Source organism: Streptomyces sp. NBC_00457 (assembly GCF_036014015.1).
Classification (GTDB): Bacteria; Actinomycetota; Actinomycetes; order Streptomycetales; family Streptomycetaceae; genus Streptomyces.
The window spans coordinates 3,613,643-3,671,313 of sequence record NZ_CP107905.1 but is presented as its reverse complement, the minus strand read 5'-3'; the positions used below and the strand labels follow the sequence as shown (position 1 = coordinate 3,671,313).

Annotated in this window: 51 protein-coding genes, 2 pseudogenes and 2 riboswitches (2 of these 55 running past the window's edge); of the genes and pseudogenes, 32 read left to right on the top strand and 21 right to left on the bottom strand. The window is 70.1% G+C overall.

Annotation, left to right across the window (positions count from 1 at the left end):
• The 5 genes from OG828_RS16475 to OG828_RS16455 form a co-directional block, all read right to left on the bottom strand.
• Positions 1–1,716, bottom strand: the 5' portion of a protein-coding gene (locus OG828_RS16475) for a M4 family metallopeptidase (RefSeq protein WP_328501568.1). 336 nt of this gene lie to the left of the window's left edge; only the first 1,716 of its 2,052 coding nucleotides appear in the window; it begins with the start codon at positions 1,714–1,716; its stop codon lies beyond the left edge, outside the window.
• Positions 1,717–1,935: 219 nt separating this feature from the next.
• A complete protein-coding gene (locus tag OG828_RS16470) occupies positions 1,936–3,669 on the bottom strand; it encodes an ABC transporter ATP-binding protein (protein ID WP_328504881.1) in 1,734 nt (577 codons plus the stop codon).
• 104 nt (positions 3,670–3,773) lie between these two features.
• Positions 3,774–5,486, bottom strand: a complete 1,713-nt coding sequence (locus tag OG828_RS16465) for an ABC transporter ATP-binding protein (RefSeq protein ID WP_328501567.1) — start codon at positions 5,484–5,486, stop codon at positions 3,774–3,776.
• A 30-nt stretch (positions 5,487–5,516) separates the two neighbouring features.
• A complete protein-coding gene (locus OG828_RS16460) occupies positions 5,517–7,379 on the bottom strand; it encodes an ABC transporter ATP-binding protein (protein WP_328501566.1) in 1,863 nt (620 codons plus the stop codon).
• A complete protein-coding gene (locus tag OG828_RS16455; RefSeq protein ID WP_328501565.1) occupies positions 7,376–9,217 on the bottom strand; it encodes an ABC transporter ATP-binding protein in 1,842 nt (613 codons plus the stop codon). The genes OG828_RS16460 and OG828_RS16455 overlap by 4 nt, the downstream gene beginning before the upstream one ends.
• A 206-nt stretch (positions 9,218–9,423) precedes the next feature.
• Between OG828_RS16455 and OG828_RS16450 the strand changes: the two genes are divergently transcribed.
• Genes OG828_RS16450 through OG828_RS16435 form a run of 4 tightly spaced genes read left to right on the top strand, consistent with a single transcriptional unit; the run spans position 9,424 to position 13,012 of the window.
• Positions 9,424–10,371: an ABC transporter ATP-binding protein gene (locus OG828_RS16450; protein WP_328501564.1), complete on the top strand. Its 948-nt coding sequence runs from the start codon at positions 9,424–9,426 to the stop codon at positions 10,369–10,371.
• Positions 10,368–11,111, top strand: coding sequence for an ABC transporter permease (locus OG828_RS16445; RefSeq protein WP_328501563.1), 744 nt, complete (start codon positions 10,368–10,370; stop codon positions 11,109–11,111). Before OG828_RS16450 ends, OG828_RS16445 begins: the two co-directional genes overlap by 4 nt.
• A gap of 25 nt (positions 11,112–11,136) precedes the next feature.
• Positions 11,137–12,393 (top strand): sensor histidine kinase, encoded by a 1,257-nt coding sequence (locus tag OG828_RS16440; RefSeq protein ID WP_328501562.1) that lies wholly within the window; start codon positions 11,137–11,139, stop codon positions 12,391–12,393.
• A complete protein-coding gene (locus OG828_RS16435) occupies positions 12,383–13,012 on the top strand; it encodes a response regulator transcription factor (protein WP_328438464.1) in 630 nt (209 codons plus the stop codon). Before OG828_RS16440 ends, OG828_RS16435 begins: the two co-directional genes overlap by 11 nt.
• Positions 13,013–13,365: 353 nt before the next feature.
• Here OG828_RS16435 and glgX read toward each other — a convergent pair whose 3' ends face one another.
• A complete protein-coding gene (gene glgX / locus OG828_RS16430) occupies positions 13,366–15,621 on the bottom strand; it encodes a glycogen debranching protein GlgX (protein WP_328501561.1) in 2,256 nt (751 codons plus the stop codon).
• Between the two features lie 279 nt (positions 15,622–15,900).
• Between glgX and OG828_RS16425 the strand changes: the two genes are divergently transcribed.
• The 12 genes and pseudogenes from OG828_RS16425 (at position 15,901) to OG828_RS49550 (ending at position 26,441) form a co-directional block, all read left to right on the top strand.
• Complete coding sequence (locus OG828_RS16425) at positions 15,901–17,154, top strand: L,D-transpeptidase (protein ID WP_328501560.1); 1,254 nt, start codon at positions 15,901–15,903, stop codon at positions 17,152–17,154.
• A 186-nt stretch (positions 17,155–17,340) separates the two neighbouring features.
• Positions 17,341–18,573 (top strand): L,D-transpeptidase, encoded by a 1,233-nt coding sequence (locus OG828_RS16420; RefSeq protein ID WP_328501559.1) that lies wholly within the window; start codon positions 17,341–17,343, stop codon positions 18,571–18,573.
• A gap of 108 nt (positions 18,574–18,681) precedes the next feature.
• Positions 18,682–19,449 (top strand): enoyl-CoA hydratase/isomerase family protein, encoded by a 768-nt coding sequence (locus tag OG828_RS16415; RefSeq protein ID WP_328356598.1) that lies wholly within the window; start codon positions 18,682–18,684, stop codon positions 19,447–19,449.
• A 286-nt stretch (positions 19,450–19,735) separates the two neighbouring features.
• Entirely contained in the window at positions 19,736–20,239 is a 504-nt protein-coding gene (locus OG828_RS16410; protein WP_328438460.1) for an ATP-binding protein, read from the top strand.
• 124 nt (positions 20,240–20,363) lie between these two features.
• Entirely contained in the window at positions 20,364–21,140 is a 777-nt protein-coding gene (locus tag OG828_RS16405) for a polysaccharide deacetylase family protein (protein WP_328501558.1), read from the top strand.
• Entirely contained in the window at positions 21,140–22,315 is a 1,176-nt protein-coding gene (locus OG828_RS16400; protein WP_328356589.1) for a YncE family protein, read from the top strand. The genes OG828_RS16405 and OG828_RS16400 overlap by 1 nt, the downstream gene beginning before the upstream one ends.
• A gap of 113 nt (positions 22,316–22,428) precedes the next feature.
• A pseudogene (locus OG828_RS16395) lies at positions 22,429–23,031 on the top strand (ADP-ribosyltransferase).
• A 49-nt stretch (positions 23,032–23,080) separates the two neighbouring features.
• Positions 23,081–24,001: a helix-turn-helix domain-containing protein gene (locus tag OG828_RS16390; RefSeq protein ID WP_328501557.1), complete on the top strand. Its 921-nt coding sequence runs from the start codon at positions 23,081–23,083 to the stop codon at positions 23,999–24,001.
• Between the two features lie 46 nt (positions 24,002–24,047).
• Complete coding sequence (locus OG828_RS16385) at positions 24,048–24,260, top strand: EF-hand domain-containing protein (RefSeq protein WP_328356580.1); 213 nt, start codon at positions 24,048–24,050, stop codon at positions 24,258–24,260.
• Between the two features lie 153 nt (positions 24,261–24,413).
• On the top strand, positions 24,414–25,076 hold the full coding sequence (locus tag OG828_RS16380; RefSeq protein WP_443060143.1) for an NADPH-dependent F420 reductase: 663 nt from the start codon (positions 24,414–24,416) through the stop codon (positions 25,074–25,076).
• 127 nt (positions 25,077–25,203) lie between these two features.
• A pseudogene (locus OG828_RS16375) lies at positions 25,204–25,758 on the top strand (hypothetical protein).
• A 233-nt stretch (positions 25,759–25,991) separates the two neighbouring features.
• Positions 25,992–26,441 (top strand): endonuclease domain-containing protein, encoded by a 450-nt coding sequence (locus tag OG828_RS49550; RefSeq protein ID WP_443062407.1) that lies wholly within the window; start codon positions 25,992–25,994, stop codon positions 26,439–26,441.
• Positions 26,442–26,446: 5 nt separating this feature from the next.
• On the opposite strand, the gene OG828_RS16370 is transcribed toward OG828_RS49550, so the two are convergent.
• The 8 genes from OG828_RS16370 to OG828_RS16335 all read right to left on the bottom strand — a co-directional run bounded on the left by OG828_RS16370 (position 26,447) and on the right by OG828_RS16335 (position 34,179).
• Complete coding sequence (locus OG828_RS16370) at positions 26,447–27,004, bottom strand: glycoside hydrolase family 25 protein (RefSeq protein WP_328501556.1); 558 nt, start codon at positions 27,002–27,004, stop codon at positions 26,447–26,449.
• Positions 27,005–27,254: 250 nt separating this feature from the next.
• Entirely contained in the window at positions 27,255–28,007 is a 753-nt protein-coding gene (locus tag OG828_RS16365) for an SDR family NAD(P)-dependent oxidoreductase (protein ID WP_328501555.1), read from the bottom strand.
• Positions 28,004–28,981: a fumarylacetoacetate hydrolase family protein gene (locus tag OG828_RS16360; RefSeq protein WP_328501554.1), complete on the bottom strand. Its 978-nt coding sequence runs from the start codon at positions 28,979–28,981 to the stop codon at positions 28,004–28,006. The genes OG828_RS16365 and OG828_RS16360 overlap by 4 nt, the downstream gene beginning before the upstream one ends.
• A 14-nt stretch (positions 28,982–28,995) precedes the next feature.
• Positions 28,996–29,958 carry a VOC family protein gene (locus OG828_RS16355; protein ID WP_443062406.1) on the bottom strand — a complete coding sequence of 321 codons (963 nt, stop codon included), beginning with the start codon at positions 29,956–29,958 and terminating at the stop codon, positions 28,996–28,998.
• Between the two features lie 11 nt (positions 29,959–29,969).
• Complete coding sequence (locus OG828_RS16350; protein ID WP_328501553.1) at positions 29,970–30,995, bottom strand: amidohydrolase family protein; 1,026 nt, start codon at positions 30,993–30,995, stop codon at positions 29,970–29,972.
• A complete protein-coding gene (locus tag OG828_RS16345) occupies positions 30,992–32,140 on the bottom strand; it encodes an FAD-dependent oxidoreductase (RefSeq protein WP_328501552.1) in 1,149 nt (382 codons plus the stop codon). The genes OG828_RS16350 and OG828_RS16345 overlap by 4 nt, the downstream gene beginning before the upstream one ends.
• 111 nt (positions 32,141–32,251) lie before the next feature.
• On the bottom strand, positions 32,252–33,226 hold the full coding sequence (locus tag OG828_RS16340) for a cyclase family protein (RefSeq protein WP_328356557.1): 975 nt from the start codon (positions 33,224–33,226) through the stop codon (positions 32,252–32,254).
• Positions 33,205–34,179, bottom strand: coding sequence for a fumarylacetoacetate hydrolase family protein (locus tag OG828_RS16335; RefSeq protein WP_443060141.1), 975 nt, complete (start codon positions 34,177–34,179; stop codon positions 33,205–33,207). The genes OG828_RS16340 and OG828_RS16335 overlap by 22 nt, the downstream gene beginning before the upstream one ends.
• 137 nt (positions 34,180–34,316) lie before the next feature.
• Here OG828_RS16335 and OG828_RS16330 point away from each other — a divergent pair, with 137 nt between their 5' ends.
• Positions 34,317–35,261 carry a LysR family transcriptional regulator gene (locus tag OG828_RS16330; RefSeq protein WP_328356554.1) on the top strand — a complete coding sequence of 315 codons (945 nt, stop codon included), beginning with the start codon at positions 34,317–34,319 and terminating at the stop codon, positions 35,259–35,261.
• A gap of 115 nt (positions 35,262–35,376) precedes the next feature.
• Positions 35,377–36,654 carry an MFS transporter gene (locus OG828_RS16325; protein ID WP_328438451.1) on the top strand — a complete coding sequence of 426 codons (1,278 nt, stop codon included), beginning with the start codon at positions 35,377–35,379 and terminating at the stop codon, positions 36,652–36,654.
• Here OG828_RS16325 and OG828_RS16320 read toward each other — a convergent pair.
• The 4 genes from OG828_RS16320 to gcvT all read right to left on the bottom strand — a co-directional run bounded on the left by OG828_RS16320 (position 36,641) and on the right by gcvT (position 41,005).
• Positions 36,641–38,023 (bottom strand): L-serine ammonia-lyase, encoded by a 1,383-nt coding sequence (locus OG828_RS16320; RefSeq protein ID WP_328501551.1) that lies wholly within the window; start codon positions 38,021–38,023, stop codon positions 36,641–36,643. The genes OG828_RS16325 and OG828_RS16320 overlap by 14 nt on opposite strands.
• A gap of 95 nt (positions 38,024–38,118) precedes the next feature.
• Complete coding sequence (gene glyA / locus OG828_RS16315; RefSeq protein ID WP_328501550.1) at positions 38,119–39,396, bottom strand: serine hydroxymethyltransferase; 1,278 nt, start codon at positions 39,394–39,396, stop codon at positions 38,119–38,121.
• Between the two features lie 14 nt (positions 39,397–39,410).
• Entirely contained in the window at positions 39,411–39,788 is a 378-nt protein-coding gene (gcvH, locus tag OG828_RS16310; protein WP_328501549.1) for a glycine cleavage system protein GcvH, read from the bottom strand.
• Positions 39,789–39,886: 98 nt separating this feature from the next.
• Positions 39,887–41,005, bottom strand: a complete 1,119-nt coding sequence (gcvT, locus tag OG828_RS16305) for a glycine cleavage system aminomethyltransferase GcvT (RefSeq protein WP_328501548.1) — start codon at positions 41,003–41,005, stop codon at positions 39,887–39,889.
• 37 nt (positions 41,006–41,042) lie between these two features.
• Positions 41,043–41,150: riboswitch (glycine riboswitch) on the bottom strand.
• A riboswitch (glycine riboswitch) is annotated at positions 41,151–41,250 on the bottom strand.
• A 231-nt stretch (positions 41,251–41,481) separates the two neighbouring features.
• Between gcvT and OG828_RS16300 the strand changes: the two genes are divergently transcribed.
• From OG828_RS16300 to OG828_RS16260, 9 genes are all read left to right on the top strand, one after another.
• Positions 41,482–42,150 (top strand): AAA family ATPase, encoded by a 669-nt coding sequence (locus OG828_RS16300; protein ID WP_328438448.1) that lies wholly within the window; start codon positions 41,482–41,484, stop codon positions 42,148–42,150.
• Between the two features lie 79 nt (positions 42,151–42,229).
• Positions 42,230–43,012, top strand: coding sequence for an enhanced serine sensitivity protein SseB (locus OG828_RS16295; RefSeq protein WP_328356541.1), 783 nt, complete (start codon positions 42,230–42,232; stop codon positions 43,010–43,012).
• A 141-nt stretch (positions 43,013–43,153) separates the two neighbouring features.
• Positions 43,154–43,945: an enhanced serine sensitivity protein SseB C-terminal domain-containing protein gene (locus OG828_RS16290; protein ID WP_328438447.1), complete on the top strand. Its 792-nt coding sequence runs from the start codon at positions 43,154–43,156 to the stop codon at positions 43,943–43,945.
• A gap of 316 nt (positions 43,946–44,261) precedes the next feature.
• Entirely contained in the window at positions 44,262–45,269 is a 1,008-nt protein-coding gene (locus OG828_RS16285; protein WP_328438446.1) for an ABC transporter permease, read from the top strand.
• Between the two features lie 69 nt (positions 45,270–45,338).
• Positions 45,339–47,132 (top strand): ABC transporter substrate-binding protein, encoded by a 1,794-nt coding sequence (locus tag OG828_RS16280; RefSeq protein WP_328438445.1) that lies wholly within the window; start codon positions 45,339–45,341, stop codon positions 47,130–47,132.
• Between the two features lie 111 nt (positions 47,133–47,243).
• Positions 47,244–48,242, top strand: coding sequence for an ABC transporter permease (locus OG828_RS16275; protein ID WP_210577277.1), 999 nt, complete (start codon positions 47,244–47,246; stop codon positions 48,240–48,242).
• Complete coding sequence (locus OG828_RS16270) at positions 48,239–49,336, top strand: ABC transporter ATP-binding protein (protein ID WP_328438444.1); 1,098 nt, start codon at positions 48,239–48,241, stop codon at positions 49,334–49,336. The genes OG828_RS16275 and OG828_RS16270 overlap by 4 nt, the downstream gene beginning before the upstream one ends.
• 11 nt (positions 49,337–49,347) lie before the next feature.
• Positions 49,348–50,583: an ABC transporter ATP-binding protein gene (locus OG828_RS16265; protein ID WP_328438443.1), complete on the top strand. Its 1,236-nt coding sequence runs from the start codon at positions 49,348–49,350 to the stop codon at positions 50,581–50,583.
• Between the two features lie 79 nt (positions 50,584–50,662).
• A complete protein-coding gene (locus tag OG828_RS16260) occupies positions 50,663–51,319 on the top strand; it encodes a trimeric intracellular cation channel family protein (protein ID WP_328438442.1) in 657 nt (218 codons plus the stop codon).
• Here OG828_RS16260 and OG828_RS16255 read toward each other — a convergent pair.
• On the bottom strand, positions 51,228–52,436 hold the full coding sequence (locus OG828_RS16255; protein ID WP_328501547.1) for an alpha/beta hydrolase: 1,209 nt from the start codon (positions 52,434–52,436) through the stop codon (positions 51,228–51,230). The two genes, OG828_RS16260 and OG828_RS16255, sit on opposite strands and share 92 nt — an antisense overlap.
• A gap of 146 nt (positions 52,437–52,582) precedes the next feature.
• Here OG828_RS16255 and OG828_RS16250 point away from each other — a divergent pair, with 146 nt between their 5' ends.
• Positions 52,583–53,443 carry a thioesterase family protein gene (locus OG828_RS16250; protein ID WP_328501546.1) on the top strand — a complete coding sequence of 287 codons (861 nt, stop codon included), beginning with the start codon at positions 52,583–52,585 and terminating at the stop codon, positions 53,441–53,443.
• A gap of 259 nt (positions 53,444–53,702) precedes the next feature.
• Here the strand turns inward: OG828_RS16250 and OG828_RS16245 are convergent, their stop codons facing one another.
• Positions 53,703–54,329 (bottom strand): TetR family transcriptional regulator, encoded by a 627-nt coding sequence (locus OG828_RS16245; protein WP_328438439.1) that lies wholly within the window; start codon positions 54,327–54,329, stop codon positions 53,703–53,705.
• 121 nt (positions 54,330–54,450) lie between these two features.
• On the opposite strand from OG828_RS16245, the gene OG828_RS16240 reads away from it, so the two are divergent.
• The 3 genes from OG828_RS16240 to OG828_RS16230 all read left to right on the top strand — a co-directional run bounded on the left by OG828_RS16240 (position 54,451) and on the right by OG828_RS16230 (position 56,290).
• Entirely contained in the window at positions 54,451–54,615 is a 165-nt protein-coding gene (locus OG828_RS16240) for a hypothetical protein (RefSeq protein WP_328501545.1), read from the top strand.
• 32 nt (positions 54,616–54,647) lie between these two features.
• On the top strand, positions 54,648–54,914 hold the full coding sequence (locus OG828_RS16235; protein WP_328356507.1) for a DUF4190 domain-containing protein: 267 nt from the start codon (positions 54,648–54,650) through the stop codon (positions 54,912–54,914).
• Between the two features lie 206 nt (positions 54,915–55,120).
• Positions 55,121–56,290 (top strand): cysteine desulfurase family protein, encoded by a 1,170-nt coding sequence (locus OG828_RS16230; RefSeq protein ID WP_328501544.1) that lies wholly within the window; start codon positions 55,121–55,123, stop codon positions 56,288–56,290.
• A gap of 18 nt (positions 56,291–56,308) precedes the next feature.
• Here the strand turns inward: OG828_RS16230 and OG828_RS16225 are convergent, their stop codons facing one another.
• Positions 56,309–57,010, bottom strand: coding sequence for an N-acetylmuramoyl-L-alanine amidase (locus OG828_RS16225; RefSeq protein ID WP_328501543.1), 702 nt, complete (start codon positions 57,008–57,010; stop codon positions 56,309–56,311).
• A 60-nt stretch (positions 57,011–57,070) separates the two neighbouring features.
• On the opposite strand from OG828_RS16225, the gene mnmA reads away from it, so the two are divergent.
• Positions 57,071–57,671, top strand: partial view of a tRNA 2-thiouridine(34) synthase MnmA gene (gene mnmA / locus OG828_RS16220; RefSeq protein ID WP_328356498.1) — the 5' portion only. Its footprint extends 530 nt past the window's final position; only the first 601 of its 1,131 coding nucleotides appear in the window; it begins with the start codon at positions 57,071–57,073; its stop codon lies beyond the right edge, outside the window.

The following is a 57,671-nucleotide window of genomic DNA, read 5'->3' as shown; positions in this document are numbered from 1 at the left end:
CTCGAAGGACGTACCGCCGCCCCCGCCACCACCGTCGGAGCGCGCGCCGACCGCGATGCCGGCCCAGGCGTCCTGCACCGCCTTGTACTCGGCGCTCGTGGTGCCGTACAGCTCACCGGTCGCGGCGAGGGTGCCGGTGCGGGCGCCCGAGTAGTTGGTCGTGGACGTGAACTTGGTGGTCAGCGCCCGGAACCAGATCTTCTCCGCCTTGTCGCGGCCGATGCCGGTGACCGGAAGGCCGTCCGCGGTGGGCGAGTCGTAGGTGACACCGTTGATGGTCTTGGTGCCGCTGCCCTCGCTCAGCAGGTAGAAGAAGTGGTTCGCGGGACCCGACGAGTAGTGCACGTCGATCGAGCCGATCCCCGAGTACCAGCTGTCCTTGGAGTCGCCGTCCTTGCTGGGCTTGTCCATGTAACGCAGCGGCGTGCCGTCGCCGTTGATGTTGATCTCCTCGCCGATGAGGTAGTCACCGACGTCGGAGGCGTTGTTGGCGTAGAACTCGACGGTCGAGCCGAAGATGTCGGAGGTCGCCTCGTTCAGACCGCCGGACTCGCCCGAGTAGTTGAGGCCCGCGGTGTTGGAGGTGAGCCCGTGGGTCATCTCGTGCGCGGCCACGTCGATCGAGGTCAGCGGGTTGGCGTTGCCGGAGCCGTCGCCGTACGTCATGCAGAAGCAGCTGTCCGACCAGAACGCGTTGACGTAGTTGTTGCCGTAGTGGACCCGGGAGTACGCGCCCACGCCGTCACCGCGGATACCGGAACGCCCGTGCACGTTCTTGTAGTAGTCCCAGGTCAGCGCGGCACCGTAGTGCGCGTCGGCGCCCGCGGACTCCAGGTTGGACGGGGTGCCGTTGCCCCAGATGTCGTCGGCGCCGGAGAAGAGGGTGCCGGTGCCGGAGGTGCCGCGGTTGAGGTTGTACGTCTTGTGGCTGCCGCGCGCGCCGTCGGTGAGGTTGTACGTCGATCCCGACTGGGTGGTGGTGAGGTCGACCGTGCCGGAGTACACCGTGTTGCCGGTGCCCGTCTCGATCGCCTCCCACTCGTACAGCTGCTCGCCGGTCCGCGCGTCCGTGATGACGTGCAGCTCCTGCGGGGTGCCGTCGTGCTGGAAGCCACCGACGACCGTCTCGTACGCCACGGTCGGCGTGCCGTTCGCGGCCCAGATCACCTTGCGGGGCGCCCGGTTGACGTCGGGGCTCTTGGCGTCCTCGGCCTTCGCGGCGGCCAGCGCCTGCTGCTCGGCCTTGGCGGCGGGGACGGCGGCCGTCGTGGTCGCGGGCCTGATGGCGGCGCGAGTGGCCTTGACGACGGCGTCGGTCGCGCCGGACTTCGTGGTCTCGACGACGAGGTCGCCGCCGAGGACGGGGAGGCCGTCGTACGTCCGCTCATAGCGGGTGTGGACCGTGCCGTTGCCGTCCTTGAGGACATCGCGGACGACCAGCTTCTCCTTGGCGCCCAGTCCCAGATCCTCGGCGGCCTCCGCCTTGCCGGCATCGGCCTCGCGGATCAACTGGGCCCGCTGGGCCGGGGTGAGCTTGACGGACTCCGCGCCCGGTATGACCTTGCCCGCAGCCGACGGTGCCTTCTCCGGGGCGGCGGTCGCGGCGCCCGACTGGACGGCCGCGGCGATCAGGGCGGCGGCGCCGACGAACACGACGGCGGCCGTTCGGGGAGTGGGTCTGTGGGGGGTGCGTCTGTCTGAGGAATTGCGTCTCAACACGGACTCCTTCTGGCAGGGGTGGGGCAGTGCGCGGAACCACGTGCGGGAGCCGGTCGCCACAGGTGTGAGGTTGCTGTGACGTGGTGGTGGGAAGAGTGGCAGGTGAACGGCGGTCGTGTCAGGGGCGCGTCAAGATATTGACCGGAAACCATCCGTTGTCCGGGAATGGCTGTTCGTTATGCGGACGCGGTGCTGTGTCGTCCGACGGTCCGCGTGCTACGTCGCCCCACGGTCCCCGTGCCACGTCCTCCACAGCCGCGCGTACGCCCCGTCCGCCGTCACCAACTCCTCGTGCGTGCCGAGTTCGGTGAGCCGGCCGTCCTCCATCACCGCCACCCGGTCGGCGTCGTGGGCCGTGTGCAGACGGTGGGCGATGGCGATGACCGTGCGGCCCTCGAGTACGGCGGCCAGGGCGCGCTCGGTGTGGCGGGCGGTCGTCGGATCGAGCAACGCCGTGGCCTCGTCGAGGATCAGGGTGTGCGGATCGGCCAGCACGACGCGGGCGAGGGCGAGTTGCTGGGCCTGCGGTCCGTCCGTACGGCGGCCTCCCTCGCCGAGCATGGTGTCGAGGCCGTGCGGCAGCTCCCGTACCCAGGCGTCGGCGCCCACGGCGGTCAGGGCGGCCCACAACTCCTCGTCCGTGGCGGCCGGTTCGGCGATACGGAGGTTGTCCCGGACCGTACCGATGAACACGTGGTGCTCCTGCGTCACCAGCACGACCTGACGGCGCAGTTGCTCGGGGCCGAGCGCGACGACGGGTACCCCGCCCACCGTCACCGTGCCTTCGGTGGGCGCGTCGACACCGGCCAGCAGCCTGCTCAGCGTCGTCTTCCCGGCGCCGGACGGCCCGACCACCGCGAGCCGTTCCCCCGGCCGCACGGTCAGATCGACGCCGCGCAGAACCTCGCCGCCGCGGTCGTACGCGTACCGCACACCGGTCACGTCGATCCGGTCGTCCGCGGGCGCCGGGCAGTCCAGGTCGGCCGCCGGCTCGGCCGCCGCCAGCCCCTCCACCCGGGCGAACGAGGCGCTGCTCGCCTGCAGTTGCTCGATCCGCATCAGGACCTCGTCGAGCGGCTGGCCGAGCCGTTGCAGATACAGGGCGGCCGTCACCACCGCGCCGAGGCTCAGCGCGCCGTGCTCCAGCAGGACGCCGCCGAGCAGGAGTACGAGCGCGACCGGCAGGATGTACGAGATTTCCACCGCCGGGAAGAAGCAGGTGCGCAGGAACAGGGTGTACAGCCGGGTGCGCTTGGCTGTGTCCAGGGCGTCCCGGCTCGCCTCGGTGCGTCGGTCCGTCAGCCGCAGTGCCTCCACCGTGCGGGCGCCGGACGCCGTTGCCGTGAGGATTTCGGCGACCTGGGAGGCGGCGGCGCCTTCGGCGAGGTAGCCGTCGCGGGCTCGGCGCAGATACCAGCGCAGGGCGTACCGGATGCCGATCAGGCCGAGCAGGCCGCAGGCTCCCAGGCGGGGGTCGAGCAGGAACACCGCGCCGATCAGGAACAGTGCCTGTACGGCGTTGACCAGGAGGATCGGGCCGATGTCGCGCAGGGTGGTGCCTACGGTCGCCACGTCCGCGGTGCCGCGTGCGGTGAGGTCGCCGGTGCCGGCGCGTTCCACTGTGGAGGTGGGGAGGGCGAGGGTTCTTTCCACGAACTCCTCGCGTACGCGGGCGAGTGTGCGTTCGCCGAAGCGGTGGCCTATGAACCGGGCGTATCGCGCCAGCGCGAGTTGGGCCAGGGCGCAGAGGAGGATGGCGAGGGCGAGTCGGTCCACGGTTGATACGCCTGTGCCGGTTTGTACCTCGTCGATGATTCGGCCGAGCAGCCAGGGGCCGGCCAGGCCGGCGGCGGCTGCGAGTGAGTTCAGGGTGAGGACGGTGGCGAAGGCTCGGCGGTCGGCTTGGATCAGGCGGATGAATGCGTGGCGTACGGATGTGGGGGTGGCGATGGGGAGTGCGGCTACTGGGGAGGGGGCTGGTGTGGGTTGCCGGGTGCGGGTTTGTTGTGGCTTGTCGCGCAGTTCCCCGCGCCCCTGGGTGGGTTGTTGTGCCGTCAACTCAGGAGCTCCTCGGCGTTCTCGTCTCGTGCCACCAGGGCTCGGTATCCCGGGTCTTCGGCCAGTAGTTCTTGGTGGGTGCCCGTCGCTGCCACCTTGCCGTCGACCAGGTAGTACACGGTGTCCGCGCGGTTGAGGACCAGTGGGGACGTGGACGTCACTACCGTCGTTCGGCCGCTGCGTGCTTCTTGCAGGCGTTCCGCCACCCTCGCCTCGGTGTGGGCGTCCAGGGCCGACGTTGGTTCTATCGCCAGGAGGATCTCGGGGTCGGCCAGCAGGGTGCGGAGTAGGCGGACGCGTTGTCGTTGGCCGCCGGAGAGGTTGCGGCCCTGGGCGTCGATGGTGGAGTTGAGGCCGTCGGGGAGGGACTGGACGATGTCTTCGGCCACGGCGGTGTGGATCGCACGGGTGATGTCGTCGTCGTCGGGAGTGCCTTGGCCGCTGATCAAGTCGCGCAGAGGGCCCGCGAACAGGTCGGCCTCGTGTTCGGCTACCAGGATTCGCTTGCGTATCTGGTGCAGGGGGATGTCGGACAGGGGGACGTCGCCCCAGGTCGCTGTCGAGGGGGTGTATCGGCAGAGACGGTCGATCACGGTGGTGGCGTCGGCTGGGGCGGCGGCGGCCAGGGCGGTCAGGTGGCCCGGTTGGATCCGCACGCCTGACTCGGGGTCGTGCAGTACGGCGGGCGTCGCGGGGGCCGGTCGGGTTCCGGTGTCCTCCATCGGCTCCAGGCGCAGGAATCGTACGACCCGCCTCGCTGCCACCACGCCTCGGCTGAGCTGATAGCCGCACTCGACGAGGAAGGCCACCGGGCCCACCAGGACGGCGACATAGCCGTACACCGACACCAACTCGCCCACGGTGATGTCTCCTTGGGCGGCGAGGCGGGCAGCGAGCCACGTCACGACGCCGAGGAACACCGTGGGCAGGCCCATGCCGAGGGCCTGTACCCAGCTGGTGACCGCGCCGACCCGGTAGCCCTGCGCCAGGAGTCGCTGTGAGTCGCGGTGGAAGGCGTCGGCGAACAGGCCTTTTCCGCCGAGGCCGTTGAGGACGCGCAGGCCGCCCGCGAGGTCGCCGATCCGGGCGGTCAGGATGCCCTGCCGCTCGCGGTAGTCGGTCTCGGCGCCCTGCAGCCGGGCGAGCAGCGGGCCGACGAGGACGCCGAGCAGCGGCATGCCGAGCAGCACCACCACCGCGATGGGCACCGACACCGAAATCAGCAGGGCGGCGACGACGAGATAGGACACGACGGCACCGACGCCGGGACCGACCACGGTCAGGGACTGGCTGATCGTGAGCACGTCGCCGACGCCGATCGTCACGACCTCCCCGGCGCCCGCACGGCGTGACAGCGCGGCCCCCAGCCGGATCGCCTGTCCGACGACGACCTTGACCGTGCGGAAGTTGGCGTCCATCCGTACCCGGGTCATCGTGCGGTGCCGCATGATGCTCAGCCAGGCGTTGAAGGCCCCCACGGCGAACAGGGCGGCCGTCCAGCGTGCCAGCGCCGGGAAGTCGCCCGGCTCCAGACCCTCGTCGATGGCCCGGGACAGCAGATACGGCGCCGCCGCCAGCAGCACCATCCAGGTGCTGCCCAGCAGCGCCCCGGCGAGTGAACGGCCCGGCTGCCGGGTCACGAGCCACCACAGATATCGTCCGCCGCCCCGGCAGTCGGGCCGCCCCGGATCCTCGTACGCGTCGATCACACGGCCCCCGAAGACCTCAGCTGGTGGACGTCATGCCAGGCTGTCCCGCCAGGCCTGGTGCAGATCCGCGAACCGGCCCGTCCCCGCGATGAGTTCGCCGGGGCTGCCGTCCTCGACGATCCGGCCGTGCTCCATCACCAGCACGCGGTCGGCGATCTCCACGGTGGACAGCCGGTGGGCGATGACGACCGCGGTACGGCCGTGCAGGACCGTCGACATGGCGCGCTGCACGGCCCGTTCGCCCGGCACGTCAAGCGAGCTGGTCGCCTCGTCGAGGATCAGTACGGCCGGGTCGGCGAGCAACGCGCGGGCGAAGGCGACCAGTTGGCGCTGTCCGGCGGAGATACGGCCGCCGCGTTTGCGTACGTCGGTGTCGTAGCCGTCGGGCAGCGCGACGATGAACTCGTGCGCGCCGATCGCCTTCGCGGCCCGCTCGATGTCCTCGCGGGTGGCGTCGGGGCGGCCGATCGCGATGTTCTCGGCGACCGTGCCGGAGAACAGGAACGCCTCCTGCGTCACCATGACCACCCCGCGCCGCAGTTCGGGCACGTCGAGGTCGCGCAGATCGACGCCGTCCAGCAGGACCCGCCCGGCGGAGGGGTCGTAGAACCGGGCGAGCAGCTTCGCCAGCGTCGACTTGCCCGCGCCGGTCGAGCCGACCACGGCGACCGTCTGGGCGGCGGGGATGGTGAGGTCGAAGCGGGGGAGGACCTCGCCGCCGGTGCGGTAACCGAAGCTGACCGCGTCGAAGACGACCTCGCGGCCGGGGTGCTCGGTCTCGAGTGCCGGAAGCTGCCGGGGAGTCGACGGTTCGGGCACGGACGGCGTCTGGGCGAGCAGCCCGGCGATCTTCTCCAGCGAGGCGGCCGCCGACTGGTACGAGTTGAGGAACATGCCGAGCCGGTCGATCGGGTCGTACAGCCGCCGCAGATAGAGCACGGCGGCGGCGAGCACGCCGAGGGCCAGGGTGCCGCCCGCCACCCGGTAGGCACCCCACAGCACGATGCCTGCGACCGCGGTGTTCGCGACCAGCCGGGATCCGACGACATAGCGGGCCATCTCCAGCAGCGCGTCGCCGTTGATGCGCTCGTGCCGCGCGTTGAGGACGCCGAAGTCGCGGTCGTTGACGGCCTCGCGGCGGAAGGCGCGCACCGGGCGGATGCCGTTCATCGTCTCCACGAACTTCACGATGACGGCGGCGATGGCGGTGGACCGGAGCCGGTACACCCGTCCCGCGCGCCGCTGATAGACCCGTACGAGCAGATACAGCGGCACGAACGACGCCACGGCGACCCCGCCGAGGCCCAGATCCAGCCAGAGCAGCATCACCGAGATGTAGACGAAGGACAGCACGACGGTCACCAGCTCCTGCAGCCCCTCGTTGAGGAGCTCGCGCAGCGACTCGACGTCCGTGGTGGAGCGGGAGATGAGCCGGCCCGAGGTGTACCGCTCGTGGAAGTCGATGCTCAGCGCCTGCGCATGCCGGAAGATACGGCCGCGCAGGTCGAGCAGCACGTCCTGGTTGACGCGGGCGGCGGCGATGATGAACCAGTACTGCAGCCCGCCGGACGCCAGCGAGCACAGCAGATAGCCGGCGCCCACGGCGATGAGCGGCCCGTAGTCGTCGGCGCGGATCGCCGGTACGGCAGTGTCGATGGCGTACGCCACCAGCAGCGGGCCCGCCTGCACCGCCGCCTGCTGGAGCAGCAGCAGGAACGTCGTGAGGGCGACCCTTGCCTTCATCGGGGCGAGCAGGGAACGCAGCAGTGTGGCCGTCGCGCCCGGGGGAGTGGGCAGGACGTCGCGGTCGAAGGGGTCGCCGGGGCCCGGCTTCCGAGGGAGGTCCTGCTGGTCGTCGCCGGTCGTGGGCGCGGAGGTCGAGGGCGCGGTCACCGGTGGTCCTCCTCTTTCCCGGACGTTTCCCCGGACACTTCTCCGGACGATTCCCCTGACATCAGATGGGCGTACTCCGGGTTCGTTCGCAGCAGTTCGTAGTGCGTGCCGACGGCGGTGATACGGCCGCCGGAGAGCAGGGCGACGCGGTCGGCCAGCAGCACGGTGGACGGGCGGTGCGCCACGATGAGCGCGGTCGTGTCGGCGAGCACCTCCCGCAGGGCGGCCTCGACGGCGGCCTCCGTATGCACGTCCAGCGCCGACAACGGGTCGTCCAGGACGAGGAACCTGGGGCTGCCGACGACGGCCCGCGCGAGCGCGAGGCGCTGCCGTTGTCCTCCGGAGAGGCTGAGGCCCTGCTCGCCGACCTGGGTCTCCGTGCTCTGCGGGAGGGCGTGCGCGAACTCGGCCTGCGCGACGGAGAGTGCGCGGTGCAGCTCCTCGGCGCCGGCCTCGGCATCGGCGCCCATCAGGACGTTGTCCCCGACGCTCGCGGAGAAGAGGGTGGGCTCCTCGAAGGCGACGGCGACGAGGGCGCGCAGCGAGTCTCGGGGTATCTCGGTGATGTCGGTGCCGTCGAGGGTGATGCGGCCGGAGGTGATCTCGTGGAGGCGGGGGACCAGGGCGGTGAGGGTTGTTTTGCCGCTTCCGGTGGCGCCGACCAGGGCCATGGACTCGCCGGGGCGTATGTGGAGGTTTATGCGGTCGAGGGTGGGTGGGGAGTCGGTGGGGGCGTCGGGGTAGCGGAAGGTGACGTCGTGGAAGTGGATGCCGCTGTTCTGCCCAGCTACGGGTGCGTTGTGGCTGGTCGCGCAGTTCCCCGCGCCCCTGCGGGGCGCTTCTCGCTCCGGCGATTCGTCCATCACCTCGAAGTATCGTTCCGTCGCCGTTGCCGCCTCCTGGCTCATCGCCAGCAGGAAGCCGATCGACTCCACCGGCCACCTGATCGCAAGTGCCGTCGACAGGAACGCCACCAGCGTGCCCGCGGACAACGCCCCGTCGGCCACCTGTACGGCCCCCAGCACGAGCGCCGCTCCGATCGCCACCTCCGGGAGCGTCACGATGATGGCCCAGATGGTTGCCAGCAGGCGGGCCTTGCGCAGTTCGGTTCCCCGGAGGGTGCGGGAGAGTTCGCGGAAGGCTCGGGCCTGGCTGCGATGCCGGCCGAAGCCCTTGATGATGCGGATGCCGAGGACGCTTTCCTCGACGACTGTCGTCAGGTCGCCGACCTGGTCCTGTGCTCGCCGTGCGACCTCGGCGTAGCGTCGCTCGAAGATCACGCAGGTGATCAGTACGGGTATGGCGGGACCGAGGATGACCAGGCCCAGGGTCCAGTCCTGGACCAGCATGATGGCCACGCCGACCAGGATCGTCACCCCGTTGACCAGCAGGAACGTCAGCGGAAAGGCCAGGAACATGCGCAGCAGCATCAGGTCCGTGGTGCCGCGGGAGAGGAGCTGGCCGGAGGCCCAGCGGTCGTGGAAGGCGACCGGGAGGCGCTGCAGATGCCGGTAGAGATCCGCCCGCATCTCCGCCTCGACATGTGACAGCGGCCGTGCCACCAGCCACCGCCGCAGCCCGAACAGCAGCGCCTCTGCGAGCCCGAGCAGTAGCAGATACAGCGCCCCCAGCCAGACACCCGCCGGGTCCCGCTCGGCGACCGGCCCGTCCACCATCCACTTGAGCACGAGCGGAATCACCAGCCCCACGCACGAGGCGAGTACGGCGACGAACGCCGCGGTGAACAGCCGCGCCCGGACGGGCCGCACATAGGGCCACAACCGCAACAGGGTTTTGACGGCGGAGCGTTCCTTGGTGGTGGCACGTGTCGTGGACATCAGCAGCGAGCCTACGGACCGGCACTGACAACGCCCACCGAGTTTTGGCCGGACCGGGATCGGCCGCTGGTCCTACGACCTGCGCGTTCGGCACGTCGAACCAGGGGCGCCCGGTTGGTCGTACCCCCGCATCAACCGATCGGCCGATGCGGCTTCGAGCGCGACGGCCGATGTGGCGGACCCCGCCTCGCCGGGACCCTCGATCCATGCCAGCCACATCAGTCATCGAAGTCAGCGGACTGCGTAAGTCCTACGGCGGCCGGGCCGTCGTCGACGGTGTCTCCTTCACCGTCGGGGAGGGCGAGATCTTCGGGATCCTCGGCCCGAACGGCGCCGGCAAGACCACCACCGTCGAGTGCGTCGAGGGCCTGCGGGTCCCCGACGCGGGCCGCGTCCGGGTCGCCGGGCTCGATCCGGTCGCCGACCACGACAAGGTCACCCGCGTCCTGGGCGCCCAGCTCCAGGAGAGCGAACTCCAGGCGAAGCTCACCGTCCGCGAGGCGCTGGAGCTGTACGCCGCCTTCTACCCGACCCCGGCCGACTGGCGCCCGCTCGCCGAACGCCTCGGCCTCACCGACAAGTTGACCACCCGGTTCGGCCGCCTCAGCGGTGGCCAGAAACAGCGTCTGTTCATCGCGCTAGCCCTGATCGGCAACCCGCGCATCGTCGTCCTCGACGAGCTGACCACCGGCCTCGACCCGCGTGCCCGCCGGGACACCTGGCAGCTCATCGAGGAGGTCCGGGACAGCGGGGTCACCGTCCTGCTCGTCACCCACTTCATGGAGGAGGCGCAGCGGCTGTGTGACCGGATCGCCGTGATCGACAAGGGGCGGCTCGCCGCGCTGGACACCCCGGCCGGGCTGATCCGCCGCTCCGCCGGTGCCACGGTGATCACCTTCACGCCGTCCGCGCCGCTGGACGAACAGGAGCTGAGCGCCCTGCCCGCGCTCGCGTCCGTCGAGCACAAGGACGGCAGGATCACCCTCTCCGGCAGCGACGAGACGGTCAACGCCGTGATCACGCTGCTCGCCCGCCACCGCATCACCGCCCACCAACTGCGCGTCAGCGACGCCACGCTGGACGACGCCTTCCTGGACCTCACGAAGACGGCGACGGAGACCACGACCGAGACCACGACGGAGGCCACACGATGAGCACCGCGAACACCGCCGTACTGCGCACCGAGGCCCGGCTGCTCGCCCGCGAGCCCGGCAGCCTCTTCTGGATCGTGCTCTTCCCGCCCCTGCTGGTGGCCATCCTGGGCGCCGTCCCGGCGTTCCGCGAGACCCAGGACGAGCTCGGCGGCCTGCGCATCGTCGACACCTACGTCCCCGTGGCCGTGCTGGCCGCCATGATCGTGGCCGGTGTGCAGTCGATGCCGGTCGGCCTCACCGGCTACCGGGAACAGGGCATCCTGCGCCGGATGTCCACCACCCCGGTCAAACCGTCGGCACTGCTGTTCGCGCAGATGCTGGTGCACGCCCTGGCCGCCGTGCTCTCGGCGCTGCTCGCGCTCGTCGTCGGCCGGTTCGCCTATGACGTACGACTGCCCGAGCAGCCGTACGGCTATCTGCTCGCGCTGGTGCTCGCGGTCCTCGCCGCGCTCGCGCTGGGGTCGGTGATCTCGGCCGTGTCCCGGACGGTGAAGATCGCGGGCGCCGTCGGGACGGTGGTGTTCTTCCCGATGCTGTTCTGCGCGGGCGTGTGGCTGCCGGTGCAGGCCATGCCCGACGTCATGGCCGACGTCGTCGGGTTCACGCCGTTCGGCGCCGCCGCGCGGGCCTTGGGCGAGGCCATGGTGGGCGACTGGCCCGGCTTGACCCACCTGGGCGTGATGGCGGCCTGGACGGTGGTGCTGTCGGTGTCGGCGGCGCGCTGGTTCCGGTGGGAGTAGGCGGCCCGCCGTGCAGACTGGAGGCATGACCGCGGCGGACACGGACCTCGAGCGGCGCTGGCAGCTGGTCCGCACCAAGGGGCCGTACGGGCTGCTCGCGGTCGGCACGCTGCTGTCGTTCGCCACCGCAGAACTGATGCCGAGCACGGCGGAGCGGAACGCGGTCGCGGTGCTGGTCGCCGCGGGTTTCGCACTCCAACTGTGGTGGGATCGGGCGAGCCGCAGCCGCTCGGGCCCGTCCACCCTCGGCACCGTGTACTACGTCGTGCGCTGGGCGATCAGCTTCGTGCTCACCTGGCTGAATCCGTTCTTCGCGTTCTACGCGGTCACCGGCTACTTCGACGCCGACGAGCTGATGCCCGGCCGATACCTCCGGTGGATCGGCCCGTTCGCCTGCTCGATCGCCGTCTCGGGTTCGCAGGCCGGCGGGCTGCCGTTCCAGGACCCGGTGCAGTGGGCCGTGTTCGCCGGGCTCCTGGTGGTCAACAACGTGATCCTGACGGTGGTCGGCCATCTCACGACCCAGCAGGAGGAACGCTCCCGCGCCCGCGCCGAGACCATCGCCGAACTCGAACGCACCAACGCCGCGTTGCAGCAGGCCCTCGACGAGAACGCCGCCCTCCACGCCCAACTCCTCGTCCAGGCACGGGAAGCGGGCGTCGCCGACGAACGCAGGCGTCTCGCCGCCGAGATCCACGACACCCTCGCCCAGGGCCTGACCGGCATCATCGCCCAGCTCCAGGTCGTCGCGAACGCCGGCGACCTGGAGACCGCCCGCACCCACCTCCAGCGCGCCTCGGACCTGGCCCGCCACAGCCTCGGTGAGGCCCGCCGCTCCGTGCACAACCTCGCCCCCGTGGCGCTGGAGCACGACGGCCTGCCGCAGGCCCTGAAGAGCACGGTCGCCGAATGGGGCGAACGGACCGGAATCCGGGCCGAGTTCACCGTCACCGGCACCGCGGAACACCTCCACGACGAGGTCTCCGCGACCCTGCTGAGGATCGCCCAGGAGGCCCTGTCCAACGCCTCCCGCCACGCGCACGCCACCCGGCTCGGCGTGACCCTGAGCTTCATGGGCGACGAGGTGGTCCTCGACATCCGCGACGACGGCCGGGGCTTCGACCCCCTCGCCGCCCGCGAACGCACCACCGCCGGCGGCTTCGGACTCGACGGCATGCGTGCCCGCGCCGAACGCATCGCCGGAGCGCTCACCGTCGAGTCCGAGCCAGGGCACGGCACGGCGCTGTCCGCTCGCGTACCGTTGGTCCGCCATGACCCGTGACATCTCGGTGCTGATCGTCGACGACCATCCCGTCGTACGCGACGGTCTGCGCGGCATGTTCGAGTCCGCCCCCGGCTTCACCGTCCTCGGCGAGGCCTCGGGCGGCATCGAGGCCGTCGAGAAGGCCGCCGCCCTGGACCCGGACGTGATCCTGATGGACCTGCGGATGCCGGGCGGCGCGGGAGTCGACGCCATCCGCGAGCTGACCCGCCGGTCCGCCCGCGCGAAGGTGCTCGTCCTCACCACGTACGACACCGACTCCGACACCCTCCCCGCGATCGAGGCGGGCGCCACCGGCTACCTCCTCAAGGACGCCCCCCGCGACGAACTGTTCACCGCGGTCCGCGCGGCGGCGGAAGGCCGTACGGTCCTCTCCCCGGCGGTGGCCTCCCGCCTCGTCTCCGCAGTCCGGGCCCCCGGCAACGAGCCCCTCTCAGCCCGCGAACGCGAGGTCCTGACCCTGGTCGCCAAAGGCACCTCCAACCGCGAGATCGCCCGCGTCCTCTTCATCAGCGAGGCCACCGTCAAGACCCACCTCACCCACCTCTACGCCAAGTTGGGCGTCAAGGACCGGGCGGCGGCGGTGGCGGTGGCGTACGACCGGGGAATCCTGGGCTGACGGGTTTCCTCGCCCCCGCCGCCCTTACCCGTCCCATCCCTGGGGGCTGCCGCCCCCAGACCCCGCTTCGGCCCTGAACGGGCCTTGTCCTCAAACGCCGGATGGGCTAAACGTCAGCCCCTCCGGCGTTTGAGGAGCGGGGGTCCGGGGGCTGGCCCCCGAACGGGGTGCAGGGGCGGAGCCCCGCGGGGGTCCATGGGGCGGAGCCCTTGGCGGGGTGCAGGGGCGGAGCCCTTGGCGGGGTGCAGGGGCGGAGCCCCGCGGGGGTTCAGGGGGCGGAGCCCCCTGGCGGGGTCGAAGGGGCGGAGCCCCTGGAGGATGGGACGGGTAGGGGCGGCGGGGGCGCAAACTCGTCAGCCGGCCACCCGCAGCAGCAACACCGCCCGCGCCGGCACCGTGATCGCCGCACCCGCCCGATGCTCCACCCCCGGCGCCTCCCCCTGCTCCTCCCGCGACGTGTCGACGACCACCTCGTACCGCTCCGCCCACGGCGGCCCCGGCAGCACGAAACTCACCGGCCGGTCCCCGGCATGGAGCACGGCGAGGAAGCTGTCGTCGACGATCGGCGCACCCCGCTCGTCCCGCCCCGGGATGTCCCGCCCGGAGAGGTACATGCCCAGCGACGCGGCGGGCGCGTACCAGTCCCGTTCCGTCATCTCCGTGCCGCGGGCGGTGAACCAGGCCAGGTCACGCAGCCCGTCGGCGGAGTGCGCCCGCCCGGAGAAGAACGCGCGGCGGCGGAGTACCGGATGCCGGTGCCGCAGGTCGATCAGGCGGGAGGTGAGGTCGCACAGGGCCTTCCAGCCCGGCTCCTCCAGCAGCTCCCAGTCCAGCCAGCTGATCTCGTTGTCCTGGCAGTACGCGTTGTTGTTGCCCCGCTGCGTCCGCCCCAGCTCGTCGCCCGCGACCAGCATCGGCACCCCCGTGGACAGCAACAGCGTCGTCAGCAGGTTCCGCAACTGGCGTCGCCGGAGCGCCCGTACGCGCTCCTCGTCCGTCTCTCCCTCGGCGCCGCAGTTCCACGCGCGGTTGTCGTCCGTGCCGTCCCGGTTGCCCTCGCCGTTGGCCTCGTTGTGCTTGCGCTCGTACGACACCAGGTCGCGCAGGGTGAAACCGTCGTGTGCGGTGATGAAGTTGACCGAGGCGTAGGGGCGCCGCCCGCCCCAGGCGTAGAGGTCGCTGGACCCCGACAGCCGGTACCCCAGATCCCGTACGTCCGGCAGCGCGCCCCGCCAGAAGTCCCGTACGGCGTTGCGGTAGCGGTCGTTCCACTCCGTCCACAGGGGCGGGAAGGCGCCCACCTGGTAGCCGCCCGACCCCACGTCCCACGGCTCGGCGATCAGCTTCACCCGCCGCAGCACCGGGTCCTGGGCGATGACGGCCAGGAACGGGGAGAGCATGTCGACGTCGTGCATGGAGCGGGCCAGCGCCGCCGCCAGGTCGAAGCGGAAGCCGTCGACGCCCATCTCGGTCACCCAGTACCGCAGGGAGTCCGTGATCAGACGCAGCACATGCGGCTGGACCACGTGCAGGGTGTTGCCGCAGCCGGTGTAGTCCGCGTACCGGCGCGCGTCGTCCTGCAGCCGGTAGTAGCCGCGGTTGTCGATGCCCTTCAGCGACAGCATCGGGCCCAGCTCGCCCGCCTCCGCCGTGTGGTTGTAGACCACGTCGAGGATGACCTCGATCCCGGCCGAGTGCAGCGCCCGCACCATCCGCTTGAACTCGCCGACCTGCTGGCCCGCCGTGCCCGTCGCCGCGTACGCCGCGTGCGGGGCGAAGTAGCCGATGGAGTTGTAGCCCCAGTAGTTCTTCAGGCCGCGGCGCAGCAGATGGTCCTCGTGCGCGAACTGGTGCACCGGCAGCAGCTCGACCGCCGTGACGCCGAGCTTCACCAGGTGCTCGACGGCGGCGGGGTGCGCCAGACCGGCGTACGTGCCCCGCAGTTCCTCGGGAATCCCCGGGTGCAGCTTGGTGAATCCCCGGACGTGCAGCTCATAGATGACCGAGTCCGCCCATGGCGTCTTCGGCCGCCGGTCGTCCGCCCAGTCGTCGTCGTCCTGGACGACGACGCCCTTCGGCACGTACGGCGCCGAGTCCCGGTCGTCGCGCACGGTGTCCGCGACCTGCTGCTGGGGCCAGTCACGCACATGGCCGTACACCTCGGGCGGCAGGCTGAAGTCGCCGTCCACCGCGCGGGCGTACGGGTCGAGAAGCAGTTTGGCGGGGTTCCAGCGACCGCCGGTCCACGGGTCCCAGCGGCCGTGCACGCGATAGCCGTACCGCTGACCGGGCATCACGCCGGGTACGAAGCCGTGCCAGATCTCGTGCGTCAGCTCGGTCAGCCGGGCCCGGGTCTCCTTGCCGTCCGGCCCGAACAGGCACAGCTCGACCGCCTCGGCCCCGCCCGCCCACAGCGCGAAGTTGGTACCGGCCACCCCGTCGGGACCGGTCCGGAACCGGGACCCCAGAGGCATCGGCGCACCCGGCCACACCTGCGCACCCGGCGGCGCCGCCCGCCGCGCACCGTTCACGACGGCACGCTCGGTCACGGCTTCCTGTGCGGCAGCGCGCCCCTCGGCCACCGCCTCCTGCTCGGCTGCGCTGGACACGTGACAGCCTCCCACGGCTCGCGGAACGACCCGCGGAAAGAGCGCGCAGCGACAGCCTTTCTCGGCTCCGCTCGCCTCCGGGGCGCTCCAGGCGCTGCCGAGAGCCCGACCGTGCTCGACCCTTCCGGCCTTCGCGCGCTCGCCCTCCCGACACCACCGCGCCCCTTCGGCTCCCTGTCGCTGCCGGGGCTCCCCGTCGTGTCGTCCTCCCCACTCTTCTGCCCAGAGCTTGGGTCGCACTCACGTTTCCCGGGAGCGGGCCCTGTCGTTGGGGTCGTTGTGAGGCACGTACATGGGCGCGCGCGGCGCGCGGGGGCCGCGCTGGCCGCCGTACTGACATGGGCAGGACTGCTGGCCGGGGCCGCCGGATGCACGTCGGACGACGGCTCGGGCGGGGCCGGCATCGACGCGGTGTTCGGCAAGGCCCGGGCACCGGAGGACGTCATCCGCGTCTCCCCGGACGACGGCAGCAGGGGCGTGAGACCCGACAGCAGGCTGCGGGTACGGGTGCCCAGCGGGCGCCTGGAATCGGTGCGGGTCGTCAAGTCCCAGGACGCGCAGGAGACCCCCGTGACCGGGCACATCTCCGAGGACGGCCTGCGCTGGGAGCCCGACGACGAGAAGCTCGCGCTGGCCGCCGAGTACACGGTCGACGCGGTGGCACTGGACGGCAGGGGACGGCGCTCGGCACGGCACACGACCTTCACCACGTACGTCCCCGAGGAGCGGTTCATCGGGTACGTCGCCCCGGAGAACCGCTCCACCGTCGGCACCGGAATGATCGTCTCCATCGAGTTCAACCGGGAGATCGCCGACCGCGCCGCCGTCGAACGCGCCGTCCACGTCAGCGCGAAACCCGCCGTCGAGATCCGCCCGCACTGGTTCGGCAACGGCCGCCTCGACTTCCGACCCGAGCACTACTGGAAACCCGGCACTCAAGTCACCGTCGCCCTGCGCTTCCGCGACGTCGAAGGCGCCCCCGGCGTCTACGGCCTCCAGCACAAGACGTTCTCCTTCACCGTCGGCCGCAGCCAGATCTCCCTGGTCGACGCCCGCGCACACACCATGGACGTACGCCGCGACGGCGAGCTGCTCGCCACCGTGCCGATCACCGCCGGCGCCCCCAAGCACACGACGTACAACGGCAAGATGGTGGTCACCGAGATGCTCGACCTGACCCGGATGAACGGCGCCACGGTCGGCTTCAAGAAGGCGAACGGCAAGGGCGAGTACGACATCCCGGACGTCCCGCACGCCATGCGCCTCACCGACTCCGGCACCTTCCTGCACGGCAACTACTGGGCGCCGGACACCGTCTTCGGGCGGACCAACATCAGCCACGGCTGTGTCGGCCTGCGCGATGTGAAGGGCGGCGGCTCGGACACCCCGGCCGGCTGGTTCTTCGACCGCAGCCTCGTCGGGGACGTCGTCGAGGTCGTCCACAGCAATGACAAAAAGGTCGCTCCCGACAACGGCCTCGGAGGGTGGAATATGGGCTGGAAGGAGTGGAAGGCGGGCAGTGCGGTGAAGTAGCGGGAGCAAGGGGCGGGTTGGCCGACATTCTGTTGAAGTTCGGTACGGAACAGTGACAATCATGAAGCGACTATGCCGCTGGCCTTGTGGTTAATATGCGCCGAGCGCGCGCGACGCGCCTGGGGAGCGGGCCCGACCAGGCCCGGCATGGGTCCGGTGGACGGGCCCGGCGAGGGGAGAAAGAACTTGAACGTGCGGCCGATATCGGGGGCGTCGGTTGACGCGCGGGGGCGACGCGGGAAGGTGGCGGCACTGATGTGTGGGCTGCTTCTCGCCGTCACCGCGTGCGGCGGGGGTGGCTCGGACTCGACGTCCGGGCCCGGCAAGGGTGAGGACTCCACCCAGGCCGAGAGCAAGCAGTCGCAGGCCGTCGTGACGATAGCCCCGAAGGACGGCGCCAAGTCCGTCGACACCGACGGCGCCCTCAAGGTCAGCGCCGCCAAGGGCAAGCTGACCGAGGTCCAGGTCAAGGACGCCAAGGGCAAGGAAATACCCGGGAAGATCACCGACGGCGGGGCAGGCTGGACGCCGTCCACCCATCTCGCCGCGTCCACCACGTACAAGGTCCACGCCGTCGCCGAGGACTCCAAGGGCCGCGAGGCCGCCGAGGACGCCAGCTTCACCACCCTGACGCCCGAGAACACGTTCATCGGTGAGTTCACCCCCGAGGACGGCTCCAAGGTCGGCGTGGGAATGCCGTTCTCGATCCGCTTCACCCGGGGCATCACCGCCCCCGAGGACGTCGAGAAGGCCATCAAGATCAAGACCGAGCCCGCCGTCGACGTCCAGGGCCACTGGTTCGGCAACGACCGCCTCGACTTCCGCCCCGAGAAATACTGGAAGCCGGGCACCAAGGTCACCGTCGATCTCAACCTCGACGGCGTCGAGGGCCGCGACGGCGTCTACGGCGAGCAGGCCAAGACCGTCTCCTTCACCATCGGCCGCAGCCAGATCTCGACCGTCGACGTCAAGAAGCGCACCATGCAGGTCAAGCGGGACGGCAAGGTCATCAAGACGATCCCCGTCACCACCGGCAAGCCCGGCTACGACACCTGGAACGGCCAGATGGTCATCACCGAGCAGCTCAAGGTGACCCGTATGAACGGCGAAACGGTCGGCTACGGCGGTGAGTACGACATCAAGGACGTCCCGCACGCCCAGCGCCTCACCACCTCCGGCACCTTCATCCACGGCAACTACTGGGGCGGCGGCGCCTTCGGCAACTACAACGCCAGCCACGGCTGCATCGGCCTCCGCGACGTCCGCGGCGGCTACGACAGCGGCGTCCCGGCCGCCTGGTTCTTCAACAACTCGATGATCGGCGACGTGGTCGTGGTGAAGAACTCCAACGACAGGATCGTGGACCCGGACAACGGGTTGAACGGCTGGAACATGCCGTGGGAGAAGTGGACCTCTTGAGGAACGTGAGGTGACGCGCCCCTTTTTTAGGGGCGCGGGGAACTGCGCGACCAGCCACAACGAATCCGCACTGTGGCGACGACATTAGCGACCGTTAACCTGCCAACCATGACCGTAACTCTCGAAGTAGCCGAAGGCATCGGCACCATCCGCCTCGACCGCCCACCCATGAACGCCCTGGACATCGAAACCCAGGACCGCCTCAAGGACCTGGCCGAGGAAGCGTCCCGCAGGGAAGACGTACGCGCTGTGGTGATCTACGGCGGCGAGAAGGTCTTCGCAGCGGGCGCGGACATCAAAGAGATGCAGGCCATGGACCACACCGCCATGGTCCTCCGCGCCCGCGCCCTGCAGGACTCCTTCACCGCCGTGGCCCGCATCCCCAAGCCGGTCGTCGCCGCCGTCACCGGCTACGCCCTCGGCGGCGGCTGCGAGTTGGCGCTCTGCGCGGACTTCCGCATCGCCGGCGAGAACGCCAAGCTGGGCCAGCCGGAGATCCTGCTCGGTCTGATCCCCGGCGCCGGCGGCACCCAGCGCCTGGCCCGGCTGATCGGCCCGTCCAAGGCGAAGGACCTGATCTTCACGGGCCGCCAGGTCAAGGCGGACGAGGCGCTGGCGCTGGGCCTGGTGGACCGGATCGTCCCGGCCGCCGAGGTGTACGAAGCTGCGCACGCCTGGGCCGCGAAGCTGGCGCAGGGCCCCGCGATCGCCCTGCGCGCGGCGAAGGAGTCCATCGACACGGGCCTGGAGACGGACATCGAGACCGGCCTGGCGGTGGAACGGAACTGGTTCGCGGGCCTGTTCGCCACCGAGGACCGCGAGCGCGGCATGCGCAGCTTCGTCGAGGAGGGTCCGGGGAAGGCGAAGTTCTTGTAAATCTCTCCCCCAAAGCCCCCGCAGGGCCTTGCAATTGACGCGATGTCTGATCCGGGGTCCCTCGATGGGGCGGTTTATGGGAGCCTTAAGGCAACCTTAAGCCTGTCTTGCCGAGGGAGTCCGTCGATTGCCGCCGATCGAGCCTTCGCCGCAGGTCAGCGGGGCTGTAACCGACCCCGAACTGCCCCTGGCATATGCCAATCCACCGGTGCGGAATGGTGGATTCCGGGGGGCGCATTCCGCAGAGACGCCCCCGGAGGGCGTTCGGGGCGGCCATGATGGGGGCATGGCGGGGCTGGAGGGTGTCGAACAGCCGCGGGGACACGGCCGTGCGACCGCGGCGCGCTGGTCGCCGGCGGCCGAGGACGAACTCGCGCTCAAAGTACTGGAGTTGTTCGGCAACCCGACGGAGTCGGAGGTGCCGCTGCCGTCCCGCCCCGAGTCCGCCGCCACCGCACGCAGACTGACCCAGGTCGTCGTCCTGCGTCAGTGGGGACTCACCCCCAAGATGACGGAGGACGCGGTCTTACTCGTGTCGGAACTCGTCGGCAATGCCGTACGGCACACCGGCGCCCGCGTCTTCGGACTGCGGCTGCGCCGCCGCCGGGGCTGGATCCGCGTCGAGGTCCGCGACCCCTCCCGGGGGCTGCCCTGCCTCATGCCGGTCCAGGAGATGGACGTGAGCGGGCGAGGACTGTTCCTCGTCGACAAGCTCTCCGACCGGTGGGGCGTGGATCTGCTGCCGCGCGGGAAGACGACATGGTTCGAGATGCGGGTCGCCGACAGATGACCACGCCGTTGAGATGCACACTGTCTACCGGGAGCTTGAGCGCACCGTTTACCGGCCCTTGACCGCGCCTTGACCCCACCGCCAACCGGATCAATCGCGAGTTTTCGGACATAACGCCTCTTAAATGGTGCGGGTGACCACCACCGACCGACGGGCGGCGCTACGTGCCGGAGCCGGCCTCGTTGCCGCCGCGGGCGGGCTCGCCGCAGGGTGTGCCGAACCGGGCGCCACAGCTCCGCACACCCGCCCGCCCCGCCCGTCCGCCCGACCCCCCGCCCCCGGACCCCGCCGCTTCCCCAGGCACCCCGCCCAGATCACCCACGGCCCCCGCGACCACCCCCGCGTCGCCCTCACCTTCCACGGCGCCGGCGACCCCGCCACCGCCCGCTCCCTGCTCGGCGTGGCCGAACGGCACGGCGCCCGGGTCACCGTGCTCGCCGTCGGCACCTGGCTCGACGAGCACCCGGAGCTCGCCCGCCGCATCCTCGACGGCGGCCACGACCTCGGCAACCACACCCATCGGCACCTGGACGTCAACGCCATGTCCGAGGCCGAGGCCCACGCCGAGATCACCGAATGCGCCGAGCGGCTGAAGCGGCTGACCGGATCGATCGGCACCTGGTTCCGCCCGTCCCGCGCCGCGCGCGCCTCCCCGCTCGTCGAACGGCTGGCCCGCACCGCGGGCTACCCCCACGTCCTCTCCTACGACGTGGACTCCCTCGACTTCACCTCGCCCGGCCCCGACGCCGTCACCGGCAACGTCATGGGCGGAATCCGGGGCGGATCGATCGTGAGCCTGCACTTCGGCTACGCGGACACGGTCGCCGCGCTCCCCGCCGTACTGGAAGAACTCGACCACCGCGGACTGCGCGCGGTCACCACCACGGAGCTGCTGAGCTGATGCACCGGAACCTCGTCACACGCACCCTGATCGCGGGCGCCGCCCTCATCGCACTCGCCGCCTGCGGCACCCAGTCCCCGGACCCGGCACCCCAGGCCCTCAACACCAAGGCGGCCGTACCCGCACCGCCGAAGAAGCCCGTCCAGGGCCTGCCCGGCATGCCGCCCGTCCTCGACCCGAAGGACGTCTACGCGGCGGACAGACCGAACCAACTCTCGCCCGTGGTCAAGGACTTCCCGTCCCGGGTCTACGTCCCCAACACCGAGTCCGACACGGTCTCGGTCATCGACCCGAAGACGTACGAGATCATCGAGACCATCCCCGTCGGCCGCCAGCCCCAGCACGTCGTCCCGTCCTGGGACCTGAAGACCCTCTGGGTCAACAACAACCGCGGCCACACCCTCACCCCCATCGACCCCAAGACCGGCAAGGCGGGCAAGGAGGTCGAGGTCCACGACCCGTACAACCTCTACTTCACGCCCAACGGCAAGTACGCCGTCGTCATGGCCTCCCTCGACCGCGAACTCGTCTTCCGCGACCCGCACACCATGGAGCGGATCAAGACCGAACCGGTCACCTGCTACGGCGTCAACCACGCCGACTTCTCCGCCGACGGCAAGTACTTCATCGTCTCCTGCGAGTTCAGCGGCGAGCTGCTGAAGGTCGACACGGAGAAGATGGAGGTCGTCGGACAGCAGAAGCTCCCCTTCGACGGGGCCATGCCGCAGGACGTGAAGATCTCCCCGGACGGCAAGAAGTTCTACATCGCCGACATGATGGCCGACGGCATGTGGGTGCTGGACGGCGAGAAGTTCACCGAGCCCACCCTCCTGCCCACCGGCAAGGGCTGCCACGGGCTGTACGTCAGCCGGGACTCCCGCGAGATGTACGTCTCCAACCGCGGCGAGGGCTCCGTTTCCGTCTTCGACTTCACGCGGAACAAGCTCACCAAGAAGTGGCACCTCCCCGACGGCGGCAGCCCCGACATGGGCGGCGTCTCCGCCGACGGCAAGGTCCTGTGGCTGTCCGGCCGGTACGACGCCGAGGTCTACGCCATCGACACCCGCACCGGCACCCAGCTCGCCCGCATCCCGGTCGGCGACGGCCCGCACGGCCTCGCGGTCTACCCGCAACCGGGCCGCTACTCACTCGGCCACACCGGCATCTTCCGGTGACGGCGACGGTGACGGCGGCACAGAGGCGCTTCCGTAAAGACGATCGCGCGGACACGCCGCCGTACGAGTGAAGATCCACAGCCCGCCGCCGCAGACCCGGAATCGTGCCCCGCATGATCACAACTCGTCTGCGGCGGCGGGCTGTTGCCGCCGTCCTGTCCCTCGCGGCCGTCTTCTCCACGACGGCCGCCACGGTCCCCACGACGGCGCCCGCGAAGGCCGCCGCAGCCCCTGCCTGTCCCCAGTTCGACGACCCCGTCAAGGCGGCCGCCGACCGCCGCGTCGACATCTCCCGCATCACACCCACACCGGTCTGGCGCAAGACCTGCGGCACGCTGTACCGCGCCGACGGCCGCGGACCCGCGGTCGTCTTCGAAGAGGGCTTCCTGCCCAAGGACGTCCTCAACGGCCAGTACGACATCGAGAGCTACGTCCTCGTCAACCAGCCCTCGCCGTACGTGTCGACGTCGTACGACCACGACCTGTACAAGACCTGGTAGAAGTCGGGCTACAACTACTACATCGACGCCCCCGGCGGCATCGACGTCAACAAGACCATCGGCGACACCCACAAGTGGGCCGACCAGGTCGAGGTCGCCTTCCCCGGCGGTATCCACCGGAAGTACATCATCGGCGTCTGCCCGGTGAACAAGACGACCAAGGTCGAGATCATGAGCGGCTGCCAGAGCAACCCGCACTACGAGGCCTGGCACTGAACCGGGACCACTTGAGTCTCCACCCACTGGAAGCCCCAGACTCGCGGACATGAGCGAAGACGGCACCGCACTGTTCACCATCGGCGAGCTGGCCAGGGCCACCGGACTGACCGTGCGCACCATCCGCTACTGGTCGGACGAGGGCGCCCTGCCCCCGGTGACCCGGTCGACGGGCGGCTACCGCCTGTACGACGCCGGGTCCGTCGCCCGCCTGGAGCTGATCCGCACCCTGCGCGAACTGGGCCTCGGCCTGGACGACGTACGCAAGGTGATCAGCGGCGAGCAGGACATCGCGTCCGTCGCGGCCACGCACGTGGCGGCGCTGGACGCGCAGATCCGGTCGCTGAAGGTGACCCGTGCGGTGCTGTCGACCGTGGCGCGACGCGGCTCGACCGCGGAGGAGATGACCCTGATGAACAAATTGGCGCGGCTGTCGGCCGCGGAGCGGCGGCGGATTCTCGAGGAGTTCGTGGAGGAGATGTTCCACGGGCTCGACACCGCGGACCCGGTGATCCGGGAGCGGATGCGGAACATGACGGTGGACCTGCCGGACGAGCCGACGCCGGACCAGGTCGACGCCTGGGTGGAGCTGGCCGAGCTGTTGCAGGACCCGGGGTTCCGGGCGCAGATGAGGCAGGTGGCCGAATTCAACGCTGCCGGACGGCAGGGGCAGGACAGCCCGGCCGGAGTGTCGATGTGGTTCGCCCGCCGCCTCGTGCAGCTGGGGGCCGAAGCACGCGAGCGGGGCATCGCGCCCGAGGCGCCGGAGGCCGAGGAGATCCTGCGGGACCTGCTGGGCGCCGACGTCGACCGGGCCGCCGCACTGGAACGTCTGGAGGCGATGACCCATGACCGGGTGGCCCGCTACCGGGAGTTGCTGGCCCGGGTGAAGGGCGGCGGACCCGCGGCCGCGCACCGCGAGGAGTTCGCCTGGGTGGTCGCCGCGCTGCGTCATCGGGTGGCCCGATAATCTGACCCCCGCACACACGGAGCATGCATGACGAAGGGGCGGATCGGTGGCGGACATCGACGAAGCACGCAAGCATTTCGAGCGGATCGATACGGACGGTGACGGCTTCATCACCGCGGCCGAGTTCAAGACTGCCCTCGCCCAGCAGGGCGACTGGAACGTCACTGAGGCGGTCGCCGAGGTGATCATCGCCAGCCGGGACCTCAACGGCGACAAGCTCCTGTCGTTCGACGAGTTCTGGTCGTACCTGAACAAGTGACGTGAGTTGACGAAGGGGCGCCCGTCCGGCAGCGGACAGGCGCCCCTTCGCCACGCCCGGCGGAAGCATGTCCGGCGGAATAGCACGCCCGGTCCCGGAGTTGTTGCTCCCTGTCACGCACTGTCAGGAGCACCAACCCCGGAAGGGCCTGTCATGAAGATCGGCATCATCGGCGCGGGCAACATCGGCGGCAACCTCACCCGGCGGCTCACCGCCCTCGGTCACGACGTCTCCGTGGCCAACTCCCGCGGACCGCACACGCTCACCGCGCTCGCGGAGGAAACCGGCGCCACGCCCGTCAAGGTCGAAGAAGCGGCACGGGGCGCGGAGATCGTCGTGATCACGATCCCGACCAGGGCGGTACCCGACCTGCCGGCCGGGCTGCTGGACGGGGCGGCGGACGAGCTTGCCGTCATCGACACCAACAACTACTACCCCAAGCAGCGGGACGGCAGGATCGCCGCCATCGAGGACGAGGGCCTCACCGAAAGCCGCTGGACCGAACGGAACATCGGCCACCCCGTGATCAAGGCCTTCAACGGCACCTACGCCCAGGACATCCTGGAGCGCCCACGCCCGGCCGGCGACCCCGACCGCATGGCCCTCCCCGTCGCGGGCGACGACGAGGCGGCCAAGCGCAAGGTGCGTGCCCTGATCGACGACCTCGGCTTCGACACGGTGGACTCCGGCGGCATCGACGACTCCTGGCGCCAGCAGCCCGACACCCCGGTGTACGGCCTGCGGGCAGGCGCCGAGGCAGTGACGAAGGCACTGGCAGAGGCATCACGCGAACGCCCGGCAGCCTTCCGCGCCTGACACCCGGAGCGCGAGCAGGGGTCCGACGTGGCTGATGATGCCCGGTCTTCCGGCGACCGGCTCCACGTCGGATCGCTGCAACTACGCTTCCACCGCGCAGCCGATATTGAGCCAGACCGGGGGAATCGTGAACCGACCATTGCTGTTCCTCGACGTGGACGGGCCACTCAACCCCTATGCGGCCAAGCCGGAGAAGCGCCCCGACGGCTACACCACCCTCAGAGTGCCCCGGGACAGCGGAACTCCGGACGAACACAGAGGACTCTCGGCCCGGCGGCGACACCTGCGGGTCTGGCTCAACCCAGAGCACGGGCGACCCCTGCTCTAGCTCGGGTACGACCTGTGCTGGGCCACCACATGGATGGACCAAGCCAACCGGTGGATCGCCCCGGTGCTCGGTCTTCCCGAATTCCCCTTCGTCGACTTCGGCGACGCCTTGTTCCAGGACCGCCCCGACGGGGTCCACTGGAAGACCGGTGCCCTCGTGGACTACGCCAACGGCCGTCCCTTCGCCTGGGTGGACGACGAGCAGAGCGATCTGGACCAGGCATACGTGACCACCCACCACCACGGGCCTGGGCTTCTGCACCACGTCAATCCGCGCATCGGCCTGCGCGAGGACGACTTCCGCACGCTCGCCGACTTCGCCCGGTCCTTGGACACCCCAGGAGCCACCGGCTGAACCCTTAGACGTTCGTGCGCGTTACGCATGTTCGGGCGGCTCGTTGATCGGATTGTGTGTCGGCGAGTTACTGGGGGCCTTGTGGGGACGTGTGCGGCAGCGGGGACCTGGCGCCCATCACTCGTGGCCGCGCAACGGCTTCCAGAGAGCTCTGCTCCGGCCACTACCAGCAGCAGAGCAAGGGCCGACCGCTCACGCCGCTGCGCAAGAAGAGAGCCAACGGTGCCGTCCAGATGATGATCAAGCGCGGGCTCATCGAGTGCCTGGGGTGCGGCGAGCACAAGCCCGTAACCGACTACTCGCCTGTCAACGCATTGGGCGCTCCCCGGCCGTACTGCAAGCCATGCAACGCAGCGCGGGTCCGCCTCAGCAACTACAACGTGACTATGGAGTTCATTGACCAGTTGCGCCGGTTTCAGCAGGACATATGCGCGGTTTGCGGGACGACCCATACGGATTTGCGGGCCATGGATATCGATCACGATCATGCATGTTGTTCCGGTGGGCGCAGCTGTGGTGAATGCGCGCGAGGTCTCATCTGCAAGGACTGCAATGCCCATGGCCTCGGGTGGTACGAGGGCTTGCCGCCCGAGCTTCGCACCTTCGACCTGTTGAACGCATACCTGGCGGACCCACCCGCCAAGCGGCTCCGGTGCGAACTGGCTGCCTCAGCAGGCGGTTAGACGAATCAGGCGTTGTCGGCCCATGCCCGCAGCGCCGCCTTGCTCTCGAAGTCCGCCACGTTCTTGTCGATCGGGTTGCTCGTGTACTGGTGGAAGCGCCACTTCGCCTGGATGCGGGGTTTACCGGCGGTGACGTAGTCGGCGATCCAGAGGCCGTCGCCCGCGTACGACGTCGTGTCGATGTTGAGCCAGAAATTCCGGTTGCAGTACAAGATCACCCGGTGATTGGGCCGAAGCTCCTTCACCTTGCGGATGAACCGGTCCTTCTCCGCGTTGCTCGCGTGCGTGCCGTCGCCGGTGGTCTCCCAGTCGACGGCGAGGATGTCGCTGCCCTTTTCCGGGGCGTGCTTGACGAAGTACTCGGCCTGGGCGGTGAGGTTGCCGGGCCAGAGGAAGTGGTAGAAGCCGACGACCAGGCCGGCGTCGCGGCCCCTTTTCGTCTGGGCGGCGAGCTTCGGGTTGACGTACGAACGGCCTTCCGTCGCCTTGATGAAGACGAAGGAGAGGCCGTCGGTGTCGTAAGCGGAGGACTGGTAGGAACTCACGTCGATGCCGCGCAGCATGGGCGCTCCCGGAAGTGCTCGTGGGGGGACCGGAGTTGTTGAAGGTATGCCCCACCATGGCACGGGTGATCCGTCCTCGCGGGCGAGCGGCGGAATCTCACCCCCCGGATGCGCACCGGCATCAGCACTCGATGACTGCCGGACAGGCCGAAGCCGTCGGCTGCCGGCGAGGCCCCGTCGGGGATGTCGGTGACCGCCGCGGCGGCGCTCGCGCTGACCTTGTTCCCGTACGGGTCCTATCGGTCGGAGGTCAGGCGGAGGTCGACCGCAGGGCGTCGGAGATGGACTTGGCGCCGCCGTGTGCGGTGAAGCCGCCGTCGACGGGGATCTCGGCGCCGGTGATGAAGGAGGCGTCGTCGGAGAGGAGGAAGACCACCAGCGGGGTGATCTCGTCGACGGTGCCGGTGCGGGCCAGCGGCGTCTCGCGGATGTTCGCCTCGCGGAAGGCGGGCGCGGCGGAGGCGGTCATCTCGGTCTCGATGAAGCCGGGGTGGATGGTGTTCACGCGGATGCCCCGCGGGCCCAGCTCGACACAGGCCGCCTTCGACAGGCCGCGCAGCGCCCACTTGCTGGCCGTGTACGCGACCGGGTAGTGCCCGGTGAGCCCGGCGGAGGAGCCGACGTTGACGATCGACGAGCCCGGCGGCATCAACGGCGCCAGGTGCTGGATGGCAAGGAGCGGGCCGGTGACGTTGACCGCCTGGACGCGGGCGAAGTCCTCGGGCGTGACCTCGTGGAGCCGCGCGCGCCAGGTGATGCCGGCGTTGTTGACCAGGCCGTGGACCTCTCCGTACTGGCAGCGCAGCTCTTCGGCGAGCGCTGCCCACGCCTTCGCGTCGGTGACGTCCAGGCGCAGGCAGCCCGGAGCCTGAGTCACATCGGTGGCGACGACCACCGCCCCTGCGCGCGTCAGCGCCTCGGCCTCGGCCGCGCCCTGCCCGCGCGCGGCTCCGGTGACGATCACGACCTTGCCGTCCAGCCTGTTCACGGCCACGCTGTTCACGGGCGCAGCCTTGGGCGCTTGCGGGCCCGATGGACCGGTACCGGTCCATCGCCGGGCACGACGGTGTTGGAGACGGTGCCGATGCCCTCGACGGTGAGGGTGACGGTGTCGCCGGGCTTCAGCGGTGGCGGATCCTGGCGGCCGCGTACGCCCCACAGCTCGGCCAGGCAGCCGCCGTTGCCGCAGGTGCCGGAGCCGAGCACATCGCCCGGGCGGACGTAGGTGCCGCGCGAGGCGTAGGCGACCATCTCCTCGAAGGTCCAGCTCATGTTGGACAGCAGGTCCTTGCCGACCACCTCGCCGTTCACCGCGGCGGTCAGCGTCAGCCGCAGGAAACCGTCCGTGTCCCGGTACGGCTCCAGCTCGTCGGTGGTGACCAGGTACGGGCCGAGGGTGGCGGCGGTGTCCTTGCCCTTGCAGGGGCCCAACCCCACCTTCATTTCCGCGGATTGAAGGTCACGGGCGGACCAGTCGTTGAAGATCGTGTAGCCGATGATGTGGTCGCGGGCCCGCTCGGGTGTCAGGTCGCGGCCCTCGCGGCCGATGACGGCGGCGACTTCGAGTTCGAAGTCCAGGACCGAGGAGCCGGGCGGCACGGGCACGTCGTCGTGCGCGCCGATCACGGCGTACGGATTGGTGAAGTAGAAGGTCGGCGCGTCGTACCAGGCGTCGGGGACCCCGGCCGTGTTGTCGATGCTGCGTCGTACGCCCTCGACGTGTTCCTCGAAGGTGACGAAGTCCCGTACGGACGGTGGCTGGAGAGGCGGCAGCAGCCGCACCTGCGAGACATGCGTGCCGCCCGGCGCGGCCGGCGTGGCGTTGCCCGCCTCGCGCAGGGCCGCGGGGCCCGCCCGGAGCAGGTCGAGCAGCGAGGCGTGGCCGGGGATGGGGATGGGGATGGGGTAGAGGGTGCCGTCGTCATCCACGGTGGCGATGCTGCGGCGGCCGTGGTGTTCGTACGTGGCGAAGCGCATGGCAGTCCTGGGGCTCAGACCGGCGGGGCGACGAAGACGCCGGGGTCGACGTCGTTGAAGGACTCCTTGGCGATCAGTTCGTTCATCGGGTTCGCCGTGCCCCACTGGTCGGTGACCTCGGGCCGGGAGAAGTCGTAGACGTGCGGATGCCACGTGTCCTCATCGAGCTCCTCCAACTCCGTTGTGTACTCGACGGTGTTGCCGTGCGGGTCGAGGAAGTACGTGAAGGTGTTGTCGCCGGCCATGTGGCGGCCCGGGCCCCAGACCTTGCGGGCACCGGAGCGCATCACGCGTCCCGAGCCGCGCATGTACTCGTCCAGGCCGCGCATCTCGAACGAGACGTGGTGCAGGGAGGTGTGCGGCCCCTTGGCGAGGGCCATCGAGTGGTGCTGGCTGCTGATCCGCATGAAGTGCATGACCTCGCCCATGTGCGGGGAGCTGAGCGTGTCGGACAGCCGGAAGCCGAGGTGGCGTTCGTACCAGGTGCGGGTGCCGTCCAGGTCGGGGGAGTTGAGGACGACGTGCGAGAGGCGGACCGGGATGGCCTCCTTCTCCTCGATACGCCGGTGCTGCCGGGCCTCGACCTCCGCCGAGACCTCGATGGTGCGGCCGTCGCCGTCGAAGAAGCGGAAGCCGTAGCCCCCGCCGGGGGTGTCGACCTTGCCCGGCTGCGAGATCAACCGCACGCCGTCTGCGAGGAGTTGCTCGGCGAGCGTGTCCACGTGGGCGGCCGACGCGGTGCCGTAGGAGACGAGGTCGAGCCGCTTCTCGTCGGCCTTGCGGAGCCGTACGACGTACTGCTCGGGGCTGCCCTCGGCGGCCAGGAAGGAGATACCCGAGTCCTCGGCGACCTTGGTCAGGCCCCAGACTCCGGCGTAGAAGTCGAGCTGCTTGTCGTAGTCGGGCACGGCGAGGTCGACGTGCCGCAGGTGGGTGAGCAGACGGTTGGGCAGCTCGTTGGTCATGTCGTTGGTCATGTCGGGGCTCCTCAGGAGAGGCGCAGCAGCGTTGCCGCGTTGCCGCCGCGTACGGCGTGGAAGTGGGGGTCGGGCAGGTCCGTCTGGGCGCGCAGCGCGCCGACGGGGTCCTCGGTGCCCATGTCGAAGGGGAAGTCCGAGCCGAGCAGGACCCGGTCGGGACCGGCCACCCGGATCAGCTCGCGCAGGACGTGCGGGTCGTGGACGAGCGAGTCGAAGTACAGCCGCTTGAGGTAGCTGCTCGGCTCGGACGCGCAGCCCCGCGTGTCCGGTCTGGTCCGCCAGGCGTGGTCGGAGCGGCCGATGTGGGTGGGCAGGTAGCCGCCGCCGTGAGCGGCGATCACCTTCAGGCCGGGGTGGCGGTCCAGCACGCCGGAGAAGATGAGGTGGGAGAGCGCGACGGCGTTCTCGGTGGGCTGCCCGACCGTGTTGGACAGGTACCAGCGGTCCAGGCGCTCGTCGAGCGTGCAGCCGAAGGGGTGCAGGAAGAGCACGGCGCCGGTCTCCTCGGCGCGGGTCCAGAAGGGTGCGTACGCCGGGTCCGACAGCTCCAGGCCGGGCGCGTGCGAGGAGATCTCCACGCCCAGCAGCCCCTGCGCTTGGGCGTGGTCCAGCGCCTCCACGGCCAGCGCCGGATGCTGGAGCGGCACCAGACCGAGGCCGAGGAGCCGTTCGGGGGCCTGGGCGACGTGCGCGGCGGTGCCGGAGTTGGCCAGCTCCCACACCGTGCGGGCCAGGTCCTCGTCGGCCCAGTAGTGGTAGTGCGACGGGGAGGGCGAGACCAGTTGGAGGTCGACGCCGGAGGCGTCCATCGCGGTGAGCCGGGCCTTGACGTCGGTCAGTCGAGGGAGGCGGTCGCGGACCATCGGGCCGCTGACGGCGAGGGCGTCGGGGCCGTTGCGGCGGGCGTCGAGACTGCGGGCGGCGGCCAGCCCGGGGTGTCCGGCGACGGCCTCCTCGACCTGCGGAAGCAGGACGTGCGCGTGGACGTCGATGGTGGGGGTGGCCGAGATATTCGGTGTGTCCGGGGTCGTCACGGGGTCTCCTTCAGGGCGGACATCGTGCGGCCGATCAGACCGGGCACGTCGGCGTCGCGGATGCCGTCCAGCTGCCACTGGCCGAGCTGCACCGAGGCCTCGACGACCATGCGGACACGGTCGATCCGGCGCTCGTGGTACCGGGTCAGCAGATTGTCGAGAGAGTCGAGGGAATCCCACGACTCCTGCGCGCTCAGCAGCTCGGCCAGCACGGAGGCGTCCTCCAGCGACATGGCCGCGCCCTGCGCGAGAGTGGGCGGGCAGGCGTGGGCGGCGTCGCCGACCAGCACGACCCGGCCGCGGTGCCAGGAACCCTCGACGAGCAGCCGGTCGAACCAGGTGTAGTTGACCTCGGCCGGGTCGGTGATGCTCGCGGCGATCTCGGGCCAGGCGCCGCCGTACGAGACTGCCAGGCGTCGCATCTCGTCCGCGTACGTGGCCGGGTCGATGGAGGCGCGGTCGCGGTTGGCCTCGACGAGATAGGCGTAGATGGTGTTCTCGCTGGTGGGGCAGTAGCCGGCGATGTAGCAGGTCCCGCCGAAGGCCAGGTCCGTGCGCTCCACGCTCGCCGGGCGGGGTGCGGCGATGCGCCAGATGGCCATGCCGGTCGGCTCGGGCTTCTCGCTGATGCCGATCATCGCGCGGGTCAGGGAGTTGAGACCGTCGGCGGCGACGACGAGGTCGTAGTGGCCCTCGGTGCCGTCGCTGAAGCGGGCGGTGACGCCCGTGTCGTCCTGGACCAGCTCGTCCGCGGTGGTGCCGAGGCGGACGTGCGCGCCGCTCTCCCGGACCGCCTCGCACAGGATCTCCTGCAGCCGGGGCCGCTGCATGCCGATGGTCGCGGGCAGGTCCTCGCCGCCGGTACGGATGTCCTGCTGGACGTGGACCACATGGCCGTCGGGGGTGGCCAGGCCCACGGAGTCGAAGGCATAGCCGCTCTCCTGAACCTTGTCCCATACGCCCAGCTCGCGCAGCACGCGCAGCGCGTTGCCCTGGAGGGTGATGCCGGAGCCGAGGACGTTCCAGTCGGGTTTGGCCTCGATCAGGTCCACGGCGATGCCGGCTCGCCGCAGCAGCACGGTCACGGCGTTGCCGGAGGCGCCGCCGCCGATGACGAGGACGGTGCGGGGGCGGGGGTCGGTCATGGGGTCTCCCTGGGATGGAGCCGCGCGACGTCGGGCGGCAGGGGTGCCGGCGCGGGGCCGGGTGGGCAGTCGGGGCTGTCTGGGCGCCGTCCACCCGGCCGGTCCGGGGCGCTACTTGACGGCGATCGGGTTTACGGGGGAGCCGACGGCTCCGGTGATGGGCAGCGGAGCGGCGGTGAGCCAGAACTCGTACCGCCCGTCGGCCGCGCAGTGCTCGGCCAGCGCGTCGAGGTCCCACATCTCGCCTATGAGCAGGCCGATGTTGGGGATGGCAACCTGGTGCAGCGGCTGGAAGGCGTGGTCGAACTCGTTGGGCCGGACCTCGAAACCCCAGGTGTCGGTGGCGATCGCGGCGATCTCGCTGCCGTGCAGCCAGCCGGCGGTGGTGAAACTCAGCCCGGGCGAGGGACCGCCCGCGTACTCGCCCCAGCCGTCGCGCTTGGCGCGGGCCAGCCGTCCGGTGCGGACGAGGACGAGGTCGCCGCGGCCGACGGTGACGCCGTGCGCCTCGGCGCCGGCGGTCAGGTGCTCCTCGGTGATGGCGAAGCCGTCGGGCAGTTCGCCGTTCTCGCCGACGACCAGACCCACATCGAGGAGGACGCCCCGCCCGGCCACGTACGGCGCCATGTGCTCGATGCCGGTGACGAGGTCGCCGTCGGAAGTGACGACCTTCTCGGCGGACCGCCCGTTCCATGCCTTGCCATGGTCGAAGATGTGGCCGAGACCGTCCCACTGGGTGGAGCACTGCAGCGGCATCGCGATCACGTCGTCGGCGCCGCCGAAGCCGTGCGGGAAACCCTGGTTGCCCAGGGCGGCGTCGGTGCCGGTGTCGAGCATGGTGTGCACCGGATTCGTGCGCCGCCGCCAGCCCTTCTGCGGGCCGTTCATCTCGAAACGCTGGGAGAGCGAGAAGCTGACGCCGTCGCGGACGAGGGCCGCGCCCTCACGGCGCTTTTCGGCGTCCAGGAAGTTGAGCGTGCCGAGGACGTCGTCCTCGCCCCAACGGCCCCAGTTCGAGTACGCCTTGGCGGCCTCGGCGATCGCGCCCTCGGGGTCGTGTCGGTTCACGAGGCCTCCCCGACGCATCGGGTGCGCTGCACACCCAGACCGGTGATGGACCCCTCCATGACGTCGCCGTCGCGCAGCAGTCGCCCCCAGTGCAGGCCGTTGCCGGCCGGGCTGCCCGTCAGCACCAGGTCGCCGGGCAGGAGTTGAGCGGTCTGGGAGATGTACGACACCAGCCGCGCGATGCCGAAGAGCATGTCCTTGGTGGACTCGTCCTGCATGGTGTCGCCGTTCAGCCTCAGCGTGACCCGCAGGTCGCCGGGGTCGGCGATCGACTCGGCCGGGACCAGCCATGGGCCGAGCGGGGTGAAGCCGGGCGCGTTCTTGCAGCGCAGCCAGTCGGTGCCGATGGCCTTCATGTCCCGCCGGAAGACGGTCGCGCGGTCGGTGAGGTCGTTGGCGATCGTGTACCCGGCGACGTACTCCAGCGCCTCCTCGACGGACACACGGTAGGCGGGCTTGGCGATCACAGCCGCCAGCTCCAGCTCCCAGTCGGGCTGCCCGGCCCACGCGGGCAGTACGACGTCGTCGTAGGGGCCGCTGATCGTGGTCGGCAGGCCGATGAAGACGTACGGGAGGTCCTCGGCGGCCCGCTTGTCCATGATCGCCGCGATCTCGGCGCGGGCCTCCTCGACGGTGCGCGGGTCGTCCGGGGCGCGGTGCGCGAGCTCCAGGTCGATCACGTGCTGCCGGTAGTTGGCGCCGGACTGGAAGACCTGCCGGGGCTCGACGGGCGCGTGCACGTTCAGGTCGTCGAGCGACAGCCAGTCACCGGCCGGATCGCTCGCGAGGCCGTGCAGGCGCGGCAGTTCCTCGTCCCAGCGCTCCAGGAGCGCGAGGGTGGTCGTACGCAGGTCCAGCACCCTGCCGTCCGGGAGCACCAGTCCCGCGGACGGGGTCCGGGCCGGGGCGGAGAAGGTGCCGAGGGCGAAGGAGCCGGTGAAGAGGGGCGCCGGCGTGGCTGCGGATTTCACGGAGATGTCCTCCCGATTGCGATGTCACCAATCTGGCGCGTAAATTGCGATCGGGGAAATCGATTCCTTGGATGATCCGAATCCAGACGACGAATACCCGTGGCCTCTCAGTTTTCTACTCCGCACCGGGACATCTCGTGAACCTGGCCAGCCTGGACCTCAACCTCGTCGTCGCCCTGCGCGCCCTCCTGGAGGAGCGCAACGTCACCAAGGCGGGCCGGCGCATCGGGCTCAGCCAGCCCGCCATGAGTGCCGCCCTGGCCCGGCTGCGCCGCCACTTCGACGACGACCTGCTCTCCAGGGTCGGCGGACGCTACGAACTGACCGCCCTCGGCCTGGCCCTCCTCGACCGCACCACCACCGCCTGCGACCTGCTCGAACGCGTCTTCACCAGCCAGGCGGTGTTCGACCCCGCCCGCGAGGAGCACGAGTTCACGCTGATCGCTTCCGACTACGCGGTGGCCGTCTTCGGTGCCGAACTTGCCCGCACCGTCCACACCGAGGCTCCGGGGATCAGGCTGCGCTTCAGGCAGCCCCCGACGGACCTCACCGAGAACACCGGGGCGCTGCTGAGCACCGCCGACGGGCTGCTGTTGCCGCACGGCATCATCGGCGACTTTCCCGCCGTGGAGCTCTACCGGGACCGCTGGGTCTACCTCGTCGCCGACGACAACCCCGAGGTCGGCGAGCAGCTCACCCTCGACGACCTGGCCCGGCTGCCGTGGGTGACGTACCAGCGCACGTACGACGCACCCGCCGCCCGTCAGATCGCCATGCTCGGTATCGAGCCGCGCGTCGAAGTCTCCGTCGACAGCTTCCAGTTGATGCCCCTCCTGGTCGCGGGCACCCGGCGGGTCGCCCTGATCCAGGGGCATCTCGCCGACCGACTGGACGGACTCGTCCCCGTACGGGTCGTGGAACCGCCCTACGACGCCGTGCCGCTCAGGGAAGCCCTGTGGTGGCACCCGGTGCACACGCACGACGCGGCGCACATCTGGCTGCGGGAGACGGCGGCCCGGGTCGCCGAGACCATCCACGGCAAGGATGATCGTGATCCGGGAGATCGATCGGACAGAGGCTAGGCAGGGCTGGGCCGCTCACTCATAGTCAACGCCAGATCCTCCGCACGCTCCTCTCCACGGGGTCTCTGTGTCCCGATGGCGTGCCGTCCCTCCCCTCGCCACATGGAGTCCCCGCATGCCCGCTTCCATGCCTCCGCCCGCCTACGCGGAACCAGTGCCGCCGTCCGGTGTGACACTTCCGGCGTCCGGTGCCGCGCACCGGCTGCGCGTCTCCCTCCTCATGGCCGGCAGCTGTCTGCCGATCCTCGGGGCCGTTCTGATCGCCCCCGTGCTGCCCAAGATGCAGGACCACTTCGCCGACGTGCCCGGCGCGGGCGTCCTGGTCCCGATGGCCCTCACCGTCCCGGCCCTGGCGCTGGGCCTGCTGGCACCCTTCGCGGGCGTCATCGTCGACCGGCTCGGCCGCAAGCGCCTGCTGATCGCCGCGACCGTGCTGTACGCGATCTTCGGCACCGCCCCGCTGTGGCTGGAGTCGCTGGGCGCCATCGTGGCCAGCCGCGCCCTGGTAGGTGTCGCCGAAGCCGCCATCATGACCTGCTGCACCACGCTGATCGGCGACTACTACAGCGGTCGGGTACGGGACCGCTACCTCGCCCTCCAGACGATGTGTGCCTCCGCCTCCGCGACCGCGTTCTTCGTCATCGGCGGTGCCGCCGGGGCGGCCGGCTGGCGGACCCCGTTCTGGATCTATGCCGTCAGCCTGCTCATCGCTCCGCTCATGGCCATCGGGCTGCCGAAGCCGACCGCGGTGGCCACGGGTGCTGCCGCCGAGGACGGGGAGGGCGCGGTCGTCCCGAAGCGCCCCTTCCCCTTCCGGCGGCTGGCCGGGATCTGCGGACTCACCGTGTTCGGGGCCGTCGTCTTCTACACCGTCCCGGTGGAGATGTCCTATCTGCTGGACGACCTCGGCGTGACGGCGACCAGCGTGATCGGGCTGGCAACGGCCATCGCGAGCGCCGCCACCGTGGCCGGTGCGATCACCTTCGCCAAGCTGCGCGGGGCCCCGGGGCGCCGGTTGCCGCTCGTCTTCGCCCTGTGCGCTGCCGGGTTCGCGGTGATGTGGCTCGCGGACAGCGCGCCGCTGCTGATCGTCGGCGCCGTACTCAACTGCCTGGGCACCGGTCTCCTGCTGCCCTCCCTGCTCACCATCGCCATGTCCAAGCTGGACTTCGCCGACCGAGGCCGCGGCACCGGCCTGTGGACCGCGTCCTTCTTCATCGGCCAGTTCATCTGCCCGCTGGTACTGATCGCGGCCGAGTCCGCCCTCGGCACCCTGGCCGCCGCCGTCGGCCTGCTCGGCCTGACCTCGGCCGTCGTTGCGGCAGGTCTGTTCCTGCCCGCCCGGCGCAAGGCCGCGGCCGTCGCAGCGGCCTGTTCTCTCAGCACTCGATGATGTTCACAGCGAGCCCGCCCCGAGCCGTCTCCTTGTACTTCACGCTCATGTCGGCGCCCGTCTCCTTCATCGTCTTGATGACCTTGTCGAGGGAGACCTTGTGGGAGCCGTCGCCGCGCATGGCCATGCGGGCGGCGGTGACGGCCTTCACGGCGGCCATGCCGTTGCGTTCGATGCAGGGGATCTGGACGAGGCCGCCGACGGGGTCGCAGGTGAGGCCGAGGTTGTGTTCCATGCCGATCTCGGCGGCGTTCTCGACCTGTTCGGGGCTGCCGCCGAGGACTTCGGCGAGGGCGCCCGCCGCCATGGAGCAGGCGGAGCCGACCTCGCCCTGGCAGCCGACCTCGGCGCCGGAGATGGAGGCGTTCTCCTTGAAGAGCATGCCGATGGCGCCGGCGGCCAGCAGGAAGCGGACGATGTCGTCTTCCTTGCCTCCTTCGGAAGCGGCGCCGGGCACGAAGTTGATGTAGTAGTGCAGGACCGCCGGGATGATGCCGGCCGCGCCGTTCGTGGGGGCCGTCACGACCCTGCCGCCGGCCGCGTTCTCCTCGTTCACGGCCATCGCGTAGAGCGTGATCCACTCCATGGCCAGGGCCTTGGGGTCGCCCTCCGAGCGCAGCTTTCGGGCCGTGTTGGCGGCTCGCCGCCGTACTTTCAGGCCGCCCGGCAGGATGCCCTCGCGGGACATGCCGCGGGTCACGCACTCCCGCATCGCCTGCCAGATCTCCAGCAGGCCCGCGCGGATCTCCTCCTCGGTCCGCCAGGCCCGCTCGTTCTCCAGCATCAGTGCGGAGATCGACAGGCCGGTCTCCTGCGTGAGGCGCAGCAACTCGTCGCCCGTGCGGAAGGGGTACTTCAGGACCGTGTCGTCGAGTTTGATGCGGTCGGCGCCGATCGCGTCCTCGTCGACGACGAAGCCGCCGCCCACGGAGTAGTAGGTCTTGGAGAGGAGTTCGGCGCCGGAGGCGTCGTGCGCCCAGAGCGTCATGCCGTTCGCGTGGTAGGGGAGTGCCTTACGGCGGTGCAGGACCAGGTCCTTGTCGAAAGTGAAGGCGATCTCCCGCTCGTCGAGCAGCCGGAGCCGGCCCGCCGCCTTGATGTCCTCCACTCGCTGGTCGGCGGTCTCGACGTCCACCGTGCGCGGTGACGCGCCCTCCAGTCCGAGCAGGACCGCCTTGGGCGTGCCATGGCCGTGTCCGGTCGCGCCCAGGGAGCCGTACAGCTCGGCCCGTACGGACTCGGTGGAGTCCAGGACTCCTTCGTTCCGCAGACGCAGGGCGAACATACGGGCCGCGCGCATCGGGCCCACGGTGTGGGAGCTGGACGGGCCGATGCCGATCGAGAACAGGTCGAAGACCGAGATGGCCACGGGGACTCCTCACAGCGGGGGTGGTGGGACACCCGGCCACCCGCCCTGATCGCCGGATGACGAGTGCCGGGTGCCGGGTGCCCCACCAGGGGGACTTACTTGTTCAGGCCGGGATACAGCGGGTGCTTGTCCGCGAGCGCGGTGACCCTGGCCTTGAGCGTTTCGATGTCGGCCTCCCCGAAGGGAGATGGCGCCTTGAGCGCCTCGGCGATGACGTCCGCGACCTCGGCGAAGTCCTCGGTGGTGAAGCCGCGGGTGGCGAGGGCGGGGGTGCCGATGCGGAGGCCCGAGGTCACCATCGGCGGACGCGGGTCGTTCGGGATGGCGTTGCGGTTGACCGTGATACCGACCTCGTGGAGTCGGTCCTCGGCCTGCCGGCCGTCCAGCGCGGAGTTGCGCAGGTCGACCAGGACCAGGTGTACGTCCGTGCCGCCGGAGAGCACGTCGACGCCCTCCGCCTTCACGTCCTCCCGCACCAGGCGCTCGGCGAGGATGCGGGCACCCTCCAGGGTACGGCGCTGCCGTTCCTTGAAGTCCTCCGATGCGGCGACCTTGAAGGCGACCGCCTTGGCGGCGATCACATGCTCCAGAGGCCCGCCCTGCTGGCCGGGGAACACCGCCGAGTTGATCTTCTTCGCGAGCTCGGCGGTGGAAAGGATCACGCCGCCGCGCGGGCCGCCCAGCGTCTTGTGGGTGGTCGTGGTGACCACGTGCGCGTGCGGGACGGGGTTCGGGTGCAGCCCGGCCGCCACCAGACCGGCGAAGTGCGCCATGTCGACCATCAGGTACGCGCCGACCTCGTCCGCGATCCGTCGGAACGCGGCGAAGTCCAGCTGCCGCGGGTAGGCCGACCAGCCCGCCACGATCAGCTTCGGCTTGGACTCCTTGGCCAGCCGCTCGACCTCGGCCATGTCGACGACACCGGAGTCGTCCACGTGGTAGGCGACCACGTCGTACAGCTTGCCGGAGAAGTTGATCTTCATGCCGTGGGTCAGGTGCCCGCCGTGCGCGAGGTTCAGGCCCATGATCGTGTCACCGGGCTTGAGCAGCGCGAACATCGCCGCCGCGTTGGCCTGGGCGCCCGAGTGGGGCTGCACGTTGGCGTGTTCGGCGCCGAACAGCTCCTTGACCCGGTCGATCGCGATCTGCTCGACCACGTCGACGTGCTCGCAACCGCCGTAGTAGCGGCGGCCCGGGTAGCCCTCGGCGTACTTGTTGGTCAGGACCGAGCCCTGCGCCTCCATGACCGCGACCGGCGCGAAGTTCTCCGAGGCGATCATCTCGAGCGTGGACTGCTGGCGGTCCAGCTCGGCGTCGACGGCGGCGGCGACGTCCGGGTCCAGCTCGTGCAGGGGGGTGTTGAGGACAGACATGCTTGTACGACTCCTCAGCCGGCGGAAAAGGCGGTGTACTCGTTGGCGGAGAGCAGGTCGGACGGCTCCTCGGCGACTCGTACCTTGAAGAGCCAACCGCCTTCGAAGGGGGCGGAGTTCACCAGCGACGGGTCGTTGACCACGTCCTCGTTGACCTCGGTGATCTCGCCGCTGACCGGGGAGTACAGGTCGCTGACCGACTTGGTCGACTCCAACTCGCCGCAGGTCTCGCCCGCGGTCACGGCGTCACCGACCGTGGGGAGGTCGACGAAGACGACATCGCCGAGCGCGTTGGCCGCGTGCTCCGTGATGCCGACTGTCGCGACGCCGTCCTCGGCGGCCGACAGCCACTCGTGCTCCTTGCTGTAGCGCAGCTGCTGGGGGTTGCTCATGTCCTGAATTCTCCTGTACGCGGGGAGTGCTGGTGAATGGGGGACTACGGAAGACGGTTGTGAGCAGGGAGGATGTGCCCGGCATCACGGCCCAGTGTCTACTTCTGGCGCTTGTAGAACGGCAGCGCCACGACCTCGTACGGCTCATGGCTGCCGCGGATGTCCACACCGACCCCGGCCGTACCGGGCGCCGCGTGCGCGGCGTCGACATAGGCCATCGCGATCGGCTTGCCCAGCGTGGGCGAGGGGGCGCCGGAGGTGACCTCGCCGATCACCTCGCCGCCCGCGACGACGGCGTACCCGGCGCGCGGCACCCGGCGGCCCTCGGCGACGAGCCCGACGAGGACGCGCGGCGGGTTCGACTGGGCCCGGGCGGCGGCCTCGGTCAGCGCCGCGCGCCCCACGAAATCGCCCTCCTTCTCGAACTTCACCACCCGGCCGAGCCCGGCGTCGAAGGGCGTCAGCGCGGTCGACAGCTCATGCCCGTACAGCGGCATGCCCGCCTCCAGGCGCAGGGTGTCCCGGCAGGAGAGGCCGCACGGGACCAGGCCCGCGCTCTCGCCCGCCTTGGTCAGGGCCTGCCACAGCTCGACCGCGTGCTCCGGCTTCACGAACAGCTCGAAGCCGTCCTCGCCGGTGTAGCCGGTGCGGGCGATGAGAGCGGGGACGCCGGCGACGGTGCCGGGCAGGCCGGCGTAGTACTTCAGGCCGTCGAGGTCGGCGTCGGTGAGGGAGGCGAGGATGCCGGGGGACTCGGGGCCCTGGACGGCGATGAGGGCGTAGGCGTCGCGATCGTCGCGCACCTCGGCGTCGTACCCCTCGGAGCGCGCCACCAGCCCATCCAGGACAATCTGCGCGTTGCCGGCATTCGCCACGACCAGGTACTCGGTCTCGGCCAGCCGGTAGACGATCAGGTCGTCGAGGATGCCGCCGTCCTCGCGGCAGATCATGGTGTAGCGGGCGCGGCCGGGCTTGACGGCGCTGATGTTGCCGACGAGGGCGTAGTCCAGCAGGGCGGCGGCCTGGGGGCCGGTCACCGTGATCTCGCCCATGTGCGAGAGGTCGAAGAGCCCGGCCCGGGTGCGTACGGCGAGGTGCTCCTCGCGCTCGGAGCCATAGCGCAGGGGCATGTCCCAGCCGGCGAAGTCGGTCATCGTCGCGCCCAGCGAACGATGCAGGGCATCGAGCGCGGTGTGACGGAGAGGCGTACTGCTCATCGGATCTGCTCCCAAAGGCATGACAGGCGAGGAAAGTTCCTCCCCATCTGTCATCGGAACCTGAGAGGTTCGCCGTGACCGGTGAAGATCACGGTTTGCACCTTGGGTGGAGCCACTGCGGCAGCGGCCCGCTTTTCAGATGTGCCTCGCCCGCGCGGTAACGGGGCCTGAGAGATTCAAGGGAGGGACTTGCTCCTTCGGCGCCCCAGCGACAGCGGTGCTGGGAACTCTCCCGCGCGGATTCAAGCGGCCGGTATGCAGTTTGGCGGGCACATCATTGCACGCATCGGCCGACCGCGGCAGGGGGACCTATGAAGGTAGCCGTCCACAGGGGTCGCTCAGGATTCACAGTCGGGCACAGTGGCCTGTAGCAGGCTTGTTGCGGGAAGCGGACGTAAACGGGAGGGCCGCGTATTACCTTCTCTTTACACTCGACGGGGATGGGAACTCCCGACCCCATGGGGAGGACGATCACGGTGAACAGGATCACGGCGTACGCCACCAGCTCGGCCGTCGCGCTGCCCGAGCAGCACACCGCTCCGGCCAGGGAGGCCTGCGGCGCGCACCGGGCGCCCGTCGTCCGGGATCTGCGCGACCGTGGAGGCCGCAGCCCGCACGCACTGCTCTTCGGCCCCAAGGACCTCGTCGTGATCACCGGCCTGCCCGGAAGCGGAAAGTCCACGCTGATGGCGCGCACGGTCAAGGGCCCCCGGATCGACTCCCAGGACACCCGCGACCGCTGGGACACTCGCGCGCCCCGCTTCCTGCCGTACGCGGTCTACCGCCCCCTGGTCCGCCTCGCGCACTACACCGGACTGCGCCGCGCCCTGCGCACCGGCACCGGAGTCGTCGTCCACGACTGCGGTACGCAGTCCTGGGTGCGCCGCTGGCTGTCCCGCGAGGCCCGCCGCCGCGGCGGCACCCTGCACCTGCTGCTCCTCGACGTCGCCCCCGGCACCGCCCTGGAGGGCCAGCGCGAACGCGGCCGCGGCGTCTCCCGCTACGCCTTCCTGCGCCACCGCACGGCGGCCGCCCGGCTGATCCGCGCCGTGGAGCGCGGCGACCTGCCCGACGGCTGCGGCTCGGCGGTCCTGCTCGACCGCGACGCGGCGGACGTGCTGCGCAGAATCGGCTTCACGGGCTGAGGCCTCACGGGCTGAACCCGGTATTCCACCCGCTAGCCTTTGAGTCACAGCAGTGATCTCGGCAGGCGGTTGACAGCAGATGGACTTCCCAGGGGACTTCCCGGACTTCCCGGCACAGGCACACCCCCACCCGCACGGGGGCTGGCCCGGCAACGAGTTGGAGGAGGTGCTCTCCGCCTCCCTCAACGTCCCGGGGGCCGGCGGGCGGATCATCGAAGTCCTCGGACGCAGCTTCATCTGGGTCCCGCTCCCCAACGGCGGCGGCCCGGACAGCGTCCCGCTCGACCTGCCCACCCTCGAACTCGGCGGCCAGGCCTACGTCCCCGTCTTCAGCTCCGAGGAACAGTTCCGCCAGGTCGTCGGCTCCCACATGTCGTACACGATCGCCCCCGCGGTGGAGTTCGCCCGCGGCCTGCCCCCGCAGGTCGGCATCGCCGTCAACCCCGACGGCGTGGTCGGCATCCCCCTCCCGCCCCCCGCCGTCGCCGAACTCTGCCGCGTGGGCCGCACCCCCCTGGACGGCCTCACCACCGGCGGCCGGGTCAAGCTCTACGAACCGGACTGGCAGGACGACCCCGTGGACTTCCTCTCCGCGGCAGCCACCGAGTTCGACCAGACCGGCGTGGTGACCACGGCCCGCCGCTGCCTCGCGGCGATCGAAACGGCCGACCCGGTCATGTTCGTAGGCGTCGAACTCAACCAGTGGGAGGGCGACATCAGGGCCCTCCCCCTGGACGCGCTGGGCCGAGCCCTGGCAAGGGTCCCCGTGAAGTGGCCGGTAAACCTGGTCCTCTTGGACGTAACACAAGACCCGGTGGCCGAATGGATGCGCAACAGGGCCCGCCCCTTCTACCAACGATGACTGCACGTACCTGAGGAGCGCGGGGAACTGCGCGATCAACCACAGACGACCCGCACTCGCCCACGTGCAACAAGCCCCGAGCTCTTGGGCGCTTAAGCTGGTTCCATAATCCGGGCAACCTCAGTGAAGGGGCGGTACAAGGTGAGCGCCAGCATCGCGACCGGCCAGGTCGAGCACATGCTGCGCCAGGTGACGCCCGGGCGCTACGACGCCTACGAGGCACTGCTGCGCGCCCTCGCGACCCCCTCCGCCGGCCAGGTCTGGATGCTCCTCTGGCACGGCCAGGCAGGCTCACCGGACGCGCAGTACGGAAACATGGAGGTCGACGGCCACGGCTACGCCCCCTGTGTCACCTCCGCCCAGGAACTCTCGGCCAGCGGCTGGAACCGCTCCTACGAAGTCGTCGACGGAGTGGACGTCGCCCGCACCCTCTACCCCGACCACTACGGCCTCTGGCTGAACCCGCACGCGCCCGGCGGCGGCGTCGGCATCCCCTGGCTCGACCTGCGCCGCATCGCCACCGGCCTGGAGCGGCAGCCCGCAGGGCCGCTGCGGCTGTCGGAGCCCGGCATCGAGATCCCGCAGTTCTACGCCCAGCTCGCGCAGAACGCCCACCGCACCCCGGCCGTCCGCTCCCTGCGCCGCGCCTGGGTGCAGCCGGCGCTCGGGGCGCCGTACCTCGCCATCGGCCTCGATGTGTACGACACCAGCCCGGCCGCCGTGGACTCGGTGCGGGCGATGATGCAGCAGTCCATCGGCGCGGTCCCGGACGGCCTGCCGGTGTCGACGGTCGCCATGTCCGACGAGTACGACCCGGTCGCGATGTGGATGCGGGCCCAGGCCCGCCCCTTCTACGACCGTGAGGCCCACGGAGCCCCGGCTCAGGCGCCGGCGGCCGGGTACGGCTATCCACCGGTCCACGGCGGATACTGAACACATGGCGCGTGGCCACCCTCCGCCAGAGGGGCGGAGTCCTTCTTCGCGCGTAGACCGTGGCGGAAAGACCTGAACTGCGCTGGATGTCCAACTTGTTCTCGTCCGGCCCCCGTTACCCGCTGTCCGGATAGCGGAACCCCGGACGCCGCATCACGGTTACGCATCCTTTCACCGCCAAGTCTGGCAACTCGTCGCCAAAGCGTTGAAGACTCCCCCACCAGGGGTGTTCGAAACCCCAGTACGACGGACTGATCACGCCGCCACAGCGGCAAGTGCGGGCCGGTTACCACCGGTTGAGAGGGGTCCCTGCCAGATGACGGCACCATTGCACGAGCCGACCGCCGAGGCGGCCCCGAGCGCGGCCGAGGAAGCGGCGGTCGCAGGCACCGGCGCGAAGGCCGTACAGGGTCGCTCCCTGGGCCGGATCGCCTGGGAGCGCCTGAAGCGGGACAAGCTCGCTCTGACGGGCGGCGCCGTGGTGCTCCTCCTCGTGGTGGTCGCCCTGCTCGCGCCGGTCATCACCAGCCTGCTCGGGCAGGATCCGAACGAGTATCACGAGGAGCTGATCGACCCGCTGTTCGGCACCCCCACGGGCTCGCTGGGCGGCATCAGCGGCGACCACCTGCTGGGCGTCGAGCCGGTCAACGGCCGCGACATCCTCGCCCGGATCCTCTACGGCGCCCGGATCTCGCTGCTGGTCGGCTTCCTGTCGGCCGTCGTCGCCGTCATCCTGGGCACCGTCCTCGGCATCCTCGCCGGCTTCTTCGGCGGCTGGGTCGACTCGGTCATCAGCCGGGTGATGGACGGTCTGCTGGCCTTCCCGCAGCTGCTCTTCATCATCGCGCTGGTCTCCGTCATGCCGAACGAGATGCTGGGCCTGACCGGGTCCAGCGTGCGTGTGTTCGTGATGATCCTGGTCATCGGCTTCTTCGGATGGCCGTACATCGGGCGCGTGGTGCGCGGCCAGACGCTGTCGCTGCGCGAGCGCGAGTACGTGGAAGCCGCCCGTTCCCTGGGCGCCGGGCGGCTGTACATCCTGTTCAAGGAGCTGCTGCCCAACCTCGTCGCACCGATCGTCGTGTACACGACGATGATGATCCCCACCAACATCCTCACCGAGGCGGCACTCAGCTTCCTGGGCGTGGGCGTCAAGCCGCCCACGGCGTCCTGGGGGCAGATGCTTTCGAGCGCGATCGACTACTACGAGTCGGACCCCATGTACATGGTGGTCCCCGGCGTGGCGATCTTCATCACTGTCCTCGCCTTCAACCTCTTCGGCGACGGCGTGCGTGACGCGCTGGACCCGAAGGGCTCCCGCTGAACTGCCGTACCTAAAGCGTCCCGTGGCACTGACACGGGGTCTCTCATCACAACCGGAGGATCCGAGATCGTGACTACCAAACGCACCTCAGGGCGGCGTAAGCAGGCATTTGCCGCTGTCGCCGCGGTCGCCGCGCTGCTGACCACGGCGGCGTGCGGCGGTGGCGACAGCGACGGCGAGGGCTCGAAGAACGGCGCGGCCGGCTTCGACGCCGCCAACAACAAGGTCGCCCAGGCATCCCTGGCCAAGAAGGGCGGCACGCTGAAGTTCGGTGGCGCGCAGGACGCCGACTCGTGGGACACCACGCGCGGCTACTACGGCTTCATGTGGAACTTCGCGCGCTACTACAGCCGCCAGCTCGTCACGGGCAAGGCGGAGCCGGGCAAGGCCGGCGCCGAGCTCACTCCGGACCTCGCCACCGGGCTCGCCAAGGTCTCCGACGACGGCAAGACCTACACGTACACCCTGCGTGACGGCATCACCTGGGAGGACGGCAAGCCGATCACCTCCAAGGACATCAAGTACGGCATCGAGCGTGTCTGGGCGCAGGACGTGCTGTCCGGCGGCCCGGTCTACCTGAAGGACATGCTCGACCCCAAGGGCGAGTACAAGGGTCCGTACAAGGACACGTCCAAGGACAAGCTGGGCCTGAAGGCGATCGAGACGCCGAACGACAAGACCATCACCTTCAAGCTGCCGACGCCCAACTCGGACTTCGAGGAGGTGCTGGCCCTGATCTCGGCGTCCCCCGTCCGTCAGGACAAGGACACCAAGTCGAAGTACGGCCTGAAGCCGTTCTCCTCCGGCCCGTACAAGTTCGAGTCGTACAGCCCGGGCAAGGACCTCACGCTGGTCCGCAACACCAGCTGGAAGCAGGAGTCGGACCCGATCCGCAAGGCGTACCCGGACAAGATCACTGTCCAGTTCTTCTCGGACGCCAACCAGCTGGACGAGCGCCTGATCAACGGTGACCTGGACCTCGACATCAACCAGACCGGCATGTCGCCGCAGGGCCGCACCACCGCCCTGAAGCAGCACAAGGCCAACCTGGACAACCCGGTCTCCGGCTACATCCGTTACGCGACCTTCCCGCAGAGCGTGAAGCCGTTCGACAACATCGAGTGCCGCAAGGCCGTGCTCTACGGCGCCAACCACGTGTCGCTGCAGACCGCGCGCGGTGGCCCCATCGCCGGTGGTGACATCGGCACCAACATGCTGCCGCCGTCCGTCCCGGGCTCCGAGGGCCAGAAGTACGACCCGTACAAGATGGCGACCGACAACAAGGACGGCAACGCGGCCGAGGCCAAGAAGGCGCTGCAGGCCTGCGGTAAGCCGAACGGCTTCAAGACCACCATCGCGGTCCGCAACAACAAGCCGGTCGAGGTGGCCACCGCCCAGTCCCTGCAGGCGTCGCTGAAGAAGATCGGCATCACCGCCGACATCGACCAGTTCGACGGTTCGCAGACCTCCGGCATCATCGGCAGCCCCTCCAACGTGGTCAAGAAGGGCTACGGCATCATCATCATGGGCTGGGGCCCGGACTTCCCGACCGTCCAGGGCTACGGCATGCCGCTGTGGGACAGCAAGTACATCCTGGAGAGCGGTAACAACAACTTCGCGCTGATCAAGGACAAGGCGATCGACGGCCTGTTCGACGACTACGTCACCGAGCTGGACGACGCGAAGAAGACCGAGATCTCCACGGAGATCAACCACAAGGTGATGGAGGGCGCGTACTACCTGCCCTTCGTCTTCGAGAAGTTCATCAACTGGCGCTCCGACCGCCTGGCGAACGTCTACACCACCGACGGCTACAGCGGTATGTACGACTTCGTCAACCTCGGTCTGAAGTCCGCAAGCTGACACCCGGCACACCCGCCATACGGCACGAAAGGCAGGTGAAGGCCGGCGCAGCGTGATCGTGGGCCACCGGACGATCTCCGGTGGCCCGCGGTCCGCGGCGGGCCGAGAGCTGTGCTCGCTTACCTCATCAGGCGGTTGTTCGCCGCCGCAGTGATGCTCGTGGTCATCATCATGGTGGTCTTCGGCATCTTCTTCCTCGTCCCCAAGTGGGCGGGCGTCGACATCGCCGCGAGCTTCGTGGGCAAGCAGGCCGACCCCGCCTCGGTGGAGGCGGTCCGGCAGAAGCTGGGTCTCAGCGACCCGATCTATGCCCAGGTCTGGGAGTTCTTCAAGGGCATCTTCGTCGGTCGCACCTACTCGGGCGGCGGCGACGTCACCGAGTGCGCCGCGCCCTGCTTCGGCTACTCGTTCCGCAGTGAGCAGGCCATCTGGCCGGTGCTCACCGACCGCTTCCCGGTGACCATGAGCCTCGCGCTCGGTGCCGCCGTGCTGTGGCTGATCTTCGGTGTCGCGGCCGGTGTGCTCTCCGCGCTCAAGCGGGGCACCCTGTGGGACCGCGGCGCCATGGTCGTCGCCCTCGCCGGTGTCTCCCTGCCGATCTACTTCACCGGCCTGCTCAGCCTGGCGATCTTCGCCTTCGGGCTGAACTGGATCGACGCGTCGTACGTGCCCCTCGAAGACAGCTTCGGCGGCTGGCTCGGCGGCATGATCCTGCCCTGGATCACCCTCGCGTTCCTGTACGCGGCGATGTACGCCCGGATCACCAGAGCCACCATGCTGGAGATCCTCGGCGAGGACTACATCCGCACCGCGCGCGCCAAGGGCCTCAAGGAGCAGACCGTCATCGGCAAGCACGCCATGCGCTCGACGATGACGCCCATCCTGACCATGCTCGGCATGGACCTCGGCGCCCTCATCGGCGGTGCGATCCTGACCGAGACGACGTTCAATCTGCCCGGCCTCGGCCAGGCGGTGCTTCAGGCGATCAGGAACCAGGATCTGCCCGTCATCCTGGGCGTCACCCTGATCACATCCCTCGCGGTGCTCTTCGCCAACCTCGTGGTGGACATCCTGTACGCCGTGATCGACCCCCGAGTGAGGCTCGCATGACGGAACTCAGCAAGACCGGCGCGGCCGTCGGGGAGCCCACCGGCACCTCGCCCGCCCCGACCGCCTTCCTCGAAGTACGCGATCTGAAGGTGCACTTCCCGACCGACGACGGTCTGGTCAAGTCCGTCGACGGGCTCAGCTTCCAGCTGGAGAAGGGCAAGACCCTCGGCATCGTGGGCGAGTCGGGCTCCGGCAAGTCGGTGACCTCGCTCGGCATCATGGGCCTGCACACCGCCGGCCAGTACGGCAAGCGCAAGGCGCAGATCTCCGGCGAGATCTGGCTCGACGGCACCGAGTTGCTCTCCGCGGACCCCGACCACGTACGCAAACTGCGCGGCCGCGACATGGCGATGATCTTCCAGGATCCGCTGTCCTCGCTGCACCCGTACTACACGATCGGCCAGCAGATCGTGGAGGCGTACCGCGTCCACCACAACGTGGACAAGAAGGTCGCCAAGCGGCGTGCGGTCGAGATGCTCGACCGGGTCGGCATCCCGCAGCCGGACAAGCGGGTCGACAGCTACCCGCACGAGTTCTCCGGTGGCATGCGGCAGCGCGCGATGATCGCCATGGCGCTGGTCAACAACCCCGAACTGCTCATCGCGGACGAGCCGACGACCGCCCTCGACGTGACCGTCCAGGCGCAGATCCTCGACCTGATCCGCGATCTGCAGAAGGAGTTCGGCTCCGCGGTCATCGTCATCACCCACGACCTGGGCGTCGTCGCCGAGCTTTCCGACGACATCCTGGTGATGTACGGCGGCCGTTGCGTGGAGCGCGGTCCCGCCGAGAAGGTGTTCTACGAGCCCCGCCACCCCTACACCTGGGGCCTGCTGGGCTCGATGCCGCGCCTGGACCGTGAGCAGCAGGAGCGGCTCATCCCGGTCAAGGGCTCCCCGCCGTCCCTGATCAACATCCCGTCCGGCTGCGCCTTCAACCCGCGCTGCCCGTACGCCGACATCCCCAAGGACGACCTCACCCGCACGGTCCGCCCCGAGCTGGCCGAGGTCGGCAGCCAGCACTGGGCCGCCTGCCACATGACCAGGGAACAGCGGGAGCGGATCTGGACCGAAGAGATTGCGCCGAAGCTGTGAGCGAGGACAAAGTGAGCATCCCTGCGCAGAGCAAAGGCGCCGTGATCACCAAGGGCGACGCCGCCCCCGGCGAGACCCTGCTGAAGGTGACCGGGCTCCAGAAGTACTTCCCGATCCGCAAGGGCCTGCTCCAGCGGCAGGTCGGCGCGGTGCGCGCGGTCGACGGCCTCGACTTCGAGGTCAAGTCCGGCGAAACCCTCGGTGTGGTGGGCGAGTCGGGCTGCGGCAAGTCGACGATGGGCCGGCTGATCACCCGGCTGCTCGAACCGACCGCCGGGAAGGTCGAGTTCGAGGGCAAGGACATCACGCACCTGGGTGTGAGCGGGATGCGTCCGCTGCGCCGCGATGTCCAGATGATCTTCCAGGACCCGTACTCGTCGCTGAACCCGCGCCACACCATCGGCACCATCATCGGCGCCCCCTTCAAGCTGCAGGGCGTCACGCCCGAGGGCGGCATCAAGAAGGAAGTGCAGCGGCTGCTGTCGGTGGTGGGTCTCAACCCCGAGCACTACAACCGCTATCCGCACGAATTCTCCGGCGGCCAGCGCCAGCGCATCGGCATCGCCCGCGCGCTCGCGCTCAACCCGAAGCTGGTCGTGGCCGATGAGCCGGTCTCCGCGCTGGACGTGTCCATCCAGGCGCAGGTCGTCAACCTCCTCGACGACCTCCAGCAGGAGCTGGGCCTGACGTACGTGATCATCGCGCACGACCTGTCGGTCGTCCGGCATGTGTCGGACCGGATCGCGGTGATGTACCTCGGCAAGATCGTCGAACTCGCCGACCGTGAATCGCTGTACCGGGCGCCGATGCACCCGTACACCAAGGCGCTGATGTCGGCCGTGCCGATCCCGGACCCGCGGCGCAAGAACGCCAAGAGCGAGCGCATCCTGCTCAAGGGCGACGTGCCCTCGCCGATCGCCCCGCCGAGCGGCTGCCGTTTCCACACCCGGTGCTGGAAGGCGACGCAGATCTGCACGACCACCGAGCCGCCGCTGATCGAGCTGAAGCCCGGTCAGCAGGTCGCCTGTCACCACCCGGAGAACTTCGAGGACCAGGCGCCGCAGGACACCGTCCTGCTGACCGCGGCCAAGGAGGCGGCGGAGCTGGTGTCGGACGAGGTGCTCGCGGAGTCGGCGGAGACCAGCGCGGCGGTGGCGGCCGAGGTGGGGGCCGCTGCGGACGTGGCGCCCGAAGCCTCCGAAGCCTCCGCAGCCTCCGCGGACGAGGCGCCCGCCAAGGAGAAGTGAGCCCTCTCGGACAGCCTCCTCAGTGAGCCCCCGCCTTCGTTTGTAAGGCGGGGGCTCACTGCTGGGTGAGAATGTGTGGGTGCTCCAGCAACTGTTCACCCCATCCGTCCAGCACACGCTCGACCTGATCGGCATCTTCGTCTTCGCCATCTCCGGCGCGCTGCTGGCCGTCCGCAAGAACTTCGACGTGTTCGGCATCGCCGTACTCGCCGAGGTCACCGCGCTCGGCGGCGGGCTCTTCCGCGACCTGGTCATCGGCGCCGTACCGCCCGCGGCCTTCACGGATCTGGGGTACTTCCTCACTCCGCTGCTCGCCACGCTCCTGGTCTTCTTCCTGCATCCGCACGTGGAGCGGATCCAGGCCGGTGTGAACGTCTTCGACGCGGCGGGCCTCGGCCTGTTCTGCGTCTCGGGCACGACGAAGGCGTACGAGTACGGGCTCGGCCTGACCGCCTCGGCGACGCTGGGCCTGGCGACGGCCGTCGGCGGAGGCGTGCTGCGGGACGTCCTGGCCAACGAGGTGCCGTCGCTGCTGCGCTGGGACCGCGACCTGTACGCGGTTCCGGCGATGGTCGGCGCCACGATGGTCGTCCTGTGCATCCACTACGACGTGCTGACCCCGCTGGCCAGCGGGTTCGCGGCCGTCACGGCCTTCGCGCTGCGGTTGCTGGCGATGCGCTTCCACTGGCGAGCGCCGCGCGCGTGGAATCGGCGCTCGACGGTACGCGAGGAGTGACCGGCAGCTGCCGGGTCAGCCACTCGAAGGCCGGGACCACCTGCGGCCGCCACAGCGCCATCGTGTGACCGCCCGCGCTGCGCGGCACGAACACCACGTCCACGGAGGTCGGCGGCTTCGCGGCCTGCTTCAGCGCCATGGCCGCCTCGTATCCGTCGTGCGGCTGGCCGGAGAGGTAGAGCGCGACCGGGGGCGGGGTGGGGGCCTTGCGCAGCAGCAGATACGGGTCGTTCGCGCGGCGCAGGGCCGGGGACTTTGCGGTGAGCGCGGCGTGCTCGGCCTTCGGGTCGTTGTAGCCGGACATGCTGACGGCGGCCCGGTAGCGGTCGGGATGGGCGACGGCGAGCTTCGTGGCGCAGTGCCCGCCCGCCGAGTACCCGGCCACCGACCAGCCCTCGGGTGCGGACTGCGCCCGGAAGTTGTCCATCACCATCCGCGGCACATCGACACTCAGCCAGGTGTCGGCGTTCACCTTGCCCGGGATGTTCGCGCAGCCGGTGTCCACCCCGGGCAGCAGGCTGGTGCGCGGCGCCACCAGGATGAACGGCGCGACCCGGCCACTGCGCATCAGCGGCAGCAACTGCTCATGCGCGTCCATCGTCCTGAACCACGCCCTCGCCGAGCCGGGATAGCCCGGCAGCAGCTCCACCACCGGGAACTTGTGGTCCCGGTAGGCGGGCTGGTCGTACTGCGGCGGCAGCCAGACGTAGACCTCGGCGTGCACGCCCGAGACCCGGCCCGTCAGATGCGTGACGCGCACACCGCCGGCCGACCCCATGCCCGGCCCGAGGGCGGGGGCGAACGACTGCCGGACAGGGGGCAGGTCCTTGAGGGAGATACCGCCCGTGCCGTCCGGGCCGAGGTCGGCGGCCTGCTCCACATGGTCGCTCGTGCCGAGCAGATCGCCCCAGTTGTCGTACAGCATGTTCTGGTTGTTGACCAGCACGAAGACGAGCGCGACGGCCGTGCCCTGGGCGAACAGCAGCATCAGCATCCGGGCCAGCGCGCGCAGGGCCCGGGGGCCGCGGATCCGCGACCAGAGGACGAGCGGCAGCGCGACGGCGACGAGGGACAGCGCGACCAGGGTGTAGAGGAACGGGGTCCCGGTGAGGCTCATGTCCCTAGAGAGGGGAAGATGCGGCCTCAGGTTTACGGACCAGTACGGACACTTACCGAGAAATTGCGCGGTCCTCACCGGGAAGAGGGGTGTCCGGGGCCTGACAAAAGCTACCGCTTAGTAGTCACCTGTTGTACCGTTCACCCATGCCAGAAGCAGCCTCCGCCCCGGCCGCACGGGCCACGATCGGCGACAGCGAGTTCGACCGCGACACCGCGCTCACCCCACGCGGACCCGGCGTCTACGACATCGACCTCTCCGCCGGCTGGACGATCCTCAACGCCGTCAACGGCGGCTATCTGCTGGCCGTCCTGGGCCGCGCCCTCGCGGACACGCTCCCGCACGGCGACCCCTTCACCGTCTCCGCGCACTACCTCACCGCCTCCCGCCCCGGCCCCGCGACCGTCCGCACGGACGTCGTCCGCACCGGCCGCACCCTCTCCACCGGCCAGGCCTCCCTCTTCCAGTACGACGACGAGGGCCGCGAAGTCGAACGCATCCGCGTCCTCGCCTCCTACGGCGACCTCGACACCCTGCCGGACGACGTCCGTACGACGGCCCTGCCGCCCGCGATCCCGCCCATGGACCAGTGTTTCGGCCCCGAGGACGGACCGGCCCCGGCCTCCGGCGGCCCCGCGATCGCCGACCGGCTGATGGTGAAGCTCGACCCCTCGACCCTGGGCTGGGCGCTCGGATCCCCGTCCGGCAAGGGCGAGATGCGGGCCTGGTTCGGGCTGGCCGACGGCCGCAACGCCGACCCCTTCTCGCTGCTCCTCGCGGTGGACGCGCTGCCGCCGACCGCCTTCGAGCTCGGCCTCGGCGGCTGGGTCCCCACGGTCGAACTGACCGTCCACGTCCGCTGCCGCCCCGCACCGGGCCCGCTGCGGGTGTCCATCACCACCCGCAACCTCGCCGGCGGCTTCCTGGAGGAGGACGCCGAGGTCTGGGACAGCGCGGACCGACTGGTCGCGCAGTCACGGCAGTTGGCGCGCGTCCGGCTCCGGTGACGCGTCCTTTACAGGGCGGCCCCAAGGAAGCCCTGCCCTAAGCGCCGTTGATTGAGTGCCCGCCTCGTCGGACAGCGGCCACTCCGGCCGGCAGCAGACGGCCTGTCCGTCCGGCAACCCGTCCGCCCTGCCGACCGGTCAACCCAGCGGTCAGCCGACCGCACAGGCCGCGAAGAGCTGACCACGGATCTCGTACGACGAAGGCGGCGCCCTCGGTGAACGGGGGCGTCGCCTGTCTGTGTGTGTCAGTCGAGGTGGGTCAGTCGAGCCAGTGCTGCCGGCCGATGCTGATGAGCCGCAGCTGCCGGGTCGCGACATGGGCGACGCGCTCGCGCTCCTCCGGCGGGGCGTCCAGGGCCTCCAGGAAGAGGGAGGCCGTGAACAGCATCTGGTCGACGTAGAGGCTGGCCAGCATCGACAGGTCGTCGTCCGTCCACCCCTCGGCCTCGGGGTCCTTGACCAGCTGGGCCTTCACCTCCGCGGCGAACAGGGCGATCTGGTCGCGGATGGCCTCGCGCACCGGCCGGACCCCGCCGCTGCGCTCACGGGCGATGAAGCGGATGTGGGCGGGGTGCGCCTCCACATGACCGACGATCAACTGGATGGCGCGGGCTATGCGTTCATCGGGATCGTCCGTCGCGGACACGATCATCCGGATCATCGGGTGCAGGCTGCCGAGCGCCTCCTCGACCAGCGCGACGCCGAGGTCAGCGATGGAGCGGAAGTGCCGGTAGAAGGCGGTCGGGGCGACGCCGACCTCGCGGGTGACCTCACGCAGGCCCAGGCTGCTCAGGCTCTGCTCCTCCAACAGCCCCAGGGCGGCGTCCAGGAGCGCCTGCCGGGTCTTCTGTTTCTGGGCCTGCCGGACGCCGAGAGTGTGACTCATGCCATGCAGTTAACAACTGTTCTCCGTAATTGAAAAGCCGTAGGACGCGCTAGACTTGTAAGTCAGTGAACACTTGTAACTACAACCGTTCACTGAACCGTAACGGAGGGGGAACCCACCCATGCTGTTCATCGTCGCCGCACTTCTGCTGCTGGGCGTCGTGCTGGGCACCGTGGCCCATGCACCGCTCGGCTTCACCGCCGTCGCCGCCGTGGTGGTCGCCGCCTGGCTCGGCATCTTCGCGCTCCGCGAGCGGCACGGCCGTCGGCGCTCATCCGTCAACTGACCGCCCATACAGCCCGTCGGGAGCTGAACACCATGCAACTCACCGCACCTGCAACCCGTCAGACCACCGCCCGCGACACCGACGGCATGGCCGTCGCCTCCTTCATCCTCGGCCTCGTGGGCCTCCTCGTCCTCAACGTCTTCCTCGGCCCGATCGCCATCGCCCTGGCATCCGCAGCCCTCTGGCGCGGCACAGCCCGCAAGGGCCGCGCATACCTCGGCCTGGGCCTGGGAATCGCCGACCTCCTGGTCCTGGTGGCCTTCATGCAGGCGGACAACACGGTGTCGTGGAGTTTCTGACCGCTGTGAGCGGTAGTTCCTGAGCGGCTACCGCTGTGTACCGCTGTGGGCAGTCGTTCCGCAGGGCGATGGGGGTCCCCCGCTCGAGCGAAGCCGAGAGTGGGGGAGGGTGGGCACAGCCTGCAGCGCCGGGCGCATCACAACGGGGTCCACGCACAACCGCCGGCCCAAGCCCAGCGCAGCGGCCCCGTAGAATCGGCGTCACCATGGCATACCTCGACCACGCCGCAACCACCCCGATGCTCCCCGAGGCAGTCGAGGCACTCACCACGCACCTCGGCGTCACCGGCAACGCGTCCTCCCTGCACGCATCGGGCCGCCAGGCAAGGCGAACCGTGGAGGAGGCCCGCGAAACCCTCGCGGAAGCCCTCGCCGCCCGCCCCAGCGAGGTCGTCTTCACCTCCGGCGGCACCGAGGCGGACAACCTCGCCGTCAAGGGCCTGTACTGGTCCCGCCGAGACGCCGACCCGGCCCGCACCCGGGTGCTCGCCAGCCCCGTCGAACACCACGCCGTCCTGGACGCCGTCCACTGGCTCGGCGAACACGAGGGCGCCACGGTCGAGTACCTCCCGGTCGACCCCTACGGCCGGGTCCACCCGGAGGCGCTGCACGAAGCCATCGCCCGCAACCCCGACGACGTGGCCCTGGCCACCGTCATGTGGGCGAACAACGAGATCGGCACGGTCATGCCGATCCGCGAACTCGCCGAGACCGCCGCCGAGTTCGACGTCCCCCTGCACGCCGACGCCGTCCAGGCCTTCGGCCAGGTCCCCGTCGACTTCGCCGCCTCCGGCCTCGCCGCGATGACGGTCTCGGGCCACAAGATCGGCGGCCCGTACGGCATCGGCGCCCTGCTCCTCGGCCGTGAATACACCCCCGTACCGGTTCTGCACGGCGGCGGCCAGGAGCGTCACGTCCGCTCCGGCACCCTCGACGTCCCCGCCGTCGCCTCCTTCGCGGTCGCCGGCCGCCTCGCCGCCGAACAGCGCGAGTGGTTCGTACGGGAGATCGGCGGCCTGCGGGACGACCTGATCGAGGCGGTGCGTACGGCGGTCCCGGACGCGATCCTCGGAGGGGACCCCGCACGGGAGGGCCGCCTCCCGGCGAACGCCCACTTCACCTTCCCGGGCTGCGAGGGAGACTCGCTGCTCCTTCTCCTCGACGCCCAGGGCATCGAGTGCTCCACCGGCTCCGCCTGCACCGCAGGCGTCGCCCAGCCCAGCCACGTCCTCCTGGCCACCGGCACCGACCCCGACCTGGCCCGCGGCACCCTCCGCTTCTCCTTCGGCCACACCTCCACGGAGGCCGACGTCGAGGCGGTCGCCAAGGCGATCGGCCCGGCGGTGGAACGGGCCCGCGCTGCGGGGCTGACGTAGAGCGGGACGGGACCGGCCTCAGGCCGACGCCGTACGGGCCTGCCGTACGAGCTTCATGTACCGGTCCCAGTCCCAGTGCTCCCCGGGGTCGGTGTGGTCCGTGCCCGGTACCTCCACGTGCCCGATGATGTGCTCGCGGTCGACGGGTAGGTCGTACCGCGCGCATATCCGGGCCGTGAGCCGCGCCGACGCCTCGTACATCTCGTCCGTGAGGTCCTCGGGCCGGTCCACGAAGCCCTCGTGCTCGATGCCGATGCTCCGCTCGTTGTAGTCGCGGTTGCCCGCGTGGTAGGCCACGTCCAGCTCGCGGATCATCTGCAGGACGCGTCCGTCCTGGCCGACGATGTAGTGGGCCGCGGCCTGGTGGCCCGGGTCCTGGAAGGCCTTCACCGCGCTGTCGAAGCTGCCCTGGGTGACATGGATGATCACCATGTCCACGCCGTAGTCGTCGGGCCGGTCCGCGCGCCGCCAGTTGGCGTCCGACGCCGCCTCCCACTTCGCGCCCGCGTAGTCGACCGCGCCCGCCTTGCGCGGCTTCTCCACACCCGGCACCCGCCACCACAGGCGCCCCAGCTCGTCGCGCGCCAGCACGGCCGTGCCCACCGCGGTCGCGGCCAGGCCGGCCAGCAGCGCCCGCCGCCCGATGCGCCGGTCGCCGTCCCTGCCCCCGGAGTTCTCAGCCGTGTGCCCGGAGTCCTTGGCCGCTCTTCTCGCCCCCATGTGATCGTGAACGGATACTCGGCAGTCTTGGTTCCCTGGGGCCCTTACCCTGGAAGGGTTATGACTGAGATCCCGCAGCGCCCCCGCCCCCTCCGCGTACTCGCCGCCATGTCGGGCGGCGTGGACTCCGCCGTGGCCGCCGCCCGCGCCGCCGAGGCGGGCCACGACGTGACCGGCGTCCACCTCGCGCTCTCCGCGAACCCGCAGTCCTTCCGTACGGGCGCGCGCGGCTGTTGCACCATCGAGGACTCCCGCGACGCCCGCCGCGCCGCGGACGTCATCGGCATCCCCTTCTACGTCTGGGACCTCGCCGACCGCTTCCGCGAGGACGTGGTCGAGGACTTCGTCGCCGAGTACGAGGCGGGCCGCACCCCCAACCCCTGCCTGCGCTGCAACGAGAAGATCAAGTTCGCCGCCCTCCTGGACAAGGCCCTGGCGCTCGGCTTCGACGCGGTGTGCACCGGCCACTACGCCCAGGTGATCGTGAACGAGGACGGCGCCCGTGAGCTGCACCGCGCCTCCGACATGGCGAAGGACCAGTCGTACGTCCTCGGCGTCCTCGACGACCGGCAGCTCGCCCACGCGATGTTCCCGCTCGGCGACACCGTGACGACGAAGGACGAGATCCGCGCGGAGGCCGAGCGCAGGGGGCTGGCGGTGG

Excerpts from the sequence above, each read along its gene's own strand:
- OG828_RS16450 (WP_328501564.1), top strand. The coding sequence starts at position 9,424 with ATGCCAGCCACATCAGTCATCGAAGTCAGCGGACTGCGTAAGTCCTAC.
- OG828_RS16235 (WP_328356507.1), top strand. The coding sequence starts at position 54,648 with ATGCAACTCACCGCACCTGCAACCCGTCAGACCACCGCCCGCGACACC.
- OG828_RS16445 (WP_328501563.1), top strand. The coding sequence starts at position 10,368 with ATGAGCACCGCGAACACCGCCGTACTGCGCACCGAGGCCCGGCTGCTC.
- OG828_RS16390 (WP_328501557.1), top strand. The coding sequence starts at position 23,081 with ATGAGCGAAGACGGCACCGCACTGTTCACCATCGGCGAGCTGGCCAGG.
- OG828_RS16405 (WP_328501558.1), top strand. The coding sequence starts at position 20,364 with ATGGTGCGGGTGACCACCACCGACCGACGGGCGGCGCTACGTGCCGGA.
- OG828_RS16240 (WP_328501545.1), top strand. The coding sequence starts at position 54,451 with ATGCTGTTCATCGTCGCCGCACTTCTGCTGCTGGGCGTCGTGCTGGGC.
- OG828_RS16340 (WP_328356557.1), bottom strand. The coding sequence starts at position 33,226 with ATGCGTCGGGGAGGCCTCGTGAACCGACACGACCCCGAGGGCGCGATC.
- OG828_RS16410 (WP_328438460.1), top strand. The coding sequence starts at position 19,736 with ATGGCGGGGCTGGAGGGTGTCGAACAGCCGCGGGGACACGGCCGTGCG.
- OG828_RS16245 (WP_328438439.1), bottom strand. The coding sequence starts at position 54,329 with ATGAGTCACACTCTCGGCGTCCGGCAGGCCCAGAAACAGAAGACCCGG.
- OG828_RS16415 (WP_328356598.1), top strand. The coding sequence starts at position 18,682 with ATGACCGTAACTCTCGAAGTAGCCGAAGGCATCGGCACCATCCGCCTC.
- OG828_RS16455 (WP_328501565.1), bottom strand. The coding sequence starts at position 9,217 with ATGTCCACGACACGTGCCACCACCAAGGAACGCTCCGCCGTCAAAACC.
- OG828_RS16225 (WP_328501543.1), bottom strand. The coding sequence starts at position 57,010 with ATGGGGGCGAGAAGAGCGGCCAAGGACTCCGGGCACACGGCTGAGAAC.
- OG828_RS49550 (WP_443062407.1), top strand. The coding sequence starts at position 25,992 with ATGATGATCAAGCGCGGGCTCATCGAGTGCCTGGGGTGCGGCGAGCAC.
- OG828_RS16440 (WP_328501562.1), top strand. The coding sequence starts at position 11,137 with ATGACCGCGGCGGACACGGACCTCGAGCGGCGCTGGCAGCTGGTCCGC.
- OG828_RS16370 (WP_328501556.1), bottom strand. The coding sequence starts at position 27,004 with ATGCTGCGCGGCATCGACGTGAGTTCCTACCAGTCCTCCGCTTACGAC.
- OG828_RS16285 (WP_328438446.1), top strand. The coding sequence starts at position 44,262 with ATGACGGCACCATTGCACGAGCCGACCGCCGAGGCGGCCCCGAGCGCG.
- OG828_RS16435 (WP_328438464.1), top strand. The coding sequence starts at position 12,383 with ATGACCCGTGACATCTCGGTGCTGATCGTCGACGACCATCCCGTCGTA.
- OG828_RS16250 (WP_328501546.1), top strand. The coding sequence starts at position 52,583 with ATGCCAGAAGCAGCCTCCGCCCCGGCCGCACGGGCCACGATCGGCGAC.
- OG828_RS16380 (WP_443060143.1), top strand. The coding sequence starts at position 24,414 with ATGAAGATCGGCATCATCGGCGCGGGCAACATCGGCGGCAACCTCACC.
- OG828_RS16295 (WP_328356541.1), top strand. The coding sequence starts at position 42,230 with ATGGACTTCCCAGGGGACTTCCCGGACTTCCCGGCACAGGCACACCCC.
- gcvH (WP_328501549.1), bottom strand. The coding sequence starts at position 39,788 with ATGAGCAACCCCCAGCAGCTGCGCTACAGCAAGGAGCACGAGTGGCTG.
- OG828_RS16255 (WP_328501547.1), bottom strand. The coding sequence starts at position 52,436 with ATGAGCCTCACCGGGACCCCGTTCCTCTACACCCTGGTCGCGCTGTCC.
- OG828_RS16400 (WP_328356589.1), top strand. The coding sequence starts at position 21,140 with ATGCACCGGAACCTCGTCACACGCACCCTGATCGCGGGCGCCGCCCTC.
- OG828_RS16360 (WP_328501554.1), bottom strand. The coding sequence starts at position 28,981 with ATGCGCTTCGCCACGTACGAACACCACGGCCGCCGCAGCATCGCCACC.
- OG828_RS16230 (WP_328501544.1), top strand. The coding sequence starts at position 55,121 with ATGGCATACCTCGACCACGCCGCAACCACCCCGATGCTCCCCGAGGCA.
- OG828_RS16355 (WP_443062406.1), bottom strand. The coding sequence starts at position 29,958 with ATGACCAACGACATGACCAACGAGCTGCCCAACCGTCTGCTCACCCAC.
- glyA (WP_328501550.1), bottom strand. The coding sequence starts at position 39,396 with ATGTCTGTCCTCAACACCCCCCTGCACGAGCTGGACCCGGACGTCGCC.
- OG828_RS16345 (WP_328501552.1), bottom strand. The coding sequence starts at position 32,140 with ATGACCGACCCCCGCCCCCGCACCGTCCTCGTCATCGGCGGCGGCGCC.
- gcvT (WP_328501548.1), bottom strand. The coding sequence starts at position 41,005 with ATGAGCAGTACGCCTCTCCGTCACACCGCGCTCGATGCCCTGCATCGT.
- OG828_RS16325 (WP_328438451.1), top strand. The coding sequence starts at position 35,377 with ATGCCCGCTTCCATGCCTCCGCCCGCCTACGCGGAACCAGTGCCGCCG.
- OG828_RS16270 (WP_328438444.1), top strand. The coding sequence starts at position 48,239 with ATGACGGAACTCAGCAAGACCGGCGCGGCCGTCGGGGAGCCCACCGGC.